Here is a 57671-nt window from a genome sequence, read left to right as displayed (position 1 = left end):
GTGGAGCGCCATCACTCTCGCCACGACACACGTCACCGCATTCCCCAGCGCCGCTACTACCAACATGAGCGCTACGCGCCTCATCAGTATCGACAATACGATTCGCGCCGCCAAGACCTGCGCCGCCGTCACGATGGCGTGAGCATCGGCTTCCCGGCGATACGCATCAATATCCACTGAGCTGACGCACGCTCGAAGTGCCCAGCCAGCGCCCCCGCAGGAAGCGCAACGAGAGCCTGATGCCCAGATACGACACCGCCCCCGCAGGCTACCTGCGGGGGCGGTGTCGTGGGGAGTCAATCGGCCCGGATCAGGCGTCGCGCGGCTCGGCAAGCGTCGTGATCAGTCCTTTGAGCACCTGCCAGAATTCCCCGACCGAGTCGACCTCGACGCGCTCGCTGGGCGAGTGCGCACCGCGAATCAAGGGGCCGAAGGAAATCATCTCGAGCTGGGGATACTTGGCCCCCAGGATGCCGCATTCCAGACCGGCATGGATGACCTTGATCTCCGGCGCGCGGCCGGTGACGCGCTCGTGCAGGCGGCAGAATCGCGCCAAAAGCTCCGCCTCAGGCTGCGGCTGCCAACCCGGGTAGGCATTCTCGGCCTGAGTGTGCGCCCCCAACAGGCCGAACAGCCCGCGGATGCGCTGCTCCATCATGGAGACCGCATCATCACGCAGCGAGCGCACCAGGGCGCAGAGATGGAAACTCCCCTCACGCAGCTGGACCACGCCGAGGTTGTTGGAGGTTTCCACCACGCCTTCCACGGCTGCGCTCATGCGCTCCACGCCATAGGGCGCGGCATCCAGTACGGCGACAAGCCGCTGGGTATCCTCGACGGACAGGGCACTCTCGGCATTGCCGCGCGTCACGCTGAGGGTGACGTCCGGGTCCGTGTCACGTAGCTCATCGCGAATCTGCGCCTCGAATTCCGCCAGACGCTGGCGGGCTGCCGCGACACGCTCATCGAACAGCACCACGCCGACGGTCGCCTCGCGTGGCAGTGCATTGCGCAGCGTACCGCCAGACCAGCTGACCAGACGCGGCGAGAATTCCGCCAGCGCCACCAGTGCCCGTGACATCAGGCGGTTGGCATTGCCGCGCCCACGATGGATGTCGAGCCCGGAATGTCCTCCGACCAGCCCGCCGATGGTGAGCTCAAGCTCCGCCTCGGCATCCTTAAGCGAGGACGTGGCGAATTCGTGCGCGACATTGATGTCCGCACCGCCAGCGCAACCGATATAGACCTGGCCACGGTCCTCCGAGTCCAGATTGAGCAGATAGCGGCCTTCCAGCCAGCCTTCGGCCAGATTCAATGCGCCGCCCATCGAGGTTTCTTCCTCGAGGGTGAACAACGCCTCCAGCGGACCATGCACCAGCGTCTCGTCTTCCAGCACCGCCAGCGCCGCGGCGACGCCGAGGCCATTGTCGGCGCCCAGCGTCGTGCCGCGCGCCTTGAGCCAGCCATCCTCGAGATAGGTCTCGAGCGCATCACGGGTGAAGTCATGGCGGGAGTCACTGGCCGCCTGGGCCACCATGTCGAGATGCCCCTGCAACACGATCCCCGGAGCGCTCTCATGGCCGGGGGTGGCCGCCTTGCGCAGACGCAGGTTGCCGAAATCGTCGCGGTCATGCGCGAGGCCGCGCGACTGCGCCCACTCAATCAGATGCTCAACCAGTGCCGCTTCATGCCCGGAAGGGCGCGGGATATTGCACAGGGTACGAAAATGACGCCAGACAATGGCGGGTTCCAACGTGTCGATATGCTCATTCATGGCGAAGTTTCCTGTTCTTGTCATCCCCGAGCATACGGAACCGTCCACGGCCATGGCTAGTGGTTGTCGGTGCCTGTCGATCAGTGACTGCGAATATGCAAGGATGAGATCTCTCGACACGGCCACGCTGTGCACTTCCAGCCCCTGACAACCGGAGCCCTCATGCCCCGCCGACTTCTGCTGTTATCCGTCCTTTCCGCCACTGCTGGCCTGCTGATGCTGAGCGGCTGCTCGCCGATTCCCGACATGCCGGGACCGATCGGCATCCCCGGCCTCTGATCAATGATCGCCGGCAGGCAGGGCACCGTGCGCCTCGACGAGACGCCCTGCCGCCGCACGACACCAGCGATCACGCGCCTTGCGCCCCACGATGCCCTGACGCTGGGCCCAGTCGATGAAGGCTGGTGCATCCTGGCCGGCCAGGGCCAGTGCGAGTCCGTGACGCGCGGCCTCATCCAGTCCGGATGAGCCGACGCACTGCTCATCCGGGGAGCCGTGGGCTTTCAGCGCGGCCTGCAGCCACGGCCGCACCAGAGCAAGACCTCCGCCACCGCGCCGATACCAGTCGAGTCGTTGCAGCCAGCCTTGAGCCGGTTGACAGCCTTGAGCCGGTTGACAGCCCTGAGCCGGTTGACCGCCCAGGGCGAGCCGCGATGCCAGCACGTCAGGCAGCCCGGCCAGCTCATGCGCCAGCAGGCTCGGCAGCAGATGCTGAAAGTCCTGATGCAGCGCCTCGAGCAAGGTATCTCCCGGCGAGGCCTCGCCTTCGTCATCGCATAACTCCCCCGTCGCCTTGCCCATCATCACCGCATGCTCGCCACTGGCCGCATCCCGCTTGAGCCCCATGCGCAGTGGCATGAAGCCCTGGGACAACCAGAAGTCCACCAGCCCCGCCTCGGCCCCGAAACTGGTGCCGAGACGCGTGACACCCGCCAGCCGTGCCTGCTGCTCCAGCGCATTGAGCAAGCGCGCCCCCTGCCCACGCCGCCACAGTGCGGGATGTATCGCGATGCGCAGAATCCGCCACCAGCGCGTCTCGGCGGCCGCCTGATGTCCGGCATGCGCCGCCAGAGACTGCGCCAGCAGATGCCCGCGCGGCCGCCGCTGACCTCGCCAGATATCCTCTGCCAGCGGTGCAGGAAACCCGCCCTCCTCGACGGCCGCCACGACGCCCAGCCATGCCGGCTTGCCACTGGCGGTCTCCTGATGGCGAATCGCCAGCAGCCTGAGCCCCGGGGTATCCAGCAGCTGCCGCAGGTCCGCCGGCGTGGTGCGGTAATGCGCCTGCACCAGCAGGCCGAACAGCGACTCCAGCATCGCTTCATCGCGTGCCAGAGCGTCCCGATCCAGCACGACGACCTCACTGCCGGCCAGCCATTGCTCGACATCGCTGCGACCCTCCATGACCGGCGCCAACATTGATGGCGGTGCCGAGAGCAACAACAGATCATCGGTCAGCGCCTCCAGCGGATCACCGGACGCCCAGCGGACAGGCGTGGTCATCTCAAGCGCCTGCCAGCCGGGGCATTGACGCTCGAGATGCTGGCGGAAACGCAGCTGGAACCCTCGCCCGGTACCTTCGTAGCCATGGACGGTGGTGGCGAAGGCGATGCGCGGAAAATGGGCCAGAGACGCCTTGAGCAACGGGGTGGGGATGGCGGCCGCTTCATCGACGAACAAGCGCGGCAGCGGCCCCTCCGGGCAGGCAAGGCGGGCGGCGGCGATGGCGTCCGGTGCCAGGAAACGCAGCTCGCTCGCAACCTCCGCTCCATCAGCTGTCCACCCGCCTTGCGCGGGGGGCGCTGCCGGCACGCAAAGCCGAAAGGCATTGCCCTCGCGGCGCCCCCGTGGCAGCAGCGCTGCCAGACGCGCGAAGACCGCGGCCACCGCCGCCGGCCGTGGCGCCGTCAGCCAGACACTTTCCCCCGCTGCCAGACAGCGTGCCGCGGCGATGCCCAGCGCGGCACTCTTGCCGCGGCCACGATCGGCACTGATCACCACCGGCTGGTTCGGGCGGAGCGCCGCCAGCGCGGCCACCACCTCGGCCTGATCTGACGTCAGGCAATCAGGGTCCATGACCTCACCGACGCGGGTCGCTGCCTCCCCGGCGGGTGGCAGCGTCGGTAACGGTTCGCCCTGCGGCCAGTGCAGTACGCTGGCATCCGCCTGGAGACGCCGTGCCAGCCGCGCCAGATAGCGCGCCGCAAGCTGCTCACGCGCGAATGGCCAGTGCGCCAGACGCGCATAGTCGCCATCCGGCGCTGGCGCTGGCTCGGCGTCGGCCCAGGCGGCAGGCGTCACCAGCACCAGCAGTCCTCCCGCCATCAGAGTGCCGGCCACGGCCCCGAAGGCATCGGGATCAAGACCACTCTGCGGATGTGCGGCATCGAAGACGACCAATGCCTGCTCGCCGCCCAGCTGAGTGGCAGCCTTGGCCATCGCCAGCGAGCGCACGTGTGTCCCGCCCGGCGTCGTGATCGCCTCTCCGGCGCCCAGCCACAGCGGAGCAGGCTCACGCGCTGGCCACAGATCACAGATCGCCAGCGCAGCAGCGCAGGGATCACCGCTCGTGCCCTCTCCGCCGCTGATCCACAGACAGGCGCGCTGATGCCGCGCGAGCAGGCGCTCATGCAGTGTCCGGCACCAGGCATCGATGGCGGGAGGGTCCAATGGGGCGGGGTAACGTGAAGAAGTCGTCATCATGGCGCGCAGCATGCCGCATGGTGACGTGGCAGACCAGACATGGTGCTGGAATCCTCATGACGGGAGGCCAGGGGCCAGTCACGCCGGGCCCCCCTCTCTCTCAACATCCTTTTATTTAAGTAATATCTCATATTTAAAAACACCCCGTTGCAAGATAGGCAACGCAGGCGGCGCAAGAATGAGAATGGTTATATTTATGCCTATCAGGATAATGAAGCTCCACTTCCCATTACTGCGAGCCATCCCCGATGCCACAGCGTCATTTCGTCACCACTACTCTGCCCCGCGCGCTCAAGCCTGCCCTGCTCGCCCTGAGCCTGGCGGCACCGTTCGTGGCGGGCCAGGCCTCGGCACTGGAATACCCGATCGGCACTCCGGTCAAGGAAGGCGGCATGGAAATCGCGGCCGTCTATCTGCAGCCAGTGGTGATGGCCCCGGCAGGCAAGCTGCCGGCCAATCAGGCCGACATCCATCTGGAAGCCGATATCCACGCACTGATGGAAAACGACAATGGCTTCGCGCCGGGCGACTGGATTCCCTATCTGGGCATTCACTACACCCTGACCAAGCAGGGCAGTGATACCCCGATCGAAGGCGATCTGGTGCCGATGATCGCCAACGACGGCACCCACTATGGCAAGAACGTCAAGCTGGATGGCCCGGGCAAGTACCACCTGACCTTCGACATCCAGCACCCGGACATGCCGCGTCACATCGACAAGGAAACCGGTGTCGCCGAGTGGCCGGACACCATCACCACCGATTACGACTTCGTGTATGCCGGTGTCGGCAAGAAAGGCGGCTACTGAGCACCAGCCTCTGCACGTGGCGGACATGCCGGCGCCATCTCGTATCCGCCGGCATGTCCGCCCGCTGTCTCCAATGGCCGCCTGTGCTGAAAAGCGCTCGCGGCCATTGGTCGCTCTGCCGGCAACCCTCCATCCCTGGCACCTGGCGCCCGCGAGTGCCACGTCCGAATGACTCTCCCTCGTGCCTCTGCCGAGTGCCTACCCCACTATCCCGGAGCCCATCATGCGCCTTCCTCGTCGTCGCTCTGCCCGGCAGTCCGTCGCTGCGCTGCTGCCGACCCTCGCTCTGCTGCTGGCGGTACTGCTGCCGCGCGTGACGCTGGCCAGCGACATGCCGTCCTATGACCTGACGCTCACCAACGGCAAGCTCAGTCCCGAGGTGCTCAAGGTCAAGGCCGGCGAGAAATTCGTCATCCAGCTGCACAACGCGGGCAACACGCCCGCCGAATTCGAGAGCAATTCGCTGCGCAAGGAGAAGGTGCTGGCCCCGGGCGTGAAATCCTTCGTGGTGATCCACCCCTTGCGTGCCGGCAGCTACGACTACTTCGATGACTTCCACCTGCCGGATGCCCGCGGCAAGGTCGTCGCAGAAGACTGAGGCACAGGCACATGTCCGCCGTCACTCGTCTCGTCCCCTGCCGCGCCTGCCACCTCTTCCCTGTCAGGGCACGAACGGCATTGCCGATTCCTCACCCTGCCCGCTGTCCCCGAGAGTCCCGCCATGTTTGATCAGGTTCTGTTTATCGTCTGGCGCGAAAGCGTCGAAGCCATTCTCGTCATCGGCATCATGCATGCCTGGCTGGTGCAGTCGGGCACGCGCGCCGGGCTGCGCTACCTGTGGGGTGGGGTCGTTGCCGGTCTGGTGCTGGCCGGGCTGATGGGCGCGGCCCTGATGGGCGCCAACACCTGGCTGACCGGCACCGCCCAGGAAGTCTTCCAGGCGGCGCTGGTACTGATCGCCTGCCTGCTGATCACCCAGATGGTGCTCTGGATGCGGACCAAGGGCCGGACTCTCAAGGCAGAACTCGAGAGCGGCCTGGCCGAGGCCGTCTCCTCCGGCAGCTACTGGGGGGTCGCGGTACTGGTCGCCATCGCCGTGGCACGTGAAGGTGCGGAAACCGTCGTCTTCCTCTACGGCATGGGCGCCGCCAGCCTGCAGTCCGGTGGCATCGGCAGCTTCTCTCTCGCGGCCTTCATCGGTTTCGCGCTGGCAGTGGCGACCTTCATGGCCCTGCAGCTGGGTTCGCGCCTGTTCTCCTGGAAGCTGTTCTTCCGCGTCACGGAAGCCCTGCTGCTGCTGCTGGCCGCGTCATTGTTGATGTCAGGGCTTGAGCAGCTCATCGGCCTGGGCTATCTGCCGGCCGGTCTCGACCCGCTGTGGGATTCCAGCTGGCTGCTCGATGATGGCAGCGGTCTCGGTGGCCTGCTGGCGACCTTCGCCGGCTATCGCGCCTGGCCCGCCACCACCATGGTGCTGGGCTATGCCCTCTACTGGGTCATCGTCATCACTCTGATGAAGCGCCAGCGCAAGGTGGAGCGCAAGGATCAGCGCAAGCAGCTCACCGCCCGCGCGCGCAGCTGATGCCCGTCCCGCGCACTGCCCAGTGAGAGAAGAGGAAGCGTTCATGGCCCATTGCAGTACACACTCCGCACGCCCCGACGCACGGGCGGACATCATCGCCAGTGACGCCGGAGCCGGCGCCTCCCGAGCCACGCGTATCGCGCGTTTCGGCCAGGCGATGCAACAGCGGCGCGGCCTGATCCAGCTGATCCAGTGGCTGGTGGTGGGCATCTACGCCTTCCTGCTGGTGGTGCCGGCATTGCTGCCGCTGCCCGACTATCAGGCGCACATCCTCACCAATCTGACGGTGTTCGCCGAATTCGTGTTCTGGGGGCTGTGGTGGCCCTTCGTGCTGATCAGCATGGTGCTGATGGGCCGGGTGTGGTGCGGGGTCTTCTGCCCCGAGGGCACCCTGACGGAGGCCGCCAGCCGCATCGGGCTCGGCCGGCCGATTCCGGGCTGGATGCGCTGGGGAGGCTGGCCCTTCGTGGCCTTCCTGGGCACCACGCTCTACGGTCAGCTGGCCAGCGTCTATCAGTACCCGCTGGGCGCGCTGGTGGTACTGGGCGGCTCGACGGTGGCGGCGATCGTGGTCGGGCTGATCTACGGCAAGGGCACACGTGTCTGGTGCCGTCAGCTATGCCCGGTGAATGGCGTCTTCAATCTGCTGGCGCGCCTCTCGCCGACCCACTTCCGTACCGACCAGGCGCGCTGGAACGCCCACAACCGCGCCGTGCGCCAGGGCAAGGCCGTGCGTACGCATGCGCCTGACTGCGCGCCATTGATTCCGCTCAAGCAGCTCGACAGTGCCGGTGACTGCCATGTCTGCGGACGCTGCAGTGGCTACAAGGACGCGATGCAGCTGGAATGGCGGTCGCCGGGCGTGGAGCTGGTCGAGCCGCCGCAGCCGGTGCGTTTCACCCACTACTCGGTGCTGGTGTTCGGCCTGCTCGGCATCGCCATCGGCGCCTTCAGCTGGAGCGCCAGCCCGTGGTTCGTCGCCCTCAAGCAGCAGCTGGCCGTCTGGCTGATCGAGCATGACCTGATGTGGCCGCTGACCACCACCCTGCCCACCTGGATCCTGACCAACTACCCCGAGCACAACGATGTCTTCAATCTGCTCGATGGCAGTCTGATCACGCTGTGGATCGTGGTGGGCGGCGGTCTGCTGGGCGCACTCACCAGCCTGCCGCTCTTGCTTGGCAACTGGCTGATGGGGGGAAAGGCGACGCTGTCACGCCTGTGGCATCTCTCGCTGAGCCTGATTCCGCTGGGCGGGCTCGGCGTGTTCCTCGGCCTCTCCGCCACCACCATGACGCTGCTGCGCGGTGACGGCATCAACCTCACCTGGGCCAATGATCTTCGTGCCGTGCTGCTGGCACTGGCCTGCCTGTGGGGCCTGCGACTGGCCTGGCGCATTACTGGCGAGCAGTACAACGGCGAGCAACACAATGGCGAGCAGCGCAACAGCGAGCAGCGCAACGGTGGACGGCTCGCCGGCAACGCCGCACGACTGGTCGGCACGACAAGCGTCGCACTGGCCTGCCTGCCCGCGCTGGGGGTCTGGTACCTGATGTTCTGGGGCTGGTGAGACGCTGTCACCCGAAGGCTGAAACGACAAGACCCGCCATCAAGGCGGGTCTTTTTGTTGACCGGGGCGGCGGTGACGCCACGGGACGCCACGCTAGTGAGCGCCGCCTTCGTCACTGCCCTCGCTCTCCGGGCGACGGAAGGCGATCACCACGACACTGCCCACCACATAGACCGCGCCCAGCCACAGGAAGATATTGTCGAAGGCCAGCACCTCGGCCTGAAGACTGATGCGCTGCGCGATCATCGCGACGCCCGCCTGCCAGGGGTCGGTCAGGCCAGAGAAGGTCACCTGATAGCTGGCCAGCTGGTCGATCACCACCTGGCGGCTCTGGTCGATGGAGCCGATCAGCTGGTTCCAGTGGTAGTCCTCCCGCCAGTCGCGCACGGTATCGATCAGCGCCAGACCCACCGCCCCGCCCAGGTTGCGCATCACGTTGAACAGGCCACTGCCGTTGCCCAGTTCGTGGGGTGCCAGTCGTCCCATCGCCAGGCGTGACACCGACAGCAGCACCAGAATCTGGCCCACGCCACGGATGACCTGCGGCCAGAAGAACTCGTTGTAGCCCGAGCCCGACGTCAGATGGGCATTCATGCCGGTGCCGACACCGGTCAGCACCAGACCGATGAACATCATCAGGCGCAGATCGATGAGATCGGAGAGCTTGCCCGACAGCGGTGCCATCAGGAACATCGCCACGCCCGCCACGAACATCACCTCGCCGATCTGCAGGCTCGAGAAGCCACGCACGCTGCCGAGGAACAGCGGCACCAGATAGACCAGCCCGTAGAGCACCACGCCCAGCCAGAAGCCGACCAGCGCGCCGAGCGCGAAGTTGCGATTCTTGAACACGCGCAGATCCACGATGGGGTTGTCAGCACTCAGCACGCGCCAGAAGAAGCCCACGCAGCTCAGCGCACAGACGATGGCCCACAGCAGGATGGGGGTGCTGGCGAACCAGTCATCTCCCGGCCCCTCCTCCAGCACGTATTCGAGGCTGCCGAGAAACACCGCCATCAACGACAGTCCCAGCGTGTCCAGACGCTTGAGCAGTCCGCGATCACCGCTGTCGATCTCCAGATTGCGCCACACCAGACTGGCCACGAGGATGCCCGGCAGCAGATTGGCCAGAAACAGCCAGTGCCAGCTGAAATACTCGGTCAGATAGCCACCGACGGTGGGACCGATGGACGGCGCCATGGTCGCCACCAGGCCGATCACCGCCTGAATGGTGCCCATCTTGCGTCGCGGGAAGATCGAGAAGCTCACGGCCTGGGTCAGCGGAATCATCGCCCCGCCCATGAAGCCCTGGACCGCACGCAGCACGATCAGCGCCTCAAGCGAGGTGGACAATGCACAGCCCAGACTCGCCAGCGTGAACCCCAGCGCCGAGACGGTCAGTACCACGCGGGTCGAGAAGATGCGCGCCAGCATGCCCGAGAGCGGAATCATCACGATCTCGGCGATCAGATAGCTGGTCTGGATCCAGGAGACCTGCTCGGGACTGGCCGCCAGGCCCGCCTGGATCTCATTGAGCGAGCTGGCGACGATCTGGATATCCAGGATCGCCATGAACATGCCGAACACCGCCGCGATGAAGCCGATCTGCTGACGGCGCGACGGCATGTCACTGGCAGCCCCTACCGGGGCTGCGGTTGCCTCGGCCATGCTCACTGCGCTCCGTGTTCGGCGGTGGCCGCGACATCGGAGGCGGCCTGCACGCTATCAGGTGCCATGACCGGCGCGGTGACACTGGCCGCATAGGTGCCGGTCTCCGGCAGCTCACGGGTGTCGATGGACGGCACGACCGACAGCCCCGCCCGCAGGCGTGGCAATGCCGCCTCCGGGCCGGTCAGGCGGATACGCACCGGCACGCGCTGGACGATCTTGTTGAAATTGCCGGTGGCATTGTCCGTCGGCAGCAGGCTGAACTCGGTGCCGGTCGCCGGCGCGAGGCTGTCCACCACCCCCTCGAACTCGATGTCCGGATAGGCATCCACCTCAAGGTGGACCGGCTGCCCGACTCGCATGCGCTCGGTCTGGGTTTCCTTGTAGTTGGCCACCACGTAGGCGCTTTCCACCGGCACCAGCTGCATCAGGGTCAGCGAGGCGCTGGCCATGGTGCCGACCTCGACACTGCGATTGCCGACCACGCCGTTCTGGGGCGCACGAATCGAGGTCTTCTCCAGCTGGTGGCGCGCGTAGGCGAGATCCGCCGCCGCTGACACCACTTCAGCGCGGGCCGAGTCCAGCTGTGCCTTGTAGACCTCGAGTTGCTGACGCGCGGAGACCAGCGACGCCTGCTGCTGCGCGACGCTGGCCTCGGCAGTGCGCAGGGTCACCTGGTCATCTTCAAGGGACTGCCGCGAGGCGTAGCTGCGGCTCTCCAGACTTCTTGAGCGCTTGAGATGCAGCGCGGCCTGATCGCGCTCGGCCTTGGCCGAGGCCAGGGCCGCCTTGGCCTCATCGATCTTCGCGCTCTGCAGATCCAGTTGACGCTCGGCCTGGACTTCCCCGGTGCGCGCCTTGTCGAGTGCGGCGCTCGCCTGATCCAGGTTGGCCCTGGCATCCCCATCGTCCAGCTGAACCAGCAACTGCCCTTTCTTCACCGGCTGGTTGTCATGCACCAGCATGCGCGTCACACGCGCGGTGACCTCGGAACGCACCGGCACGCTGTCGGTCCGCACATAGGCATTGTCGGTCTCCTGCATGAAGCGCCCGACCTGCCACCACTCGACTCCCATCACGCCACCCACGATCACGCCCGCCACCACGAGAAGCGCCACTGCGCCCTTGCCTGCCTTGTTCATACGGCGACTCTCTGTTGCTGCCTGTCAGTGCCAGGCAGGGAAACCGTCTGACGGTGGCCGGCCTCGATGACGCAACGCCTGCGCTCGGGACTGCCATCTTGCACCGCCACTAAGTGTAATGAATACTACACTTCATTGAGCCACCCCCGACAGCGTCAACCGACAGCGTGCCTCGTTCGCAATATCGCAACCCTGACGGCGTCAGTCGGCCCCTTTCACCAGAGGACACAGACATGACGGACTCCCCTTCCTCGCAGAGTGCTCCGGACACCGCCACATCCCGCACCTCGCCGCGCGGGGAAGCCCGCCGCAGACGCCAGCGGGAAGTCGCCAGAGAACACTTCCTGCAAAATGGCTACGCCGCGACCAGCATCAACGAGATCGCACGGGAGGCCGGCGGATCACTGACGACGCTTTATCGGAATTTCGGCAACAAGGAGGGGCTGTTCCTCGCCGTGATGCAGCAGGAAGCACAGTCGGTATGGTCGGTGATGGATCACGAGGTCAATGAGGCACGTCGCGTCGACGAGGCCCTGGAACACTTCGGGATGGCGATGCTGACACTGGCCCTCGAACCACAGCTGATCCGGCTGTTTCGTGGCCTCGCCTTCGAGAGCGGCCGCAACCCGCAGCTCGGCAAGCTCTTCCTCGACAATGGCCCCAAGCTGACGCGCCAGCGGCTGGCAGGCTACCTGGCACGACAGGTGGCGGAGGGCCACTTGCCAGGCTCCGGCCTCGGGCAGGAACCGCTGGCCGCCGCCAACCTGCTGACCGGCATGCTGCTCAACCCGCTGCATGTCGATGCCCTGCTGGGCAGCTTCCCCGAACCGGCCGACCCGGAAAGCCTGCGACCACACGTCAGGCGCTGCGTGCGCGTCTTCATCGCGGGTTTCGGGGCCTGAACGCCGGGCCCCTGACAGCAAGACGCCGAGTCGACTGACTCGGCGTCTTCATATGCAGGAGAAGTGGAGCGCGGGAAGCGATCAATGGCCGTCATCGCGGTAGGGAGGCTACGTCAGTCTTGCAGGCTGGCGTTCACGGCAGCGACGGCATCTTCGCCATCGCGGGTCGTCACGCCGGCAAGAAACTCCGCCAGACGCTCCGGGTGGGCGACGAGCCAGTCGTGCGCCACCTCATCGAGGTCACGCTCGTTCAGGCTGTAGTCGAGGATGAAGGCGCTCTGCTCATCGGAGCTGAAGACCAGCTGATCGAGAAAGCGCGTCAGGTTGGGATTGGCCTCGGCGTAGGCGGTCCGCACGACGGTCTTGACGTCACTGGCGCCGTTGTCAGGGCCGAAGACCGATTCCGGGTCTTCCAGGATATGGGTGTCGAATTCCGGCACCATCCAGTGCGGCGTCCAGCCGTAGAAGGCGATCCAGCGTTGCTCGCGCTCGGCGGCGCGCACTTCACTGAGCATCCCCGGCGTCGAGGATTCCATCGCATCCCAGCCACCCAGCCCATAGACATCGTCGTCGATGGCGCCGTTGAGCATGTCGCTGATGGTGGAGCCGCTTTCGATGGAGTAGATGGTCTCATCGAATTCATCGGCGTGGGCGGCCAGGTCCGCCGCGCTGTGGATACCCGCGTCATAGACATAGCCCGGCACCGCGAAGCCCATCCGGGCACCGGTGACGTTGTTGCCGAGATCCGTGATCGCGCCGGCCGCCATGGCCGCGTCGTAGCTGTCCTTCTGGGCCGGCAGCCAGCCGGCGAGGAAGGCATCACTGTCGCCGGTGGTCAGCGTGTTGTAACCGACGGTGGAGCTGACTTCCTGCCGCTCCACGTCATAGCCCATGGGGGCGAGAATCTGGGCGACGATCTCGCTCTTGACGCTGACACCGGGCCAGGGCGGCACGATGAGCGTCAAGACGTCGTCCGTGTCCTGGGCAGAAGCCGCCAGCGGCGCCGTACTGAGCAGCAGTGCACCGAGCGTGAGAAGTCCGCGGCGGGTGCCGCGCAACGGGGAAGAGGTCAGGCAGGTCAGGGGTCGCTTCATCTTGTCGTTCCTTGTCAGCACCGGTCGCGCCGGGCCTTGTTATAGGGAGTGTCAAGCGGGGTCTTGCATGCCTTGCGCGACTGCAGCCGATGGCGCTGCCACCAGTTTCGGTAGGCCGCCAAAGGGCTCACGCCCCATCACGCGCGCAAGCATCGGGAGGAAATGCGCAAGCGGCAGGGTGTCGTATTCGGGGTCGAAGCTGGTCTGGTCCCACTCGTCACAGAAGCGCACGGTGCGCTCATAGGCAGGGTGGTGGGCGTAGGCATCACGTGCATGACGGTCCTGGCCGAAGAATTCCCGGTAGTGATAGCCCTGGAACAGCTCGTGATGGCGAATCATCCAGACATTGAGCGGATCGATGAACGGTTCGAGGATACCCGCGGCGATCTCGGCATGATTGGCCGGTGCGAGATCATCGCCGATGTCGTGCAACAGCGCGCAGACCACCATCTCCTCATCGGCGCCGGCACGCAAGGCGCGGGTCGCCGTCTGCAGGCAGTGCTCGTAGCGATCCACCGGATAGCCATGGTGATCTCCCTGGAGGCGGCCCAGGTGGGCGATCACGCGCCGGCAGGCATCGGACTGATACTCCCGGAAGTGCGCATCGATCAGCGCCCATTCGGCATGCGTGCTTTCCGCGAAGCTGCGAAAGCGCGCCTGGGTCATCGGGACGGTATCTTGCTGACTCATGCGGTGGCCTCCTCCCGGTTGTCCGGCTGACCGCTGAGCTGATCGGCAAGCTGGTCGGCCAGCAGCAGGCGGCGGCTGGCCGTGGAGTCGCGATCCACATAGCCCTGACGCATGTGGCGGATGCCGCCTTCCAGCTGGAAGGCACTGCGACCATGGAACAGCCGGTAGTTGTCCATGATCAGCATCTGGCCCGGTGCCAGCTTGAGGTGCAGCGTGAAGTCGTCACCGGCAATCAGGCGGTAGAACGCCTGACGGGCCGCGTAGTAACGGCGCAGGGTCGCGCTCGGCAACGCCGGCACCCGCTCGGTACGATTGGAGAAGCGCACACGGGCCACCTGCCCCCGACTATCCAGCTCGATCAAGGGGCCTTCGCTCTCCAGCCGCGTGGTGGCATCGTGATAGCGGAATCCGGGCGTGACCTCGGTTAAGCAGGCAAAGGCCTCGGGGTCTTCACGACGCAGATGCTCCGCCGCGCTGAACCCGTCCACCAGCGTACTGTCACCCCCCTGGGCGGCATTGCGCAGGCAGTGCAGCCAGATATAGCCGGGAATCGGATCGCGATAGGGGTTGTCGGTATGCGGCTCCAGCCCGCGCTGGGTCATGGTGAGGTCATAGGCGTTGGCGACGGATTTCACGTCGGCGATGCCGCCCCAGTTGGTGCGCCGCAGCGGCCCGATACGGTGGATCAGCCCCTGCATGCCGTCCTCCGTGTCCGGCACGCCACTGACCCGCACGAAGCCGAAGCGCTGCAACTGCTCGAGCATGTCCAGCAAGGCCGCGTCATCGTCCAGTGCTGCCGCGAAGTCAGCCTCGGGCAGCTGGGCGAGATCCCCCTTCCAGAACGTCATGCCCTGGTAGGCCTGTGGCGCGCGACACTCCGCCAGCAGAGCCGACGACGAGACACTCACCGCGTGGCCGTCGCTGAAGGCCAGCGACAGCGTATCGCCGTCGAGCTGCGCCTCGCTCAGGCGCAGATCCAGCGGCAGATCCGCCGCCTCGATCAGGCGCTGACCGGTCAGGGAATCGAGAGTCGCGTCATCAGGACTCCGCTCGCGCAGCCAGAGCGCCTCAAGGGTCAGATCACCCTCGGGGTGGCTCAGCTGCAGTTGTCGTCCGGAGTCTGTCAGGCAGACGGAAAGGGGGGCGCTGGGCACTCGATGTTCTCCACGGCTGGGGAGCGGCACGCTTGTTTTCCCTGGCAGGTGCCTGCTCTCGGGGGCGGGTCCGACTGGAATCTCTTCTACCTTAAGCCCCTACCGTCGAAGTGGTTTGAGGAAATTGGACATAGATTTGATGAAATTGGCCATATGTCGGACCAGCGGACGCGGCGCATCCGCGGAAACGAATCGGCAAGGCTTGGGAAGGAATGGCAGGCAGGCCCGGCAGCTATCGTGCGCCGGGGGTACGACAAGAGAACGAGGGCCGGGAGCCCCCATTCGACATCAGTCGGTCAGGTGCAGGACCTGACCGTTGAGCGCGCGACCGGCACCACCGGCCAGGAAGCGCGCGCACTCCGCCACGGCGTCCGGTCGGCTGCCCTCAGGACACAGCAGATTGGCACGCACCCTGTCGGGGGCACGCAGCGCGAGGCGCTGGATCAACTCACCCAGCGCCGCCTGCGCCATGGCAGTGCCGTGATGCTCCTGCGAGGGCAGCGGCGAGGACAGCGGCGGCGCGACGGCCAGCAGGCGTCCACCGTGGCGCAACATGCGTGCACAGGCCGCCTTGAGCAAGGCGCCGGGCCCGGCGACCTGCGCGACCAGACACGCCTCCAGCGACTGCCCGGCCACGGCCTGCGGCGGCATGCAGACCAGCACGTCGAGACGGCCGAGACGCGCCACCAGCACCTCGAAACAGCCCTCGCCCACCACCTGACCGAAGCGATCCGACTGCTCGCCGCCCAGCGCGTCCAGCACGCGCTCGAGATCCGTCTGCGCGGTGCTCATCAGGGCGATGATGGCACCATCTTCCAGGAAGGTGCGCGCCATGGCTTCCAGCCATTCTCCCTGCCCCGCAATCAATACCCTGCGTCGTGGCAGCATCTCGTTCTCCCTGATGGATCGCTCTGCCGATCACGGCGGATCTGTGGCACATCACCTCCCTGTGATGCCCCTCGCCCTGCTGACTACCTCCCCCGGCGTGGCGGTGGCACGGTGCCGATGTCCCGCCCGCACTCTGCCCGCACCCTGCCCGCCCCCTGCCCGCACTCAGGGCATCAGCCCCGGCAACCACAGCACCAGCGCGGGGAACAGCATGCACAGGATCAACCCCGCCAGCTGCAGGCCGACGAAGGGCAGAATCGAGCGATAGATGGTGCCGATGGACACCTGCCCGGCGGTGATGCCCTTGAGATAGAACAATGCGTAGCCGAAGGGGGGGGTCAGGAAACTCGTCTGCAGATTGATGGCGACCAGAATCGCGAACCATACCAGCAGCCCCTGGCCGGACAGCCCGAGCCCGAAGTCCAGCGCCTCGACCACCGGCGCCACCAGCGGCAGCACCACGAAGCTGATCTCGATCCACTCGAGGAAGAAGCCGAGCACGAAGATCAGCCCCATCAGCAGCAACAGCAGGCCGTAGGGACCCAGGCCGGTGCCGGTGATGACATCCTCGATCAGATAGTCGCCGCCCAGGCGCTTGAAGACCACCGAGAAGCAGGTCGCGCCGATGACGACGAACAGGATCATCGCGCTGGTCCGCGAGGTATCGCGCAGCGTGTTGCGCAGGGTGTCGAAGGACAGCCCGCCCATCACCAGCGCCAGCAGCAGACTGCCGCCCGCGCCGATGGCCGCGGCCTCGGTGGGCGTGGCGATACCGGTCATGATCGAGCCCAGCACTGCGACGATCAGCACCATCGGGCCGAGCAGATCCCGCAGCAGCGCCAGCGGCAGCGGTGTCTTGTCGGTACCGAGCAGCGACTGGTCCGGCAGCGGTGCCCAGTCCGGGCGCAGCTTGGCGGTGATCAGCAGGTAGGCCACGTAGAGCGCGCCGAGCATCAGCCCCGGAATCAGCGCCGCCTTGAACAGTGCCCCCACCGAGATCTGCAGGATGGAGCCCATCAGCACCAGCATGATCGAGGGCGGAATCAGGATGCCCAGGGTGCCGGAGGCCGCGATCACGCCACAGGCCATCTCGGCCTTGTAGCCCTGCCCCAGCATCACCGGCAGCGCCAGCAGCCCCAGCATGACCACCGAGGCACCGATGATGCCGGTACTGGCGGCCATCACCACGCCCAGCAGCGCCACCGAGACGGCCAGACCGCCATGCACGCGGCCGAACAGGCGCTGCAACGTCATCAGCAGATTGCGCGCCACTCCGGAGCTTTCCAGCATCAGCCCCATGAACACGAACAGCGGAATCGCGATCAGCAGCCAGTTCTCGATCACCCCGCCGAAGATGCGCGAGCCGACGGTGCCGAGAAACGGCAGCGGGATGTCACCGATGAAGGCGAACAGGATACCCAGCCCGCCGAGCAGGAAGGCTACCGGGTAGCCGGAGAAGATACCGATCAGAAGTGCCACCACCATGGTGATGGGCAAGGCGTATTCAGCGAGCATCGTCATGGCTCCCGTCTGCTTGATCCTTGGGTGCCGTCGTGCCGGCCGTCTCGTGTGCAGCGGTGTCCTGCGTCTTGCCTGCCTGAGGTGCAAGGCCGGCAAGACTGGCAATCTCGTGGTCCTTCAGGCGCTCAGGAGTGCGCGCCGGGTCGAACAGACAGGCCAGATTCTCGAAGATCTGCCCGAGTGCGCCGAGGGCGAGAAACACCAGCCCCGTCGGCAGCATCGCCTTGATCAGATACCGGTCCACCAGCCCGCCATAGTTGGACTTCTCGCCGGACATGTAGGACATGATGACGAAGTGCTTGGACAGCCAGGCGATCAGCAGGCAGAAGGGAATCAGCATGATGAGGTGGCCGAGGATATCGACCACGGCGCGCCCACGCGGCGAGAGGCACTGGTAGAACAGATCGACCCGCACATGCGTGTCGCTGTGCAAGGCATAGGTGCCACCGAACAGCGTCAGCAGGCCGAACAGATGCCATTGAAGCTCGGTGACGGAATTGATGGTGATCGCGGTGCCGAACAGCAGCACGTCAGGCGACCCCCAGTTGGCGATTTCATTGATGCCCAGGGCGTTGAGCGTGACGGTGGTGAGCACGGCCAGGATGATCGCCAGACCCAACCAGCTGGTCAGGCGACCCACCCATAGCCCCAGGCCGACCAGCGGTCGGCCCAGGGCGTCACACACCGCCCCGCCCTGTGCCCGCCAGGGCGCAAGGCGGGGGTCGGTCATTGGGCGCTACCCTCCTCAGCGTCACCGGCCTGCTTCATGGCCATCGGCTGCGGCATGGCCTGCAGCTCGTACCATTCGTCGATCAGTGCGGCATGCTTCATCAGCGAATCGTAGGCCTTGGCGAAGTCAGGGTTGGTCTGCTTCTCTTCTTCCAGCACTTCCCCCCATGCCTTCTGCAGCGCGGTCATCACCGGTTCCGGGAAGCGCTTGACCTCGACACCCTTGGCTTCGAGCTCATGGATCGCACGTACCTGAGCCGGCGGCGCTTCGGCCATCGCCCACTGCAGGGTCGCGCGGCAGGCGGTCTGGAACTGCGCCTTGCGCTCGTCACTGTAGCTGTCCCACACCTGCTGGTTGATCAACAGCGAGAACCAGCTGGCGCTCTGGTGCCAACCCGGGAAGTAGTAGTACTTGGCGACTTCATTGAAGCCCATCGCCTGATCGACCTGCGGCACCGAGAACTCGGTGGCATCGACACGGCCACGCTCCAGCGCGAGATAGATCTCGCTGCCCGGTACCAGCTGGGTGGAGGCGCCCAGCTTGTTGAGCACCTTGGCGCCGAGGCCCGAGATGCGCATCGACAGGCCCTTGAAGTCATCCGGCGAGTTGATTTCCTTGTTGTACCAGCCGCCCGTCTCCTGCGGGGAGATGAAGCACGGCAGCACCTTCACGCCGTAGGGGTCATAGGCAGCCTGGATCAGCTCGGTGCCCTCACCGGCCCACATCCATGACATGAAGGCTTCCGGGCTCGGGCCGAACGGCAGCGCACCGTAGAGGTTGGTGATCGGCACCGTGCCGGCCCAGTAGCCCATCCAGTCCCAACCGGCCTGGATCGCGCCGGAAGAGACGGAGTTGAAGACTTCGAAGGCCGGCACCAGATCGCCCGGCTCATGCACGCGCAGACCGACTTCACCGCCGGTGGCGCTCTTGAGTTCCTCGGACAGACGCACGGCCCCGGCGCCCAGGAAGTTCTTGGTCGAGAAGGTACTGGCGACGTCGAGCTGCTTCGGCCCTTCCGCCTGAGCAGGTGCGGCGGCCATCAAGGTGGTGGTGGCGACGGCCGCCGCGATGGCGGCTCCGAGGCGCAGGCGACGAGTCGGCGTCGTGTGACGCGGCGTGGCGTGATGCAACATGGCACGGCTCCCTGATTTGTTGTTGTACTGGCTGGTCGTACGGCTCGATGCTTTCTGGCGATAAGGCACGCAACAAGCTGACGCTTACGTCAACTTACCCATTGACAACGCAAGCGCCTGACCACGCCACAACAATTCCAATGATTTCAGAGAGCTACGAGAGCCAATCACGCACGAGTAGCCGCACGATGTCCTCGATGCCGCCATCCACGCTCGGCAGCGTCCGGAAAGCCGGACACGCGGGTCGCCAAGGCTGCGACCAAGGTCGCGCGCTGACATGAATTCGGTCTACGACTCCAGTCGAATATGCCGATAGTGGAAGGCAGACCCCATGCGGGTAGGCACGGCGTGGGGTGGCGTGACACGCAAAGCGTCCGGAATTCCGGTCATTGACCGAGTTTCCGGACGCTTTGACCCCACGTCTGTGGCGGGAAGGTGAAACCACTCTCGATCAGGGCGTTTCGGCCAACAGGCCATGACGGTTGAGCTTCTCGTAGAGCGAGGACTTGGCGATGCCGAGCTGACGGGCGGCGCGGGTGCGATTGCCATTGGCGGCAGACAGGGCGGCCTCAATCAGGCGTCGCTCGGTCTGCGCCATCGCCTCCCGCAGCGAGCCGGTTGCCACTGGCGTGTCGGAAGCAGCAAGCACGTCTGAATCCGAGGGGGGTGTGGTTAATTCAGTCCGGCGGGCATCGCCATGCCGCGCATCGCCATGCCGGGCACCGATGGCATCCGGCAGATCGGTCGGCTGGATATGGCTGCCGCCCAGATAGAAGGCGGCTTCGAGGACGTTTTCCAGCTCGCGCACGTTGCCGGGCCAGTGATGGGCACACAGGCGCTCCAACGCGGTCTCGGAGAGTATCGGCGGACGACGGCCACTACGACGCGCCAGACGTGACAGCAGATGCGTGGCCAGGGTCGGCAGATCGTCACGGCGCTCGCGCAGCGGCGGCACCTGCAGTGGCACCACGTTGATGCGATAGAAGAGGTCTTCGCGGAATTCGCCGCTCTCGACCAGCGCCTCCAGCGGGCGGTGCGTGGCGGCGATGACTCGTACATCGACGGTGACCAGCCGTGTTGCGCCGACCGCCTCGACTTCACGGTCCTGCAGCACGCGCAGCAACTTGGCCTGCATCGCCAGCGGCATGTCACCGACCTCATCGAGAAACAGCGTGCCACCATCCGCGAGCTGGAACTTGCCGGGCTTGCCGCCTCGCCTCGCGCCGGTGAACGCGCCTTCCTCATAGCCGAACAGCTCCGCCTCCAGCAGCGCTTCGGGAATCGCCGCGCAGTTGAGCTTGATGAAGGGCCCCTTGGCGCGCGCCGAGCTGCGATGCAGCGCATGGGCATACAGCTCCTTGCCGGTACCGGACTCGCCACGGATCAATACCGAGGCGCCGCCGGGGGCGATCTTGCGTACCTTGCTGGCCAGCTCCCGCATGGCGGGCGAATCCCCGATGATGTCACTCAACTGCCAGCGCGCGCCGCTGGGGGTTTCCAGCGCCTGACGGTAGTAGTCCACCTCCGCCTCCAGCGCCTGGACCTGAGCATTCACCTGCCGCCATTCCCAGGTGTCGTGATAGAGCACCGAGCCGATGGCGCCGATCAGCTCGCCATCGCGGAAGATGGGGTAACGGTGGGCAATCATGTGGTGGCCACGAATCAACTGCAGCTGGGCCAGCTCCGCGCGTCCGCTTTCCAGCACCTCATGCATGCGGGTGTTCTCGATCACCTCGCTGACATCGCGCCCCAGCACCTCGCTGGCCTCCACCCCGAGAAACTCGGCATAGGGGGCGTTCAGAAACTGGATACCGCCCTGGGCATCCACCACCACCACCCACTCCTCCACCGCATCCATCGCGGCTCGCAGCAACTCGCGACGCGCGCGCTCGACATGAATCGAGGTGGCAGGTGAATCGTTGCGCAGCGGGGCAGCCGCCTTCGCTCCACCCGCCGCGCCTGACACTGGCATCTGCTGAGCCATCTCCGCTCTCCCTTGGCGTGTCCGGTCATCGTGGGTAGCCATCATGCCGCCACCGACACCCGCCGGATCTGGTTGTTATGGGCTGCACCATCACGCAGCCAGCGTCCGGAAAACCGGACGCCACCCACAGCATCGGCCTACTGCCGCCAGGGATCAACGTAGCCAGTGGTCGTAGACAGCTACACATATTGATTAAAACCACCGAAAACCTATATTCAAAAGACGCCACTAATAAAGAGAAGGTCATGAATAGAATTTTTGGCAGAGGTCCAAATTCACAACATAATGCTTGCGTTGGTAATAATGGACAGCCAGATGCAATTGATTACGCTAAAGGGTATTCAACTGCTGCAAAGATGCTAATAGATACTTATCTAGAAAATAGTACATCTATCTTCCAAGACCAACTTGTCTACCCTATTTGCTTTAATATGCGACACTCAATAGAGATAATACTAAAAAATGAAATCTATAGATCGATCGAAATAAATAGAATCAAAGGAATTGAAGTTCATTTCAACAATAATAAATCCCACGACATTAATATAATATGGGAGTTCTTGTTTACGCATTTAATGATGTTAGACAGGCAATACAAGCCAATTCTAAATACGCTTAAACCGTTAATAAATGAGATTGGTAGCGTAGACCCCACTGGCCAGACATTTCGGTACCCCGAAAATGTCGACGGACACAGACATCTAGTGAAAGTTAGCCTTATCAACATTGAGCGACTAAAAATTAATTTTGAAATCATTGAAAAACTTTTAACAAGATTAGTAAGACTTAGCGATACGGTTTTCAGTGACTATAAAACCAATACATATACTAGAAATTTATCAAGAAATGATATAAGGGATATATCAACAAGGCTACCCCCTAAATACAGCTGGCCAAGCACACAACTTACTGAAGCAAAAGATGAGATAATAAGAAACTACAAGATAAGCAATACTGAATATAAAAAATGCCTGAAAATAATTCAATCACACCATGAGTTTAGCGCAAATATTGGCTTGGAGCTTGAGCTTGACAGCCTATCTGAGAACGACATTAACCAACTATGTAAAACTTGGAGAGAAACGCATGGAAACACATCACCCCAATCCCGAAATAGAATAATTACCACACAAGAACTGCGCAAAGAGATTGACGCAGGCTCTAATAGAGGTGAGGTCTTTGAAGCTTTCAAAGAAACTTTAACTATAGATAAAGCTGTGGAAATAGAGTCGCTATTTTATTTTGGGTACGAATTAGATTACAGCGAAAAATACTTAGAGAAAGTAGAACGTCTTTTTAGTGAATACACTATAAGAGCCAGTGAAGAACACGACTTACTTGAAATAGCTATCTCTGAAATCTTGGACAAAGTAAATGCTCTAGAAAATATTAAAAAATCTCTCTGCTTCTTAAACCAGACCAAATTGGCCAATACTATAAACACAACCAAATAAAAACCCCGCCGAAGCGGGGTTTTTGTTATTGCTTAAAGAGTCCGTCGCATTAATGCGCTTCTTCCCAGTTATCGCCTTGCTCGACTTCGACGAGCAGCGGGACGTCAAGGGAGGCGGCGTTCTGCATGCGCTGGGCGACGTCTTTCATGAAGTCTTCGACCTGCGCTTCGGCGACTTCGAAGACGAGTTCATCGTGTACCTGCATGACCATCATGGCGTCATACGCCTTGTCACCGTCATTGCCCGCCAGCCAGGCGTCCACATCGATCATGGCGCGCTTGATGATGTCGGCGGCGCTGCCTTGCATCGGGGCGTTGATGGCGGTGCGTTCGGCGGCGCTGCGACGCGCGTGATTGCGCGAGCCGATTTCCGGCAGGTAGAGACGACGGCCGAAGATGGTCTCGACATAGCCCTGCTCGGCGGCGAGATGGCGAGTGTCTTCCATGTAGGTGGCGACGCCCGGATAGCGCTCGAAGTAGCGCTCGATGTAGGTCTTGGCCTGGCCGGGGTCGATATCCAGCTGACGCGAGAGGCCCCAGGCGGACATGCCGTAGATCAGCCCGAAGTTGATGGCCTTGGCGCTGCGACGCTGGTCACTGCTGACACGTGATTCCTCGGTGCCGAAGACTTCCGCGGCGGTGGCGGCGTGCACGTCACGGTTGTCGGCGAAGGCCGAGAGCAGCCCCTTGTCACCGGAGAGGTGCGCCATGATGCGCAGCTCGATCTGCGAGTAATCCGCCGCGACGATGCGATAGCCGGGGCGTGCGATGAAGGCCTGACGAATGCGACGGCCCTCCTCGCTGCGCACCGGGATGTTCTGCAGATTCGGATCGGAAGACGACAGACGCCCGGTGGCGGTGACGGCCTGATGGTAGCTGGTGTGCAGGCGGCGCGTGGTCGGGTTGACCAGCTGCGGCAGCTTGTCGGTGTAGGTGCTCTTGAGCTTGGTCATGCCGCGATGGCGCATGATCAGCTTGGGCAGCGGGTAGTCCAGCGCCAGCTCCTCAAGCACCGCTTCGGCGGTGGACGGCGCGCCCTTGGGGGTCTTCTTCTTGACCGGCAGCTTCTGCTCCTCGAAGAGGATCTCGCCCAGCTGCTTGGGGGAAGAGAGGTTGAACTCGCGGCCCGCCAGCTCGAAGGCCTGCTTCTCGATGTCGTGGATCTGCTCGGTCAGCTCACGGGTCTGGGCGTGAAGGCGCTCGGGGTCAATCGCGACGCCGTTGCGCTCGATGCGCGCCAGCACCGGAATCAGCGGGTATTCGTAATCACGCAGCACCTCGCCCAGACGGCCCAGCTTCTCGATGCGCGGCATCAGCAGCGCGGCGAGGCGCAGGGTGATGTCGACATCCTCACAGGCGTAGGGCATCGCCTCTTCCAGCGCGATCTGGTCAAACGTCAGCTGCTTGGCGCCCTTGCCGGCGATGTCGGTGAAGCTGATGGTGCTCTCGCCCAGGTACTTGAGCGCCAGCGAGTCCATGTCGTGACGGGTCGCGGTGGAGTTGAGCACGTAAGACATCAGCATGGTGTCGGCCAGCGGACCGGCCACCGCGATGTCATAGCGCGCCAGCACCTCGATGTCGTACTTGAGGTTCTGGCCGATCTTGGTGATGGCGCCATCGGCCAGAATCGGCGTCAGCGCCTCCAGCACGGCCTGGCGCTCCAGCTGCGCGGGGGCATCCAGATAGCTGTGGGCGACGGGGATGTAGACGGCCTCGCCGACCTCCAGCGCCATGCCGATGCCGACGATCTCGGCTTCCATGTAGTTGAGGCTGGTGGTCTCGAGGTCGAAGCACAGCGAGGTGGCATTGCGCACGCGCTCCAGCCACGCGTCCAGCTCGGCCTGCTCGGTGATGGCGCGGTAGTTGCGCTCCTCACGCGGCGGCAGCGCCTCGGGCATCTCGTCCTCGTCACCCGCCGCATCCAGCTCAGGCGTCGGTGCAGCGGCGGTCTTGCCCTTGCCGGAGGCCTTGTCCGCGACGGGCGCGATGCTGTCGCCGAACAGATCACCGCCGGCGACACCGCTGTCCTTCTCGTCGGCGTGCGGGGTGGCGGCCATGTCACCGCCTTCCAGCAGCTCCTTCAGCCAGGCGCGGAACTCCATCTCCTTGTAGAGCTCCACCAGCGCGGCGGTATCCGGCGCGGCGATCGCGAGGTCATCCAGGCCATGCTCCAGCTCGCAGTCCAGCTTGATGGTGGCGAGACGATAGGAGAGATAGGCATCCTCGCGGTGCGCTTCCATCTTCTTGGCCAGCGTCTTGGCGCCGCGGAAGCTGAGCGTCTTGATGCGATCGAGATCACCGTAGATGGTGTCGAGACCGCCGCCCATGCCCTGCAGCAGGCCCAGCGCGGTCTTCTCGCCCACACCCGGCACGCCGGGAATATTGTCGACCTTGTCGCCCATCAGCGCGAGGAAGTCGATGATCAGATTGGGCGGAATGCCGAACTTCTCGGTGACGCCGTCCACGTCCAGCGTCTCGTTCTTCATGGTGTTAACCAGCGTGATGTGCTCGTTCACCAGCTGAGCCATGTCCTTGTCGCCGGTGGAGATGACGGCGTCACGCCCGGCCTCGGTGGCCAGTCGCGCAAGAGTCCCGATGACGTCATCGGCCTCGACACCTTCCACGCACAATAGCGGCAGACCCAGCGCGCGTACGCAGGCATGCAGCGGCTCGACCTGCAGGCGCAGGTCATCGGGCATCGGAGGACGCTGGGCCTTGTACTCGGGGTACATGTCATCACGGAAGGTCTTGCCCTTGGCGTCGAACACCACCGCCATGGGGCTGTCCGGATACTGGCGGATCAGGCTCTTGAGCATGTTGATCACGCCCTTCACCGCGCCGGTGGGCAGGCCCTTGGAGGTGGTCAGCGGCGGCAGGGCATGAAAGGCACGATAGAGGTAGGAAGATCCATCGACGAGAACGATCGGCGTGGCGGCCATGAGCAGTCGCATCCGTAGGCTGAAGGGTGGGCTTGGGGCAAGCAGAGTCGGGGCCGAAACTCTCTCGGCATCAATGGCTGTCATGATACGCAAGGGCTGCGGCGAGGCACAGTCACGCCGCGGGCATGGACCGGCTTTCGGGCAGCTCCCAGGGGCAGTGAAATCGTGCACGCGGCTGACAAGAGTCGTAGACTGCGCCCATCAGGCAAGGTTTCTGGCCATCGCCGATTCGCTTGCCCTCCGCACGCTTGCGCACAGAATCTTTGCGCTCAGGACTTTTGTGTACGGGGCCTTGTCGCCAGTCTCCCTGCGATGAAGGCTCACGTGTTAAAGGAGGAATGCCATGCGCACGACTGCTTCGATTGCTCCGCACCCGACGCTGCGCCTGCCCACGCTGCTGGCGAGTGCTCTGCTGCTGGTCATCACCGCGCTGGGCGCCCCGCTGGCCGTGGCCGAGAGTGATGCCCCCAAGCCACAGGTCACCAGCCGTCAGCAGGATGACCGCCAGCTGCACGAATACCGCGTCAATGGCCATCTGTACGCCATCGAGATCATCCCCAAGGGGGGCACGCCCTTCTTCCTGCTCGACAGTGATGGCAACGGCAACTTCACCCGTTCCAGCGTGTCGCAGGCCAGTCAGCTCAAGGTGCCCGGCTGGGCGCGGAAAAAGTGATAAGCTCGGCATTGCGGGTCACGCGGCATCTGACCCGGCAGTGACGGGCATCATGCCCGGACCGGACGCATCCCTTGCGCTCGGTCCGGGCATGGAGGTCTTCCTCCTGCCTACCGACAACAACTCCTGTCAGCGCATTGCCGCCGCGTCGGTCCAGCGGCGCGCCACTGATGGGGCGGACACATTTCGGCGAGAAGAGTCACCCATGGCAGTCTTTACCCCCCTGAGCGAGGCTCAGGTCGCAGAATTTCTGGCAGAGTACGATGCAGGCACGCTGACATCGCTTGAAGATGTCGCCCACGGCACCGAGAACTCGACCTTCTTCGTCACCACCGACCGCCGCGAGATGGTGCTGACCCTGTTCGAGCAGGGCGAGCATGAGGAACTGCCCTTCTTCGTCGAGCTGCTCGACTTCCTCGCCGGCCACCAGCTGCCGGTGCCCGGCCCGCTGCATGACCGCGAAGGTCAGGCGCTCAAGACGCTGGCAGGCAAGCCGGCGTTGCTGTTTCCGCGCATGCCGGGCAAGTGGCCCGTCTCGCCCAATGTCGCCCAGTGCCGCGAGATCGGTGCGGCGCTGGGGCGCATGCACGCCGTCTCGCAGCACTTCACCGGCCAGCGCCCCAACACCCGTGACCTGCATTGGATCAAGCCGATGCACCACAAGGTGCTGGCCTATCTGAGCCCGGAAGACCAGGCATTGATGGCTGACGAGATCGATGTCTGCGAAGACGTCTTCAGTGGCGTCGACCTGCCACAGGGCGCGCTGCACGGGGATCTGTTCCGCGACAACACGCTGTTTGACGGCGATCGCCTCGGCGGCATCATCGACTTCTACAATGGCTGCACCGGCGACCTGATCTTCGATCTGTCGATTCTGGTCAATGACTGGTGCTCCAATGACGATGGCCGTCTGGATCAGGCGCGTTATGACGCCCTGCTCAGCGCCTATCTGGCCGAGCGCCCGATGAACGCTGACGAACGTCGCCTGTGGCCGAGCATGCTGCGCATGACCGCGCTGCGCTACTGGCTGTCACGCCTGCTGGTGGTCTACGTGGACCCGCCCGCTCACAGCCTGACGCCGAAGGACCCGGCACAGTATCGCCAGTTGCTGGGCCGGCGCATCGAGGAAGGCGCCCTGCCGCTGCCCGATGCCACCCAGCCGGCCTGAATGTCCACGCAAGTGGCAAAGCGATTGCCTGCGCCTCCCCAGCAGGCATAATGCGCCCCCTGAGCGCCCGCATCCGTGCGGGCGCCATTGTCTTCTCCGACGCTGCCCACACCGCTGAGCACCGCCGGGCTTGCCTTCACGCCGTCCATCTCCGGAGACCGCGATGACCTCCTTTGCAGCCGAAGCACGCCGCACCTACAACATTGACCAGTGGGGCAGCGGCTATTTCGACGTGGGCCAGGATGGCCTGACGCTGGTGCGCCCCCATGGCGAACCGGGTACGCCTGCGCTGCCGCTGATCTCGCTGATCGACAAGGCCCGCGCCCAGGGCCTGCGACTGCCGCTGCTGATCCGCTTCGCCGATATCCTGCATGACCGGGTCGAGCAGCTGTGCGCCGCCTTCGATGCCGCCATCAGCTCACGCGGCTATGGCGCCAGCTACACCGCCGTCTATCCGATCAAGGTCAACCAGCAGCGCCGCGTGGTCGAGGAACTGCTGGCGACCAGCGAACGCTCGCGCGGGCGTGTCGGCCTGGAAGCCGGCAGCAAGCCGGAACTGCTCGCCGTGCTGGCGCTGTCGGACAATGGCCCGTCGGTCATCGTCTGCAACGGCTACAAGGACCGCGAGTACGTGCGTCTGGCGCTGATGGGCGAGAAGCTCGGCCACCGCGTGCACCTGGTGGTCGAGAAGGCCAGCGAGCTGGAACTGGTACTGGAAGAAGCTGAACGTCTCGGTGTGCGGCCGCGCATCGGTCTGCGCGCGCGCCTGGCCACCATCGGCAAGGGCAACTGGCAGAACACCGGCGGCGAGAAGTCGAAATTCGGCCTGACGGCGAGCCAGATCGTCGCGCTGGTCGAGCGCCTGCGCGAAGTGGATGCGCTGGACTGCCTCAAGCTGGTCCACTTCCACCTCGGCTCGCAGATCGCGGACATCAGCGACATCCAGCGCGGCCTGGCCGAGTGCGCGCGCTTCTATCAGGGGCTGCATGAAGCCGGTGCCGGCGTGGAAATCGTCGATGTCGGCGGTGGCCTGGGCGTGGACTACGAAGGCACGCGCTCGGAAAGCGCCTGCTCGCTCAACTACTCGATGCGCGAATACGCCGACTATGTGGTCGGGGCGTTCCACGCGGTGTGCGAGGCGCATGATCTGCCGCATCCGCACATCATCTCCGAATCCGGTCGTGCCCTGACCGCTCACCACGCCGTGCTGGTGACGGACGTGATCGGCGAGGAGCGTGTCGACCTGCCGCTGCCCACGCCGCGTGAGGATGATCTGCAGATCGCCGCGCTGTGGACACAGGCCGCGCGTCTGGAGGGTTCGCTCGAGCCACGTGAGCTGGTGGAGATCTACCACGCCGTGGTGCATGCCCAGCATCAGGTGCAGGAGCGCTTCGTGATGGGGCTGGCGAGCATCGCCATCCGTGCCGAGGCGGAGGCCATCTACACCAACGTGTGTCGCAGTCTCGCCGGGCGCCTCGATGCGCGCCAGCGTTCGCACCGCGCGGTGCTCGATGAGCTCAACGAGAAGCTGGCCGACAAGCTGTTCGTCAATTTCTCGCTGTTCCAGTCACTGCCGGACATCTGGGGCATCGAGCAGATCTTCCCGATCCTGCCGCTGACCGGTCTCGACCGCGCGCCGACTCGCCGTGGCGTGATCCAGGACATCACCTGCGACAGTGATGGCCGCATCGACACCTATGTGGATGACCAGGGCCTGGACGCCACCCTGCCGCTGCCGGAATGGCATGCCGAGGAAGAGAAGCTGCTCGGCTTCTTCATGGTCGGCGCCTATCAGGAGATCCTCGGCGACCTGCACAACCTGTTCGGCGATACCGATTCCGTGGATGCCAGCCTCGACGACGAGGGCCAATGGCAGCTTTCCCATGCCATCCAGGGCGATAGCGTGGCGCAAGTGCTGCGCTACGTGAACTTCGACCCGGATCAGCTGGCGGCCCGCCTCGCGCGTCAGCTCAAGTCATCCAATCTGAACGCGCTGGAACAGGCAGACCTGCTCGAGGACCTGAAGGCAGGCCTGGAAGGATATACCTACCTGGAGAGCTGAGCCCTTCCGTCATTGAGCCGATCTCTGCTTCAGAGATTCGAGCCTTGAGCGCAAAAGACCAGAAAGCAGCAGCCCAGACAGCAAAAGCCCCTGCCGGAATCCCGACAGGGGCTTTTCTTTTTTAACTCGCTCAGGGCTGTTGTGAACTCGCTCAGGGCTGTCTCAGCCCCAGTCAGCCCCAGTCGTCATGCCACGCCGCGCGTGCGTGTCTCGACACGCAACAGCTCGCCACTGCCATCCGGGGCATCCAGCGCCAATACCAGCGCCTGATCCGGATTCAGCTCGCCAACGCCCTCCGGCGTGCCGGTCAGCACCACGTCGCCGGGCAGCAGCGTGAAGCTGTGGCTGATCTCGCTGAGCAGCCGCGCGACAGGGAACAGCATCAGACGGGTATCCGCCTGCTGACGCTGCTCGCCGTCGATGGCGAAACGATACTGCAGTGCCTGGAAATCGACATCATGCAGTGCGCCTTCGCCATCACGCCAGCGCGGGCCTTCCAGCGCGACGAAGGAGGACAGCGGACAGCTGCCGTCAAAGGCCTTGGCCAGTTCCCACGGCTGCCCCTTGGCCTTGAGCTTGCTCTGACGCTCACGCAGGGTGAGATCCAGCGCCAGCCCCATGCCGGCCAATGCCTCCAGCGCCTCGTCTTCACTCGCCTCGCACAGTGGCTTGCCGATCAGCAGCGCAAGCTCGGCCTCGTAATGGTACTGGCCACGACGCTTCGAGAGCGGCAGCGGCTTGTCCATGGGCACCACGCTGGTGGCGGGCTTGATGAACAGCAACGGCTCGCTGGGCACTTCATTGCCGAGCTCCGCGGCGTGGGCAGCATAATTGCGCCCCACGCACACCACCTTGCCGAGATCATGGGCAAAGACACGACCATCGCTGAAACGTGGGGTAAAACGCTGAGCAAGCGGCATGCAGAACTCCTGTCGGGGCGTGATGGATGATCAATGAGAGATGTCTCAATCTTACGCCGCCCCGCCGGTTTGCCACTACCACACCAACGTCCGAGATTTCGCCGCCTGAACGCAACCCCGGGTTGTGCAGTTCAGTCCACTGGCCTGCTCAGCCTTTCGGTCTTTCCTTTCGCTTGCTCACGCTGGCGATCTGTCACGCGCGGCTCATTTTTCCAGTTCATCCCAGCCACCATCGGCACGGTGGGCCAGAAATTCAGGGCGCGGACGAGAGGCCGCGAACGGCGCCTGCATGGCATTGTCGACACGGTTGTAGACGAAGAAGGCGTTGCTGCGCGGGTCCGGCGACATGTTGGCGTTGGAGCCATGCAAGGTGTTGCAGTCAAACATCAGCAGACCACCCGCGGCACCGGTGGGCGCCTCGATGCCACGCTGGGCGACCAGCTCTCGCAGCGCTTCGCGCGAGGGCACACCGACTTCCTGTGCCTGCAGCGAAGACTTGTGATTGTCTTCCGGCGTCTCGCCCAGGCAGTGCACGAAGACTTCGTGCGAGCCGGGGATCAGCATCAGCGGGCCGTTGAAGTGGTGATTGTCATTCAGGATGATCGAGGCGCTGACCGCACGCATTTCCGGCATGCCATCCTCGGCGTGCCAGGTCTCGAAGTCCGAATGCCAGTTGAAGCCCTTGCCCTCGAAGCCCGGCTTGTAGTTGATGCGCGACTGGTGGACATAGACATCGCCACCCAGAATCTGGCGCGCGCGATCCATCAGGCGCGGGTCTTCGGCAAGCTGGCGGAAGCGCTCCGACAGGAAGTGCACGGCGAAGATGGAGCGGATCTCGCGGCTCTTGGGCTCGGTGATGGTGAAATCACGGCCCTGGAGATCTTCCTGCTCCAGCAGCGCAGCCAGTTCGGCCTTGAGCGTCTCGACTTCTTGCGGGGCCAGGAATTCCGGCTCGAACAGGAAGCCATCGCGCTCGAACCGCTTGAGTTGCTCAGCCCCCAGCGGCCCCTCGTCGGCGCGCGAGTGCACGACGGGCTCGCGGCGCTTCTGCCACAGGTGCTGCGGTGGCTGGCTCAGACGCGTCGGGTAGGCGTCGCGCGAGTGGGAGGATCCTCGGTCGCTGCCTGACTTGTCCAGATAGGCTTCCGGCGCCTGATCGCGATCGGCATCGACCTGACGGACACCCAGACGCTGATTGGAGGACTCTGCGCCATCGCTGGCGTTGCTGCCGTCCATCTCGTGGTGGTGGCGCTGCTTGGACGAAAGCGCAGCGGTGGCGTTGTACGAGGTCATGTGGCGTGAAGCTGTCATCTTGCTCTCCTTAAGGCATCAATGGCTTGCATTGAGGAAAGAGGAATCCGGCGTTCTATTCCTGCGGCTTGGCCGCACTGTCCCACCTATGGGCCATGACACAGACTTCAACCCCATGAATCATGAATTAATCACAGACGCCTGATCCCCGAGTTCGTTAAAAGACCATTCAATCGCGCACTACCCCCGCCATCACCGTTCTCGCGAAAACATGAGACCTCCTGTGTCTCACGGATGACAAGATTCCTCAGTCACCCCGATAGATCATTTCATCATTCACGCGGTGGCCACGCGCCTCATGCATGAAAGACATCATGACTCATATATCGCCTCATTCCTTGTCATGGCCTCCTGACAATTCACCCCAATACGCTTCGCCTTTTGCAAATCGCATCGCGAATGATCACCAGACAATAAGCGTAAGTTGTTGTGAACTATTGTGAATTTAGTTGGCACACTTAATGCCCCTGTAAAGTCACGGCATCACAACTGATAGACACATATCAGAGTACAAGAACGGCGCAGGACAATGCGTCACACCAGGGGAACTTCCAGCATGTTCAAGCCACGGATTTGTCTGGCCGCTTGCATGGCCACAGTGCTGGGGGGCTGCGCCGCAGTCGAGCCGAAATTCGATAATGTCGAGCCAGTCGTCGGGCCGCCAGTCACCTCAAACAATACGCCTTACAGTGAATGTCTTGCCTCATTGAGCCGTATTTCAGGCGCGACAAACCTGCCAGTCATCGCCGTCGGGCAGATCACTGACAAGACAGGGCAACGCAGCTATTCGACAGTAACCGAAAGCGCCGCCGTCACTCAGGGTGTCTCGGAAATGTTGATCAGCGCGCTCTACAAGACTCGCAAGGTTCACCTGACAGAGCGTCTTGATGTTCGCGTCCCGCTGGCGGAGCAGCAGCTTTACGAGAACAAGGCCATGGCCTATGCACCACGCAAGCTGGCCGTCCTCCCCTCGCACTTCGTGGTTCTCGGTGCCCTCACTGAGCTCAATTACAACATTTCCAGTGGTGGCACTCGCCTGTTCGTCAGCGGAATCGGGGCCGGATTGCGGACCGCCGTCATCAATGTGGGCCTGGACCTGCGCATGGTCGACATCCGCACCTTCCGCACCGTCTATGTCACCAGCCTGCAGAAGCAGGTAGTGGGTTACGAAGTCGAAGCCGGCATCTATCGCTTCTTCGGCAATCAGCTGGTCGAGTTTGATTCCGGCGCAGTGCGCAATGAACCACTGCAGCTGGGCGTGAGATCAGTCGTGGAGATGGGCGCCTACCAACTCCTGACTGAAGGCCTGGGACTTCCTGTACCTGCGGGGCAGGAATGTGAACTTCACCCGGGACAGCATGTTGCAGCGAAAGACGGCAACACGCAGCAAGTGGCCGCAGCCAATACGGCATCAGGCAGTACCGCAGCAGTCGCAACACCGTTGCAAGCAGCACCCGCATCAGAAGTACCGGCAGCATCCAGCGCAGCACAATAAGTCAACATTCATGAGGAACATGACAATGACTACCTATAATAAGCTCGCAGTCGCCATCGGTCTCGTAAGTGGTGTGATGATGGCAAGCCAAGCGCAAGCCTTCAATAACGTGGATTGGAATTGGGATGGGTATGTCAATACTGATGTCAATATTGATGTCTATATTGACCCGAAAATCAAAGATCCAGGCGGCCTGGTGATGGTCGAAAGTCTGCAAAAGCAGATCGGTGACGTCAGCTCCGAAGCCATCGTCAGTGATGTCAGCTACGGTGCAGGTGAAGCAGGTGACCCTTCCATCGAACTAGTTGATAGCCTCAGTGCAGGCAGCAGCGCGTCATCCGCTGCGAATGCACACAGCTGGAATCATCATTCAGCAGCCAATGCGAGTGCAGATGCAGTTGCAAACGCTAACGCTGATGTCGATGTCTATATCAGCTATGCCGGCTCCACGCCTAATCCTGACATTACTCGCCTAGAGTCGCTTGAGAATGCCGCTACTTCGGTGGGCAACAATGTCTCGGTGGATAGTGATGCCATGGTCAACCTACACAATGAGCAGTTCTTGGCGGGTTCTGGTGGCTATTTCTTCTACCCGGGCACTGCTGAAGTCGAATCATTGGCTAAGGTCGACAACATTCTCAACCTGAGCGTGGACAATGCCGCGACCTCCGTAGGCAACAATATGTCGGTCACTCTGGATAGCACTGATATCGATAGCGCCCTGATTGCCGACAATACCCAGATGAGCTTCGCCAACATCAGCTCGACTGCCAAAGTCAGCAACATCACGCTGGATCTGCCGCCGACAGGCAGCTTCGAAGGCCCGGTCATCAATAATGCCGCGACCTCCGTGGGTAACAACATGTCCATCAGCGTCGGCCCCGTGACTCCGTAACCCCTCTGCAGGCAACCAACACACGCGGGGCAACCCGCGTGTGTTTCAGCACCTGCTGACATCAGACGTCTCACGCATCAGACACTGCATCTTTCACAGACCGAAAGGAGCAAGACATGAATGCTTTCACACGTATCAGCCTGGGAGTCGTGGGCGCGGGATTCCTGCTGGCCGGTAGCGCCAGCGCCAACTCGTTGATGGGCCCCTTCCCCTACGACTTCCCGGCGCGCAGTGCAGAAACCGCCCTGATCCTCTACGAGAGCAAGAAGGCCGGCAGCCTGGGGGAAGGGTCCGAGACCAATATCGGCGCATACACGCTCAATACCGGCAGCAGTACCTCGATCGGCAACTGGCAGCAGATTGAACAGACCCTGAGTGACGGCTCTACCGGCACCATCGACAGCACGGCGGACCAGTCCGCCGATGGCAGTTCGCAGACGTCGTCAACGGATTTCACCATCACCCACAACAATGCGGATGATGAAGAGGAAGAAGTCCCATGATGCCCCGCCCGGGCAAGGCGCGACGGCCCAGGCAGGGCACTTGAGAACATCAGACTCACGTGTCAAACGTGAGGAGAGAGTTGGTCATCATGCCAACGGGTGGGATGAGATATCTGACCCTCGCGCGCAGCGGAAAAAACCCACTAAAAGCCGCCATGATCATCTCTCACGTTTGAGTAAGCTTGGAAAAGGACGCGCAACAACCCGCATGACGAAGACTCAACGCTTGGGAAGCGTGTGTCCTTCCGAGAGGCTGTCACCAGAAGCAGCCCGACAATTATGCTCCTGCAGCGATGCTCTACGAGCTGCTGACAGGGGTCCAGCAGCAAGGGAACATCACTCATGACCGCACTGAAGGCTCACCATCAGGCTACGCCGATCACCACTGCGTTGAATCTGACTGTCGACTCCCCCGCACGGGTGAAGTCTCTACCGACAGGCCGGCCTAACGGTTTTGAGGGGTTCATCGGAGGCTCATCGTCCATGCAGACCCTCTATCGCACCCTCATACAGGTCGCCCATTCGGACGCCCCCATCTTCATCACCGGCGAAAGCGGCAGCGGCAAGGAGCTATGCGCCACTGCCATCCACCGCCACAGCCCGGTACGCGAAGGCCCTTTCATCGCCGTCAACTGTGCTGCCATCCCGGCGGAGCTATTGGAATCACAGCTGTTCGGGCATGTGCGTGGCGCCTTTACCGGTGCCGTCAGTGCCCAGCAGGGCCTGGCCGTGGCAGCGGATGGCGGGACGCTGTTCCTGGATGAGATCGCCGAACTGCCCTTGCCACTGCAGAGCAAGCTGTTGCGCTTTCTGCAGACCGGCCAGGTGATGCCCGTGGGCGCGACACGCACGGTCGAGGTCAACTGCCGTATCGTCTGTGCCACGCATCAGGACCCGCGTCAGCTGGTGGAGACCCATCGCTTCCGCGAAGACCTCTTCTACCGCCTGCACGTCATCCCGCTCAAGGTGCCGCCCCTGCGCGAGCGCGGAAGTGACATTCTCGAGATCGCCAACGGCTTGCTGAGTCGCATGGCCAGCCACGAAGGCAAGCATTTCACCAGCCTGAGCGCCTGCGCGGAACAGGCGCTGCTGGCCCACGATTGGCCGGGCAACGTGCGCGAGCTGGAAAACACCCTGCGCCGCGCCATCATCCTCCACGAGGGCGAGAGTCTCACGGCCGCCATGCTGGACCTGCCAGCACACGGCGGCTCACACGAGAGACTCGAGCACGCACCACCCGGCGCCGAGAACCAGGGCCTCTGGCAGCGCCCGCTGTGGATGGTGGAGCGGGATGCCATCGAGACGGTGATAGCGGCATGCGATGGAAGCATTCCGCGTGCCGCTGCCATTCTGGAAATCGCCCCATCGACCATCTATCGCAAACGCCTCAGCTGGCAGGCCCATCACCCCGGCTCATCCGCCGCGCATTGAGCGCCGAAAGACGCAAGGCGAGCAGACGCCAGACGCCAGACGCAAAAAAGCCACCCCGGAGGGTGGCTTTTCTGTTGGCTGCCGAATTCATCCTGCGACTTCATCTGCTAGCCAGAATTGGCTGGGGTACCAGGACTCGAACCTGGGAATGCCGATACCAAAAACCGGTGCCTTACCACTTGGCTATACCCCAATTTGGTGGCCAGAGACGGAATCGAACCGCCGACACGGGGATTTTCAATCCCCTGCTCTACCAACTGAGCTATCTGGCCGACCGGAAGACACAAAAAAAGCCGCCTGGGCGACTTCGATATCCTGCGTTCTTCGTTCATCTACAGAAGCCTGAAGATGGTGCCGGCTAAAGGAGTCGAACCCTCGACCTACTGATTACAAGTCAGTTGCTCTACCAACTGAGCTAAGCCGGCACAAAGAACTCATGATATGAGTCTTCTTACTACGTTACTGCATGTCAGCTGGCTGGGGTACCAGGACTCGAACCTGGGAATGCCGATACCAAAAACCGGTGCCTTACCACTTGGCTATACCCCAACACTTGGTGGCCAGAGACGGAATCGAACCGCCGACACGGGGATTTTCAATCCCCTGCTCTACCAACTGAGCTATCTGGCCCTTGCCAACGAGGACGTATTAAATAGAAAACCTTTCCCGACGTCAACCCTTGCTTATCAAGAATTTGGCGTCGTTATTCGTCTTCCATCGCCCTCGCCGTCTCGTCAGACTTCGTAGCCCTGTCCGCCCTGCGCTTCGCCCTTGGCGGCGGCGTCAGTCGGGACGAAACCTTCGGCCTGATCGGTCTCTTCGTTGCGGAAGAAACGCTCCATCTGCTCCATCAGATAGCGACGGCTGTCGGCATCCATCATGTTGAGGTGCTTCTCGTTGATCAGGCGTGTCTGCAGCGCCTGCCATTCTTCCCATGCCTGCTTCGAGACGTTGGCCCAGATATCCTGGCCCTTCTCGCCCGGCAGCGGCGGAAAGTCGAGACCCGGCAGGTCCTGGTCATACTTGCGGCAATGTACGGTGCGCATGGGTAACTCCGTAAGAGAACTGGATGTCAGTGCGGTTGAGCGCCGAGCCTTCGCCAGACGCCTTTACTGTTGCCTCATTCTCGCACGCCTGGGCCGCTTTGCCCCAGACGTGCGGCCGATGCCGACGTCTACAAGGCCTCACAGGCCGAACAGATCATCCGTGCAGCGCGCCAGCAGCGCCTTGACCGGCGCCGGCAGACCCACGGCGTCCGGCGCGGCAGGGTCGACGAAGCGGCGGTCGGCAGCTGACTCGTTGACGCTCCCGGCCGCTTGAACTGCCGCAAGCCCTGCCTCCCCCAGCTGGACCGGCTGCGGCGTGATGGTCAGCCGGAAGTGGCTGAAGACATGCTCGAAACTGTCCAGCGGCGCCTCCAGATGCGCGCCTCGCGCTTCACGGGCAATCCACTCCCGCGCGGCCTCACGGTCCTCGACCAGCGGCGGCGCCCACAGGCCGCCCCAGATGCCCGTCGGTGGGCGTCGTTCGAGCAGAATCCGGCCCGCCTCGTCACTGACCAGCAGCATCAGCGTCTGACGTGTCGAAATAGCCTTCTTGGGCTTGCTCTCGGGGAAGCGCTTTTCCTCGCCGCGTGCATGCGCCACACAGACTTCCTCGAAGGGGCAGCGCGTACAATCCGGCTTGCTGCCGCGCGTGCACAGGGTGGCCCCGAGATCCATCATCGCCTGGGTCCAGTCCGCCAGCCGCACCTGCGGGGTATAGCGCTCCGCCAATGCCCACAGCTTGCGCTCCACCGCCGGACGTCCCGGCCAGCCTTCCACGGCATGCAGGCGAGCCAGCACGCGCTTGACGTTGCCATCGAGAATCGGCGCCCGTTGTCCGGTGCTGATGCTGATGATCGCCCCGGCGGTCGAGCGCCCGATACCTGGCAAGGCCGACAGTGCCTCGACACTCTCGACCGGGAAGGTGCCGCCATGCTCAGCGACCACCTGTTGAGCGGCCTTGTGCAGATTGCGCGCCCGGGCGTAGTAGCCAAGCCCCGTCCACAGGTGCAGCACCTCATCGATCTCCGCCGCCGCCAGCGCGGCGACATCCGGGAAGCATTCCATGAAGCGTGCGTAATAGGGCAGCACCGTCGTGACCTGGGTCTGCTGGAGCATGATCTCCGAGACCCATACACGATACGGGGTGGTGTTCTCCTGCCAGGGCAGGTGCTTGCGGCCATGCTCATCGAACCAGTCGAACACGCGGGCCTGGAATTCCTCCGGGCTCAGCGCAATGCTTGCCACGCCTGGCGGGGCGTGGGTATCAGATGCCGCCACGTCAGGCGTGGCCGCAGTGTCAGGTACCGCCATCAAGACTTCCTCTACTCGTGACTCGTACCATGGCGCGCCATGGTCTGGGCTCCAACGGCAGCACGCCAGCCCCGAGGGACTGGCGTGCCGGTCTTGCTGTGCTAGGAGCGCGTGATCAGTTGAACAGCCCCTGAATCGCGCCCTTCAGCTTGTCGCTGGCGCCTTCGCCCAGCTTGTCATCGATCTTCTTGCGCGTGTCTTCATCGAGCTTCTCATCCAGCTTCTCGCTGACCTTCTCGCCCGCCTTGCGCTTGGCTTCATCCTTGGCCAGTTCCGCGGCGGCCGTCTGGAAGCCCTTCTGGTCGAAGCCGCACCATTCGCCCGGTTCACCGCTCAGGTTGCCCTGACACTGCACCGGGAAGCGCAGCTTGACCAGACGCGGATTGACCTCACAGGCAGCGTCATCCGTTCCTTCGATGAAGCGCGCCGCCACGTTGTAGTCAAAGGCTTCGGTCGGCAGGTTGAGCTGCCCCTTGCCATCCAGCGCGATACCCGGGATCGCCAGTGCCAGATCCTGATTGCTGATCACGCCATTGGTGACCTTGAAGCTGCCCTGTGCGCGTTCCAGCGGGGTATTCGCCGCCCAGTCACGCGAGGACGTCTTGCCACTCAGCGTCGCCACCGTGGTGCACATCTTCTCGGACACGTTGACGTCGAGTATCTCGCCATTGCGAATCTCGAAGTCACCCGAACCATTCAGGTTGCGCTTCATGCTGTCGAGTTGATTGGTGCTGGTGGTGTAGTCGCCATTGAGCGTCAGACGGCCACGCAGGATGTCATCCTGCTCAGGCGCCAGTGCCTTGAGGAATGGCGCGATATCCAGATTGGTCAACTTCTCGCCGAAGCTCATGGTCAGCGGTGTCTTGCGACTGTCGATGCGGGCACTGGCTGCCAGGCTACCGCCGTACAGACTGGCCGTCAGGCTATCGAGCTGCTGCAGTCCCGGCTGACCGGACAGCTTGGCGGACACCTTGCGCATCTCGAGTCCGGATGCCGTGAGGTTCGCGATGTCCAGCTGGCCCTTGAGCCCGAGAGTTCTGAGCAGCTCCACCGGCAACACCTCTGCATCGCCGTCAGCCGCGTAGGCCGGCGCCACCAGTCCTGCCGTCACCCCCGTACCGAGACTCGCAGTCTTCTCGCTGGTCTGCGACGGGAGGTAGTCATCCAGATTCAGCGCATCGACATCCAGATCAAAGGTGATCTGCGAGGCATCGAAGGAGGAGCCGAGACGTCCGTTGATGGTGGTGTCATCCAGTGCCATCACCAGGTTGGTCAGCTGTACCTGTGACAGATCGCCCTTGAGCGGGCTGGAGAATGCCAGCGAGGTCAGTGCATCGCCGCGTGCCGTCTGCGGTGCCTGCATGCCGACCCGCGTCATCCACGCCTTGGGCGACAGCGGGGCCAGCTTGAACTGCCCGCTGTAGCTCAGCGCCTCGCCCGTGATGTCACTGGCCTTGAGCGCCCCGCTCAGACGCAGGTCACTGCCCGAGGTCAGCAGCAGATCGGAGAGCGTCGCGGTGCCTTCGGCAAGATCCGCTTCCGCCCCGAAGGTCGCCTTCACCGGCAGCGCCTTCTCTCCCAGCGACGGTTCGTTGAGCGAGGCATCCAGCTCCCCACCCTCGATGCGATAGCGCTGCTGCTCGGTATCCAGTGTCAGGGTATCGATCTCCAGCGCCAGCTGCTGGGACTGCTCGCTCAGCGACGGCATGCTGGTGGCGGTGTCCAGGCTGATGCCGGTCAGGACATGGCGACCGTTCTGAAGGTCCAGCGCCACCTTGCCGTCCAGATTGATGGTGCTGCGCAGCTCAGGCTCACGCCCCTCCGCCACGAAGGACAGCTCCACCGGGAACGCCTTGGTCGGGCTGACGTTGCTGGAGCTCAATGCCAGCTCATTGAGCGTCATGTCGAGACCGCTGGCAGCATCCTGGTAGGTGATCTGCCCATTGGTGACCTGAATCGAGGCGATATCGAGATTGACGGCCATGCCTTCAGCGCCATCGCTGACACCGGCATCTCCCTGCGTCTCATCGGCCATGGCGACACCGGCACTCTTGGCGGGAGGCAGGGCCTTGTCCGCCGCACCGCTCTCGGCGGCATCGGCAGCATGCTGCAACAGACTCTCCCAGTTGCCTCGCCCGTCAGCGTCTCGCTTGAGGTCCAGTTTCAGGCCATCGAGGAACACGCCCTCGACCTCCACCTCACCGCTCAGCAAGGGCGCGAAGGACACCCCGACCTCGGCACGCTTGAAGGAGGCGAAGGGTGTCTGGTCGTGAGCCTGCTCCGGCAGCCAGGTCTGGGCGTCCTCGACACTGACGCCCAGACGCGGGTAGAACGACCAGTCCAGCGGACCGTTCAGGGCCAGCTCCAGCCCCGCCTGGTCCTTGACCGCCTTGACCAGACGCGGCTTGAGATCATTCGGGTCGAGGAAGGTGGTGACATAGATCACCCCCGCCACCACGACCAGCGCCAGTACTCCGACGATGGCCAGCAAGGCTCTGAACAGTGCTTTCATCTGCGTCCTCCCTTTGACACGATGAGATGTCCGGGCTGCCTTCGCTCCTGAAGGCATTGCCCGGCACGTGTGAATGATCCCGATTGTCGCACCTGAGGGCGCGAACGTGCGCCCGATGCCAGACGCCAGCGTCAACGTTCACCTGCGGTGGACAGGCCCCGGCGTCATCAGTTCCTGTCACGCCGGTCCAGCCGTCAGCTTTCGCTATCTGTCTGGGCCAGCACGAAGCCTTGCTGCTCGGCATCCTTCACGTAACCGAGCCGCGACAGCAGAAGCTCGTCAGCCAGCGTCAATCCTTGATCCGGCACGACCAGCAGGCGCTCACGCGCCGCCGCTTCCAGCGACATCAATGCCATCAGGCGCGTTCCCACCCCGCGTCGCCGGGTGCTCTTGCGCACGCAGCAATGACGGATGCGCCATGCCCTTCCATCGTCCTCGCACAGCAGGGCGCCGATATGGCGATCATTGAAGAAGGCGGTGCAGAAGCGATGACCGGTCTCCAGGCTGGCCTGAATGAACTCATCCGGCGCGAGTGGCAGGCGTTCACCGGGGGCTTCGTGATAGATGCGTGACAGGTCGATGCGCACTTGCTCATCGGCCTGCCAGCGTGCGTGATCGATCATCTGAAGAGTGACCGGCATGGTGAGATCCTCGCCCGCGATATGAATGCCCGCCATTGTAGCGGATGCCGTTGTCCTTTCTCTATAATGACTGGCTGGGCAGGCAAGGACGACGCGTCTGCCATCGATCAGTGACCCGCAACCTCGACAACGTCACTGGATCACGCTTTCACTTGCGACATCACATGACAACAACCACATGATGCGCACTTCCCGGCCGGACTGGACATACGCCTCTCACACCCAGGCCCCAGACTGCGCCAGACCTCATCAGCCCCGAAGCCGCGGTGAGGTCACCGACCGCTGGAGAGACATCATGGCAGAGCGTATCGCCGAGGTTCATCGCAACACCTCGGAAACCAAGATTCGGGTTCGCATCAATCTGGACGGCGAAGGCAAGCTGAGCGCCAACACCGGCGTGCCCTTCCTCGAACACATGATGGACCAGATCGCCCGTCACGGCGTGATCGACATCGACGTCGACTGCGACGGTGATCTGCACATCGACGACCACCACACCGTCGAGGACATCGGCATCACTCTCGGCCAGGCCTTCGCGCAGGCGCTGGGCAACAAGGCCGGCATCCGCCGCTACGGCCATGCCTACGTGCCGCTGGACGAAGCCCTGTCGCGCGTGGTGATCGACTTCTCCGGTCGCCCGGGCCTGTTCATGCAGTGCGAGTTCACGCGCGGCAACATCGGGCGTTTCGATACGCAGCTGTTCTGGGAATTCTTCCAGGGCTTCGTCAACCATGCCGGCGCCACGCTGCACATCGACAACCTCAAGGGCTTCAATGCCCACCACCAGGCGGAGACCATCTTCAAGGCCTTCGGCCGTGCCGTGCGCATGGCGGTGGAAGAGGACGAGCGCATGGGAGGCCGCATCGCCTCCACCAAGGGCTCGCTGTAAGCGTCGTGACGCGCGGCCAGAGGATGTGTCGCCAGCCATTGCCGCTTGCCGGGCACCGGGTGGCACTTCCTCTGCATGAACATCCAATGCCGGAGTCCCCTCCGGCCTGCGGGAGAAAGACATGACGATTGCCGTCATCGACTATGGCATGGGCAACCTGCACTCCGTCGCCAAGGCACTTGAGCATGTGGCTGACGAGAATGTCGTGATCACCAGTGACCCGCGCGCCATCCGTGGTGCGACCCGCGTGGTGCTGCCCGGTCAGGGCGCCATCCGCGATTGCATGGGCGAGCTTGAGCGCGCCGAACTGCGCGGGCTGGTCGGCGAACTGCTGAGCAACCACAGCAAGCCGCTGCTGGGCGTGTGTGTCGGTCAGCAGATGCTGATGGAGCGCAGTGAAGAGAACGGTGGCATCGATTGCCTCGCCTACTTCAAGGGCGATGTGAAGCGCTTTGATGACAAGCAGCTGGACGAACACGGCCAGCGTCTCAAGGTGCCGCACATGGGCTGGAACCACGTCGCCCACACCCAGGGCCATGCGCTGTGGGAAGGCATCGAGGACAACTCGCGCTTCTACTTCGTGCACAGCTTCTATGTCTCGGCTGCCGAGCGCTCACAGGTCTTCGGCGCGACTCACTACGCCGGTGCCGAGGCGCACGTCGCCATCGGTGAGGGCAGCCTGTTCGCGGTGCAGTTCCACCCGGAGAAGAGTGCGGCCGCCGGCCTCAAGCTGCTCGAGAATTTCGTCCGCTGGCAGCCCTGAGGGCTCACCTGCGTGACCGTCGGTGCCTGCCTTGCGAGTCGGGTACCGATTCATCCGCCTTCGATATACCGACGACAATTCAGGCGTGCCAAGACACGCCGAGAGGACACCCGACATGCTGGTAATCCCCGCGATCGATCTCAAGGACGGTCAGTGCGTACGCCTGAAGCAAGGCCGCATGGAAGACTCCACCAACTACGGCGATGACCCGCTGGCCATGGCCGCGCGCTGGGTCGAGGCCGGTGGTCGCCGCCTGCATCTGGTCGATCTCAACGGTGCCTTCGAAGGCAAGCCGGTCAATGGTGACGCGGTGACACGCATCGCCCGCGCCTACCCGGAGCTGCCGATCCAGATCGGCGGTGGCATCCGTGATGCCGCGACCATCGAGCACTATCTGGAGGCCGGCGTCGGTCAGGTCATCATCGGCACCAAGGCCGTGAAGGAACCGGCCTTCGTCGCCGAGATGTGCCGCGCCTTCCCGGGCCGCATCATCGTCGGTCTCGATGCGCGTGACGGCTTCGTGGCCACCGATGGCTGGGCCGAGGTCTCCACCATCAAGGCGACCGAGCTTGCCAAGCGTTTCGCCAATGACGGCGTGTCCTCCATCGTCTACACCGACATCGCCCGCGACGGCATGATGCAGGGCGTCAACATCGAAGCCACCGTGGCGCTGGCCCGCGAAGGCGGCATTCCGGTGATCGCCTCCGGCGGCGTGACCAACCTGGACGACATCCGTGGCCTGGCCGAAGTGGCCGATCAGGGCATCCTCGGCGCCATCACCGGTCGCGCCATCTATGAAGGCAGCCTGGATATCGCCGAAGCACAGGCGCTGTCCGACGCCATCACCGGCCGCACGGCCTGAGGGGAGCGATCATGGCACTCGCCAAACGCATCATCCCGTGTCTGGACGTCGACGCCGGTCGCGTCGTGAAGGGAGTCAACTTCGTCGGCATCCGCGATGCCGGTGATCCGGTCGAGGTCGCCAAGCGTTACAACGAGCAAGGCGCCGACGAGATCACCTTCCTCGACATCACCGCCAGCGTCGACAACCGTGGCACCACGGTCGACATGGTGTCGCGCATCGCCGGTGAGGTCTTCATCCCGCTGACGGTCGGTGGTGGCATCCGCACCTGCGAGGACATCCGCACCATGCTGAATGCCGGCGCGGACAAGGTCTCGATCAATACCGCCGCCGTGTTCAACCCGGACTTCGTGCGTGAAGCGGCGGACCGCTTCGGCAGCCAGTGCATCGTGGTCGCCATCGACGCCAAGCGCGTCAGCGAAGAGGGCGAGACTCCGCGCTGGGAAATCTTCACCCACGGTGGGCGCAAGCCAACCGGGCTCGACGCTGTCGAGTGGGCGAAGAAGATGGTCGAGCTGGGCGCCGGTGAATTGCTGCTGACCAGCATGGACCGCGATGGCACCAAGGCCGGCTTCGATCTCGGCGTGACACGCGCCATCTCCGACGCCGTCAGCGTGCCGGTCATCGCCTCCGGTGGGGTCGGCACTCTCGACCATCTGGTGGATGGCGTGCTCGAGGGCGGGGCGGATGCGGTGCTGGCCGCCAGCATCTTCCACTTCGCCGAGTACACCATCCCGCAAGCCAAGGCCTACATGGCCGAGCGCGGCATCGAGATGCGCCTCTGAGCGATCTCCTTCGCGTCAGGCAGATACACGAACGCCGCCACTCCTCAGGGAATGGCGGCGTTCGTGTCTTCAGAGGCATTACCCGCAGGTCAGGCGACGACAGCGCTCAGGCGTAGCCCAGCTTCGCCAGTGGTGTGAGCGCCTGCTCGAGTCGCTGGTCGGCAAGTCGCAGAATATCACCCACCAGATGCTTCTCGGCGGCGGGCAGCATCACCCGCTCGCCGACCCACAGCGCCAGCTCGGCAAGGTCATGCTGATTGCCCAGACGGGATGCTGCCTTGTCGAGCAATTCCGGCTCACGACGACGCCCACGACTCGGTGACTCGAGTTCACGCCCTGCCGTCTCCCCCAGCGCCGCATGCGCCAGTGCCAGCTGGAACCTGCGGTACTTGATCCACTTGCGCAGCCGGTGGGACGTCTCGATCTCCCGCTTGCTGATCACCCGCGCCGCCAGCTTGTGGAGGCGGTGACGACTGAATTCCAGTCCGGCCGTGAGCTCCTCCCCCGTCAGCGGAGCGGCCTGCCAGGCGGCCATCTCGTCGCTCAGCAGCCGTTTCAGAGGTGCGTGATCCAGCTCCGCCACCGACTCGCTCAATGCGGTACTGATCAGCCCCGGACGCAGCGCATCCAGCAGACGCTGGCTACGCTCATCCACCCAGGCATAGGCGCGCGCATGGGTCTTGCGCAGCATGCGCGCCTCACGCGGGCCGGCCAATGCCCTGGCGATGGCGCGCGGACGCGCCTGATGCTCACTCACCGCCGCCTTGCCCAGTGACTCACGTCGCAGTTGCCACCAGCCCCGCAGCTGCTTGCAGTCGACGCGCAGCGCATGGACCTCCTGCGCGGTGAGCGTCGCCTGCGCCAGATGCTGCTGCATTGACTCGAGATGCGCGAGGATCAGGCCATTCAAGGGATCAACGCCTGTGCGGGAAAGCATCTGACTCGTCTTGCCCATCTGTCTCTCCAAGGGAATGGCCTGGCTGCCAGTGTCAGCCGGGCAGGCTCGCTCACCCGGTCTTCCGGGGGCTCATTCCTGCAAGGATAGCCCCAGATTGCTGACATCCTCGTTACGCCCCAGCCGCTTGAGCGCTCGCCAGTCATCACGCTCAAGACGCGGAGCCTCGACACTCTCCAGCACGGCGTCCTGGAAGTCGCGCTCATCGACCATCAGCGGATGTTCGCGAATCATGGCTTCCAGCGCTTCCTGCTCGATGCCCTCACCGGCCTGCAGGTCGATCAGCGCGCGAACGCCATCGGCGGACAGGCGACTGACCTTGAGCGCGGCTTCCGGCTCCTCACTGATCAGCACATCGATGCAGGCGGTCAGCGCCATGACGGCTTCCAGTGCACGGCGCGCACCGAAGCTGTCGTCATGCTCGTCGGGCTCGAAGGCCGTGACCTTCTCGGCCTGCAGCGAGAAATCGATCTTGGCATCGCGAACGCGCAGCTGCTCCCAGACGAGGTCCAGCAGCTTGCGCAACTCGCGCGTGGTCTCCAGCGCGCTGGCGGTGCCATTGGCCTCGGCGTAGAAGCCGGCATTGGGCAGGAGTCGCTCGGTCAGCGTTGCCATGAAGGCGGTACGGCGAACGGGGGCCAGCGCTTCCAGACGCGCGCGGAAACCAGGAACAGGCTGAGTCATGACGGCTCTCTTCTCACTTCACTTTTCAAAGAGGCGGGGCACATGTCGGGAGGGGAAATCCGCCAGCCGACAGCCCGCCACAGATGGCATGGGACATGCGTTAGGGTAGCGCACTCAGGCGGTCTGACGAACGAGACTTTGCCGCGGCGAGATTCACGGCCACAGACATTCTCTGGGCACGCGGCCGACAGCATCGAACAGCACGCCTTCGCTGCGCAGTTTCTCGCGCTGACGCACCGCGCCACCGTGGTCGGTGACCTTGAGCGAGGCATTGATCACCCGATGCCAGGGCAATTGATGGCCATCCGGCAGATGGCGCATGGCCGAGCCGACCATGCGTGCGGTGGCACCATCGGTCATGCTGGCGATTCGCCCGTAGGTCGTGATTCGCCCTGCCGGAATCTGCGCCACCACGGTGTATATCTGCTCGAGCAGTTCAGCACGCATCACGCTCTCCCCTGTTTGTGATCAAGCTCATCCAGCACGATACCTCCACCTGCGCGCTGCGCAATGGCGGGCATCAGGGGCACACGAGCGCAGACCTCGGGTCTTTACGCTGCCAGATGGCTGACGCATGATGACGCCATGCACCTTTACTTCATACATCAAGGCCTTATCCCCGACGCAGCGCCTCACTCAGCGACTGATGCCCTGCCACGATCACAAGGCTGGCAGGACTCCGTACGCCTGAGCGACTGGCTTGTCGGCATGGGCCACAGCTACAACACCAGCTTCCCGCTGGATGGCGAGACGCTCCCCGGCATCGACGATTTCCAGGCGCTGGTGATCCTGGATGGCCCTCAGCCATTGTCAGGTGCCGAGAGCGCCCAATCACAGCCACTGCGCCTGCAGCGCAAGCTGATTCGCCGCGCGCTCAACAGCAACCGCCCCGTACTGGGCATCGGGCTGGGCGCGCGCCTCATCGCCGAGCAACTCGGCGCCATCGTGTCTCCGGCCGTGGTGCCGCAGCGTCGCTGGGCCACGCTCACGCGCAGTGACGAGTGTCCCGTGGGACTGCCCGCCGAATTCGAGACGCTGCTGTGGCATGAGGAGATCTGTGGCCTGCCGGAGGATTGCGAGCTGCTGGCCAGCGGTGAGCATACCCCGATCGCCGGATTCAGCTGGGATGCTGGCCGGGTGCTGGCGCTCAACTTCCATCCCCATCTGGATGCCGGCGCAACGCGTGACCGTCTCCGGCATCACCCCGCCCCGAATGAGGGTCGCGGAGTGCAGTCAGAAGACACGCTGCTGGAAGACCCGAAGCGCTTTGATCGGCAGGCCGCCCTGCTGGACCGCCTGCTGGTGGACTGGCTCGACGCCTGAGGTGCTCCCGGGCGGCGCTGAGGCCCTACGACGACTCAGCGCTGCCAGCGATGCGTGGCGCTCCAGTCACGCACGAAGGCGAGCGTGTTGTCCCAGTCGCCGACATGCAGGAAGGTACGCTCGTGCTTCTCGAGCTGATAACGGTACATGGGGTCGTAGTATTCGCTGAGCAGCGGGGCCAGCCAGCCCTCATGGGCAGTGGGATTGCCGCGCTTGTGTTCACGGAAGGCGATGTCCTGCATGCGAATCAGGCGCGCCAGACGTGCACTGCCCAACCGCTTGCGCAGACGCAGCAACGCCTGACGCAGCTGACGCTGCAGCAGTGCCCAGCCAAGGAAGTCACCATAGTGCCCGCTGTAGGTGGCCCACAGCCCTTCGATGTAGTCCTTCTGAATCTGCACCAGTCGCCAGTCCAGTGGCATCTCGACTCTCACCAGCGGGGCAGCCTCCATCGCGCGCCATGCCTGCAGCGGAATGTTGACGCTGCCGATGAAGCGCGACTCATCTTCCATGACGGTGGGCGCGTCCGCGGCCAGTGACAGCATCTCGGCGCTGATGCGATGCTCGAAGTCGATCTGGCTCGGTGCCGGGAAGGGGTGACGGCCGAAGGCCGAGCCCTTGTGGCGCGCGCAGCCTTCCAGGTCGATGCCATTGTCGAGCGCATGGATCAGCTCGGTCTTGGCGCAGCCGGTCAGGCCGCCGATCAGCAGCATCGGGGCCTGCTCGACGCGCTCATCGATATGCTGGCAAAGCTGCTGACGCATGGCCTTCCAGCCCCCGGCGATCCGCGGGCGCTCGATGCCTGCCTCCTTCAACCATTGCTGGCTGAGCTGAGAGCGCATGCCGCCCCGGAAGCAGTAGAGAATCGCCTCGGGATGGCGCTCGACGTGCTCGACCCAGGCACGAATCCTGGCGCGCTTGATCCCGCCACTGACCAGCTGATGACCCAGATGCACCGCCGACTCCGGGCCGACCTGCTTGTACTGCAGACCGACCCGGTGACGTTCCTCGTCATCCATCAGCGGAAGGTTGACGGCCCCCGGCAGGGAGCCGGCCGCAAATTCGATCGGTGCACGCACATCGATCAGCGGACGGCCATCGCGAATCAGATCGCAGCTGGCCGCCACGGTGGGCAAACTCATGGGCATCTCTCGACAGGAAAACGGAAATGAGGCAATGGCCGGCGACTCGCACCCGGCACATCGATGGCAGGCATTCTATCGCATGCACGACATGGCCCCCAGCCTTGCCGTCTCGCGTGCCGCCAACTCTCGCCCTGTCAGCTGTCGCACCACCCGCTCAGGCCAGCGGCGGCGTCAGGCGAATGCCCTGGCTCGGGCCGATGCTGTCAGGGCCGAACAGCGGGCAGGACGCACATGCGGCCGGCTCACCGTCGTGTGGCCGATGCGCCTCGGACACTGCCTCGCGCAGCGCGGCAATGGCCGCCTCGGCAGTATGAAAGTAGTGCTCATCCCCCATGCGCTCAAGGAAGCCTCCGCGCTCCATCACTTCCAGCGCGTAGCGTCGGAAGCCGCACATGCTCAGGCTGCCGCCGGCATCCTGTAGGCGGCGCTGCTCGATCTCGAGCATCTCGGCCCCCGCGATGTCGATGAAGTTGCAGCCGGTGCCGAGCAGGATGACGTGCTTGCCGGTATAGCGCGCCAGCTTGCGCTGGACGTGGTCCACCGCGCCGAAGAACAGCGAGCCATCCACTCGCAGGATGACGACCTCACGGCATTGGGTCAGCTGATAGCGCTCGGCATTGCGCACGCCCAGCTCCGGGTGTTCGGGGTCCGGTGCCATTTCCACCAGACGTGGACGCGAGGTGCGATTCAGATACAGCACCAGCGACACCAGCACGCCGGCGAAGATGGCGAACTCAAGCGGCAGCAGCAGCGTGGCGAGGAAGGTGATCACCAGCACCACCGCTTCCTCGCGGCTGACGGTGAGAATCTGACGGATATGACTGAATTCGATCAGGTTGGCGGCGATCACCATGATCAGGCCCGCCATGGCGGGCAATGGCAGCCAGGCCGTGACATTCGGCACCAGCAACAGCACCGCCAGCACGATCAGGGCCGCGATCATCACCGACAGCGGCGTGCGGGCGCCGGCATCGTAGTTGGCCCCTGAACGGGTGAAGGAGCCGGAGCCGGCGAAGCACGAGAAGAAGCTGCCGACCAGATTCGACAGCCCCTGGCCGATGAACTCCTGATTGCCATCGATGCGCTGGTGCGAGCGCACCCCGATGGCGCGGGCGATGGAGACCGCCTCGATCAGGCCGAGAACCGCCAGCGCAAAGGCCGCACCGCCCAGCGAGCGCAGGGTGTCAAACCCCAGTGGCGGCAGAGAAAGCGGCGGCAGGCTGCCGGAGAGAGCCCCCACCATCGGGATGCCTGCCTCGCTGCCACCCAGCAATGCCGCAACCCCGCAACCGACGGCCATCGCGACCAGCATCCACGGCAGTCTGCGATTCACCCGTCGCACCAGCAAGGCACTGGCGAGCGTACTGAGGCCGGTGATCAGGGTCGCCCACGAGGTGTCTTCCAGGTGCCCAAGCAATGCCCACCAGGTGCCGAGGAAGCTCGAGGCATCTCCCAGCGCGATACCGAACAGATGCTTGAGCTGACTGGTGGCGATCAATACGCCGGCACCGGCGGTGAAGCCGATCACCACGGTATGCGAGATCAGATTGACCAGCGCCCCCATGCGCAGCAGCCCGAGTGCGAGCTGGATGATGCCGACCATGCAGGTCAGCGCCAGCACCAGCGGCAGGTATTCCGGACTGCCGGGGGTGGCCAGGGTCGAGACGGTACCGAAGACCACCATCGAGATGGCGGCGGCCGGCCCGCTGACCATATGACGCGAGCAGCCGAAGAGTCCGGCGATGATCGCGACCACGATGGCGGCATAGAGTCCATGCGCCGGGGGCAACCCCGCGATCAGCGCGTAGGCCACCCCCTGAGGCAGTACCAGCACCGCACCGCTCAGCCCGGCGATCAGGTCCGCGCGCGCATCTCTCGGCGACAGCTGGCGCATCCAGCCCAGAAACGGCAGCAGGCGTGACAGGCGGTATGCCGTGGCACTCGACGTGGCAGAGGCATCATCGGCAGGCTGGCGTGGCGGTGGATTGTCAGCGGGCAAGAAGTGCCTCCATGAAGGTGCGTGGGCTGCGGGAGAGGCCATCGCCTCCGTGAAGAAACGATGCCGGGGCCGGGCGTGGCGACGTCCGGCCCCGGCAAGTCTATCCCTGAATACGCTGATGAAACAGCGTGTCAGCGAACCGTACTCGCCGGCCCGGGGCTCCCTTTGTCGGTAGCGATACCGGCGACAATCGTGGCGCGCTGCCAATCCGGACTGGCCATGGCCGGCATGAGCAGTGACAATGCACCCTCCTGACACCGCTGCGGACCCTGACGCCATGACCACCGACGCTACGCCTGCTGACACCACCTCTTCCACCCCGTCGGCCGGCTATACGCCTGCACTTGAGGTCAGTGAGGCCGAGGCCATCGAGACCACCCGCCAGTGGGTCGAGACGCACATCATCGCGGACAATCTATGCCCATTCGCGGCACGTGAAGTGGCGCGCAACAGCGTCCAGTACGCAGTCATCCCCGGCGCGGGACTCGAGCGTTGCCTGCAGGCACTCGGCGATGAACTCCTCAACCTCGATGCCAATCGCGATGCCGAAACCACCCTGGTGATCTTCAAGGATGGCTTCCGCGACTTCGATGCCTATCTGGAGCTGCTGGATTACGCTGAGGCACTGCTCGAGATGCAGGGCTATGAGGGCATCTATCAGCTGGCCAGCTTCCATCCGGACTATGTCTTCGAGGATACCGAGGAAGACGACGCCGCGAACTACACCAACCGCTCGCCCTTCCCGATGCTGCACCTGCTGCGGGAAAGCTCGGTCGAAGCGGCGATCAATGCCTATTCGGGGGATGTGGAAGAGGTGCCGGCGCGCAACGAGGCGCTGATGCGCGAGCGTGGCGTCGAACAGCTGGTCGCACGCCTAAAGGCCTGCGCTCACGCCGCCCGTCAGGCTGACAGCCAGGACTGACATCACGCCCAGTGGCAATCCCATATGCACAAGGCCAGCCGCGAGGCTGGCCTTGTGCGTTTCAGGCGGAATGTCACCGGAAGGCTTGCGCGTGGCAGCTGCCGGCAGCCATCACAGGGCCTCCAGCGCCTGGGACAACTTGTCGACCGCGACGATCGTCATGCCCTTGGGCGGATTCTTGGGGGCATTGCCCTTGGGCACGATGGCGCGCGTGAAGCCATGCTTGGCGGCCTCGACGATGCGCTCCTGCCCACTGGGCACCGGACGGATCTCGCCGGACAGGCCGACTTCACCGAACACCACCAGTTCGCGCGGCAGCGGGCGGTTCTGCAGACTGGATACCACCGCACACAGCACCGCGAGGTCGGCGCTGGTCTCGAGTACCTTGACCCCGCCCACCACATTCAGGAAGACATCCTGATCGCCGGTGAACAGGCCGCCGTGCTTGTTGAGCACGGCCAGCAACATCGAGAGTCGATTGCCATCCAGACCGACCGCGACGCGCCGGGGATTGCCCAGCGGCGAATCGTCCAGCAACGCCTGGACCTCGATCAGGATCGGCCGAGTCCCTTCCCAGACCACCATCACCAGGCTGCCGGAGGATTGCTCCTCGCTGCGTGACAGGAAGATCGCACTGGGGTTCTTCACCTCCTTCAGGCCAAGCTCGACCATGGCGAACACGCCCAGCTCATTGACCGCGCCGAAGCGGTTCTTCTGTCCGCGCAGGGTGCGAAAGCGCGAATCACCATCCCCTTCCAGCAACAGGGAGGCATCGATCATGTGCTCCAATACCTTGGGGCCGGCCAGCGAGCCATCCTTGGTCACGTGCCCGACCAGCAGCAATACGGTGTTGGTCCGCTTGGCGAAACGCGTCAACGCCGCGGCGGACTCACGCACCTGCGAGACGCCCCCCGGCGCGGAGGACAGATCCTCCAGGTGCATGGTCTGGATGGAATCGATGATCAGCACTTCCGGCTTCTCGCGCTCGGCGGTGGCCAGAATCGTCTCGACACTGGTCTCGGCCAGCATCTTGAGTCCCTGGGTCGGGAGCTGCAGTCGATGGGCACGCATCGCCACCTGCGACAGCGACTCTTCACCGGTGACGTAGAGCGAACGCTTGTGCTGCGCCAGCTTGCAGGCGGTCTGCAGCAGCAGCGTCGACTTGCCGGCGCCGGGGTGCCCGCCGAGCAATACGGCGGAGCCAGGCACCAGACCGCCGCCAAGCACGCGATCAAACTCACCGAAGGTCGAGGAGAAGCGCGGCACTTCGGCCAGCGAGACGTTGGACAGATCCGTCACGTTGTCACTCAGCGTGCCGGCATAGCCGCCTCTGGCGCTGGTGGCGCCACGTGACGCCCCGCCAGTGCTGATGCCCCCGGCAGCCGGCGCAGCCCCCGGCAATACCGTGGCACCGACCCGAATCTCCTGCAGGGTATTCCACTCGCGACAGCCGCTGCACTGCCCCTGCCACTTCGAGAATTCGCTACCGCACTCGGTACATACGAAGGCGCTCTTTGCTTTCGCCATCAGACCATCCTGTCAGGGAGTAATGATTTCGGACCACGTCGCCCGGCATGGCACCCATGCCCCGCATCGCCCGATGGCACCAGGCAGGGGCGCTCGATGCGAACGTCCGACACGGATGCCAGACACAAGCAAGGCGGCTTGCGCCGCCTTGCTGTCACCTCACGCGTGCATGACACGCGGTGGCATCACTCGCGCTTGAGACGCAGTGTCTCGCCGTTCTGGAAGCGGCGCTTCTGCGGGTCGACCAGTTCCAGTGTCTGGGGGTCCAGGCGCAGGAAGTAGTAGGTCTGGCCCTCGCCATTCGGCGTCAACTCATAGACGGTGGCATTCGGGTCGGTCACCGTACCTGACAGCACATCCCACTGCCCCTCGTAGTGCTCCGGCGCGGGCTGCTGCGGATGATCGCGATAGGTGGCATCGAGACTGAAGGTACGCGCTTCCGGGGCAGCATCTTCCGCTCCCTTGAGACGCACATCGAGGTCAATGCCCGTGCAACGACGACACGGCAGGGTGCCCTTGTAGACGGCAACCTGCTCGCTGGCTGTCTCGGTGGCGTCATTGGCAGCGGCACCATCCGTCGTCTGGGCCGTTGATGCGCACCCGGCGAGACCGACCATCAGCGCGGCTCCCACCATCAGAGTCCTGATCTGCATTGAATCCTCCTTAAGGCGATGATTCGATAGCAGCGTCAGCGCTATCGACGGCGAGCGGCCCGACTGCCTCGACAGACGGACCGCTCACGAGCTTCCACGCTCAAGAATAGCGGGTATCAGCCCCGTGAGGCCACCCCCCGATGGCGTTTATCGAACGCCATTCGCTAAATCATGTCGGCCTCAGCCACGGCGATCATGCCCGTTGTCGCGGAAGGGATAATCGGTGTAGCCCTCGGCACCGCCGCCGTAGAAGGTATCAGGATCCTGCTCGTTGAGCGGCGCATCCAGACGCAGGCGTTCGACCAGGTCCGGATTGGCGATATAGGGGCGCCCGATGGCGACGGCATCCGCAATGCCCTCGTCGATGATGCGTGCCGCACGCTCCCCATCGTAATGACCGCAGAAGATCAGCGCGCCCTTGACGCGCTCCCGCAGTGCGCGGCGGAAGTCATCGGTAAACTTGACGTCGCCGCCGGCCCAGTCCGGCTCGTTGACGTGCACGTAGGCAATGCCACGTCTGGAGAGCTGGTCTGCCATGTAGAAGGCCATCTCTTCCGGCTCGTCATCGGTGAGACCGAAGATCTCGATGAAGGGCGTCAGACGAATGCCGGTGCGCTCCGGCCCGAAGACCTCGGCGACGGCATCGACGACTTCCAGTGTCAGACGCGCACGATTCTCGACCGAACCACCGTACTGGTCGGTGCGCTGGTTGGTGCCGGTGGCCATGAACTGGTTGAGCAGATAGGCGTTGGCGGCATGCACCTCGATAATGTCGAAGCCGGCACGCTTGGCGCGCACGGCAGCCTGACGATAGTCCTCGACCAGCTGGGGGATTTCCTCCGTCTCCAGCGCACGCGGCGTGCTGGTGGGGTGGCGACCACTACTGCCATCCTCGAACTCGACGAAGCACTGGGCGCCTTCACCACGCAGGGCGCTGGGCGCGACCGGTGGCTGGCCATCCGGCTGCACCATCTCGTGCGAGACACGCCCGACATGCCACAGCTGAAGCGCCATGCGTCCGCCCTTGGCGTGCACTGCCTCGACGACGCCCTTCCAGCCGGCTTCCTGCTCATCCGTCCAGATACCCGGCGTGTAGACGTAACCACGCGCGGTCGGCGAGATGTTGGTCGCCTCGCTGATGATCAGGCCGGCGCCGGCACGCTGTCCGTAGTAGACCTCCTGAAGCTCACCGGGAATGCTGTCCGGGGTGCGCGCTCGGGTCAGTGGCGCCATCAGGATACGATTGGGCAGGGTCAGGTCACCGAGCGTGACCGGATCAAGCAGGGTGTCGGCGTACGGGGCCTTGGTGTTGGCAGTCATCGGTGCTCCTTGAGTCTCTGTTCTTTCGCCAGCCGCCGCTTCGGGCGAACCGGGCGGGCATGCCAGTGACATGCGGTGCGCCAGCCGATGCTTCAAGCGCACGCGGTGCATGAGAATAATGCTGGGATGGCAACAATGCGCCAGGTCGCGCCACGCGGCATCCTCGCGACTCATGCGAGAGCCTGCCGATGCTTGTACCGCGACGATCCAGCGGGCAACATGAAACCTATCCATGACACGGGTCATGCACTGTCACCAGCGGCGAGAAATCATGAGCAAGTACTGGAGCCCACAGGTCCACGACCTGACCCCCTACGTCCCCGGCGAACAACCGCGTGAGCAGCTGATCAAGCTGAACACCAATGAAAACCCCTACCCGCCGGCCCCGGCCGTGGAACAGACGCTGCGCGAGTTCAATGCCTCTGACCTGCGTCGCTACCCGGACCCGAGTTCCAGCTCGCTGCGCGCCGCCCTGGCCGAGACCTTCCATGTGGCCGCAGAGGAAGTCTTCGTCGGCAATGGCTCCGACGAGGTGCTGGCGCTGGCCTTCCAGGCCTTCTTCCGTCAGAACAAGCCGCTGCTGCTGCCCTCCATCAGCTACAGCTTCTATCCTGTCTACTGCCGCATGTATGGCATCGAATCACGCAGCATCGCGCTGACCGACAACTGGGAAGTCGATCTCGAAGCCTTCGGCAGTGACAATGGCGGCATCATCTTCGCCAACCCCAATGCCCCGACAGGGCATGGCCATGGCCGCAAGGCGATTGCCGCGCTGCTGGAGCGCAACCCGCAGAGCGTGGTGCTGGTGGATGAGGCTTACGTGGACTTCGGGGGGGAAAGCGCCATCCCGCTGATTCATCAGTATCCGAATCTGGTCGTGTCAGGCACTTTCTCGAAGTCGCGTAGCCTGGCGGGCATTCGCCTTGGCTATGCCGTGGCCTCGCGGGAGCTGATCGAGGGCCTGGAGCGCGTGAAGGACTCCTTCAATTCCTACCCCATCGATTGTCTGGCCGAGCAGGTCGGCGTCGCCGCGCTCAGTGATCCCGCCTATTTCGATGAGTGCCGCACCCGCGTCATCACTACCCGTGAGCAGACGCGCGATCGCATGGCCGCATTGGGCTTCGAGATCCTGCCGTCACAGACCAACTTCGTGCTGGCGACTCACCCGACCCATGATGCCGGCAAGCTGTTCATCGGCCTTCGCGAGCAGGGCATCCTGGTCCGCCACTTCAATACCGATGCGCTACGCGACCATCTGCGCATCAGCATCGGCACCGATGCCGAGATGGACAGCCTGATCGAAGCACTGGAAACCCTGTGTCGTTGAGATAGCGCACAGCATGACCCGTGATGGGTTCAATGAAAGAAGGCGCCCACTGGGCGCCTTCTTTCATCAGGATGTCACTCGGGCATTCGCCACCGAAGACTCTCAGCAGGAGCAACCATATGACAACGGAACGTCCCACCATGGCATCAAGTGCCACTTCGACAGCGCGCCTGCCTTTGACGCGAGTGCATCACGTGGCACTCATCACCGCTGATTACCCACGCGCCAGGCGCTTCTATCTCGAGGTCATGGATGCGCAGGTGATCCACGAGGCCTATCGTGAAGCCCGCGACAGCTACAAGCTCGACCTGCGCTTGCCGGGCGGTATCCAGCTGGAGCTGTTCTCCTTCCCGTCACCGCCTGAGCGCCCAAGCTATCCGGAAGCCTGTGGGCTGCGTCACCTGGCGCTGGCAACCGAGGACATCGACACCTGTGTCGAGCTGCTGATCGCCCGTGGCGCCACGCCAGAGCCGATACGTGTCGATGAATACACCGGCGCCCGCTTCACCTTCCTGGCAGACCCTGACGGTACGCCCATCGAGCTCTACGAAGTCTCGCCCTGATGTGATGGCGCGCTGAAACTTCACTGGCTCTGAAGACAAAAGGCCCCGAAGACAAAAGGCCCCTGTCGATATCTCGACAGGGGCCTTCTTGTGGCATATGCACGTTGCTCACGCAGAGCTTTCCTCTCGCTCTTTTCTTTCGCCCACTGCTATTTCGCACGCAGGACTTTCTGCGCAACTTCTCCGAGCACCACTTCTCCGAGCACGACTTTTTCCGCGCACAAAGAGAACCGCCCCTGCAGCTGGGCTG

General features: G+C 63.6%; 49 protein-coding genes and 5 tRNA genes (1 of these 54 running past the window's edge). 22 read left to right on the top strand and 32 right to left on the bottom strand.

Features of this window, described 5'->3' with window-relative positions; all coding sequences use genetic code 11:
* Positions 1-180: the 3' end of a hypothetical protein gene (locus tag QD172_RS11865; protein WP_279855842.1), read on the top strand. 207 nt of this gene lie to the left of the window's left edge; only the last 180 of its 387 coding nucleotides appear in the window; its start codon lies beyond the left edge, outside the window; its stop codon occupies positions 178-180.
* A gap of 130 nt (positions 181-310) precedes the next feature.
* Here QD172_RS11865 and QD172_RS11860 read toward each other — a convergent pair whose 3' ends face one another.
* Both QD172_RS11860 and QD172_RS11855 read right to left on the bottom strand, forming a co-directional pair.
* Positions 311-1774, bottom strand: a complete 1464-nt coding sequence (locus tag QD172_RS11860) for an aminoacyl-histidine dipeptidase (RefSeq protein ID WP_084209443.1) — start codon at positions 1772-1774, stop codon at positions 311-313.
* Between the two features lie 279 nt (positions 1775-2053).
* Positions 2054-4477 (bottom strand): GNAT family N-acetyltransferase, encoded by a 2424-nt coding sequence (locus QD172_RS11855; protein WP_279855841.1) that lies wholly within the window; start codon positions 4475-4477, stop codon positions 2054-2056.
* Between the two features lie 248 nt (positions 4478-4725).
* Here QD172_RS11855 and QD172_RS11850 point away from each other — a divergent pair, with 248 nt between their 5' ends.
* The 4 genes from QD172_RS11850 (at position 4726) to QD172_RS11835 (ending at position 8438) form a co-directional block, all read left to right on the top strand.
* On the top strand, positions 4726-5286 hold the full coding sequence (locus tag QD172_RS11850) for an iron transporter (RefSeq protein ID WP_077378625.1): 561 nt from the start codon (positions 4726-4728) through the stop codon (positions 5284-5286).
* 223 nt (positions 5287-5509) lie between these two features.
* Positions 5510-5884, top strand: coding sequence for a cupredoxin domain-containing protein (locus QD172_RS11845; protein ID WP_077378622.1), 375 nt, complete (start codon positions 5510-5512; stop codon positions 5882-5884).
* Between the two features lie 123 nt (positions 5885-6007).
* Positions 6008-6868, top strand: coding sequence for an FTR1 family protein (locus tag QD172_RS11840; RefSeq protein ID WP_279855840.1), 861 nt, complete (start codon positions 6008-6010; stop codon positions 6866-6868).
* Between the two features lie 43 nt (positions 6869-6911).
* Positions 6912-8438 carry a 4Fe-4S binding protein gene (locus tag QD172_RS11835; RefSeq protein WP_279855839.1) on the top strand — a complete coding sequence of 509 codons (1527 nt, stop codon included), beginning with the start codon at positions 6912-6914 and terminating at the stop codon, positions 8436-8438.
* 93 nt (positions 8439-8531) lie between these two features.
* Here QD172_RS11835 and QD172_RS11830 read toward each other — a convergent pair whose 3' ends face one another.
* Positions 8532-10106 carry a DHA2 family efflux MFS transporter permease subunit gene (locus tag QD172_RS11830; protein WP_279855838.1) on the bottom strand — a complete coding sequence of 525 codons (1575 nt, stop codon included), beginning with the start codon at positions 10104-10106 and terminating at the stop codon, positions 8532-8534.
* 2 nt (positions 10107-10108) lie between these two features.
* Entirely contained in the window at positions 10109-11248 is a 1140-nt protein-coding gene (locus tag QD172_RS11825) for an HlyD family secretion protein (RefSeq protein WP_279855836.1), read from the bottom strand.
* A 233-nt stretch (positions 11249-11481) separates the two neighbouring features.
* Between QD172_RS11825 and QD172_RS11820 the strand changes: the two genes are divergently transcribed.
* Complete coding sequence (locus QD172_RS11820; protein ID WP_279855834.1) at positions 11482-12150, top strand: TetR/AcrR family transcriptional regulator; 669 nt, start codon at positions 11482-11484, stop codon at positions 12148-12150.
* 113 nt (positions 12151-12263) lie between these two features.
* Here the strand turns inward: QD172_RS11820 and QD172_RS11815 are convergent, their stop codons facing one another.
* The 8 genes from QD172_RS11815 to QD172_RS11780 all read right to left on the bottom strand — a co-directional run bounded on the left by QD172_RS11815 (position 12264) and on the right by QD172_RS11780 (position 21344).
* A complete protein-coding gene (locus tag QD172_RS11815; RefSeq protein ID WP_279855832.1) occupies positions 12264-13244 on the bottom strand; it encodes an ABC transporter substrate-binding protein in 981 nt (326 codons plus the stop codon).
* 51 nt (positions 13245-13295) lie between these two features.
* On the bottom strand, positions 13296-13910 hold the full coding sequence (locus QD172_RS11810; protein ID WP_077379338.1) for an HD domain-containing protein: 615 nt from the start codon (positions 13908-13910) through the stop codon (positions 13296-13298).
* Positions 13911-13930: 20 nt separating this feature from the next.
* Positions 13931-15061: a TauD/TfdA family dioxygenase gene (locus tag QD172_RS11805; protein ID WP_279855926.1), complete on the bottom strand. Its 1131-nt coding sequence runs from the start codon at positions 15059-15061 to the stop codon at positions 13931-13933.
* Positions 15062-15376: 315 nt separating this feature from the next.
* Positions 15377-15976 carry a hypothetical protein gene (locus QD172_RS11800; protein ID WP_077378599.1) on the bottom strand — a complete coding sequence of 200 codons (600 nt, stop codon included), beginning with the start codon at positions 15974-15976 and terminating at the stop codon, positions 15377-15379.
* Positions 15977-16141: 165 nt separating this feature from the next.
* A complete protein-coding gene (locus QD172_RS11795) occupies positions 16142-17491 on the bottom strand; it encodes a TRAP transporter large permease subunit (protein WP_077378596.1) in 1350 nt (449 codons plus the stop codon).
* Positions 17481-18227 (bottom strand): TRAP transporter small permease subunit, encoded by a 747-nt coding sequence (locus QD172_RS11790; RefSeq protein WP_279855829.1) that lies wholly within the window; start codon positions 18225-18227, stop codon positions 17481-17483. The genes QD172_RS11795 and QD172_RS11790 overlap by 11 nt, the downstream gene beginning before the upstream one ends.
* The gene (locus QD172_RS11785; protein WP_279855827.1) at positions 18224-19360 is read right to left on the bottom strand and encodes a TRAP transporter substrate-binding protein; all 1137 of its coding nucleotides are present in this window, start codon (positions 19358-19360) and stop codon (positions 18224-18226) included. Before QD172_RS11785 ends, QD172_RS11790 begins: the two co-directional genes overlap by 4 nt.
* Before the next feature lie 451 nt (positions 19361-19811).
* A complete protein-coding gene (locus tag QD172_RS11780) occupies positions 19812-21344 on the bottom strand; it encodes a sigma 54-interacting transcriptional regulator (RefSeq protein ID WP_279855825.1) in 1533 nt (510 codons plus the stop codon).
* 245 nt (positions 21345-21589) lie between these two features.
* Here QD172_RS11780 and QD172_RS11775 point away from each other — a divergent pair, with 245 nt between their 5' ends.
* Positions 21590-22798: a hypothetical protein gene (locus tag QD172_RS11775; protein WP_279855823.1), complete on the top strand. Its 1209-nt coding sequence runs from the start codon at positions 21590-21592 to the stop codon at positions 22796-22798.
* A gap of 49 nt (positions 22799-22847) precedes the next feature.
* On the opposite strand, the gene polA is transcribed toward QD172_RS11775, so the two are convergent.
* Positions 22848-25736, bottom strand: a complete 2889-nt coding sequence (polA, locus tag QD172_RS11770) for a DNA polymerase I (protein ID WP_279855822.1) — start codon at positions 25734-25736, stop codon at positions 22848-22850.
* A gap of 343 nt (positions 25737-26079) precedes the next feature.
* Here polA and QD172_RS11765 point away from each other — a divergent pair, with 343 nt between their 5' ends.
* The 3 genes from QD172_RS11765 to speA all read left to right on the top strand — a co-directional run bounded on the left by QD172_RS11765 (position 26080) and on the right by speA (position 29639).
* Positions 26080-26409, top strand: a complete 330-nt coding sequence (locus QD172_RS11765) for a DUF2782 domain-containing protein (protein WP_279855820.1) — start codon at positions 26080-26082, stop codon at positions 26407-26409.
* A gap of 205 nt (positions 26410-26614) precedes the next feature.
* Complete coding sequence (locus QD172_RS11760) at positions 26615-27577, top strand: homoserine kinase (RefSeq protein WP_084209458.1); 963 nt, start codon at positions 26615-26617, stop codon at positions 27575-27577.
* 163 nt (positions 27578-27740) lie between these two features.
* Complete coding sequence (gene speA, locus QD172_RS11755; protein ID WP_279855818.1) at positions 27741-29639, top strand: biosynthetic arginine decarboxylase; 1899 nt, start codon at positions 27741-27743, stop codon at positions 29637-29639.
* Between the two features lie 185 nt (positions 29640-29824).
* On the opposite strand, the gene QD172_RS11750 is transcribed toward speA, so the two are convergent.
* Together QD172_RS11750 and thpD are read right to left on the bottom strand one after the other, a co-directional pair.
* The gene (locus tag QD172_RS11750) at positions 29825-30559 is read right to left on the bottom strand and encodes a fumarylacetoacetate hydrolase family protein (RefSeq protein ID WP_279855817.1); all 735 of its coding nucleotides are present in this window, start codon (positions 30557-30559) and stop codon (positions 29825-29827) included.
* 204 nt (positions 30560-30763) lie between these two features.
* The gene (thpD, locus tag QD172_RS11745) at positions 30764-31870 is read right to left on the bottom strand and encodes an ectoine hydroxylase (RefSeq protein WP_308457347.1); all 1107 of its coding nucleotides are present in this window, start codon (positions 31868-31870) and stop codon (positions 30764-30766) included.
* A gap of 556 nt (positions 31871-32426) precedes the next feature.
* On the opposite strand from thpD, the gene QD172_RS11740 reads away from it, so the two are divergent.
* The 4 genes from QD172_RS11740 to QD172_RS11725 all read left to right on the top strand — a co-directional run bounded on the left by QD172_RS11740 (position 32427) and on the right by QD172_RS11725 (position 36194).
* Entirely contained in the window at positions 32427-33365 is a 939-nt protein-coding gene (locus tag QD172_RS11740) for a CsgG/HfaB family protein (RefSeq protein WP_279855816.1), read from the top strand.
* 25 nt (positions 33366-33390) lie between these two features.
* Complete coding sequence (locus QD172_RS11735) at positions 33391-34260, top strand: hypothetical protein (RefSeq protein WP_043333251.1); 870 nt, start codon at positions 33391-33393, stop codon at positions 34258-34260.
* 116 nt (positions 34261-34376) lie between these two features.
* Positions 34377-34763 (top strand): hypothetical protein, encoded by a 387-nt coding sequence (locus QD172_RS11730; RefSeq protein WP_279855815.1) that lies wholly within the window; start codon positions 34377-34379, stop codon positions 34761-34763.
* A 342-nt stretch (positions 34764-35105) separates the two neighbouring features.
* The gene (locus tag QD172_RS11725) at positions 35106-36194 is read left to right on the top strand and encodes a sigma-54 dependent transcriptional regulator (RefSeq protein WP_077378557.1); all 1089 of its coding nucleotides are present in this window, start codon (positions 35106-35108) and stop codon (positions 36192-36194) included.
* Between the two features lie 118 nt (positions 36195-36312).
* Here QD172_RS11725 and QD172_RS11720 read toward each other — a convergent pair.
* The 9 genes from QD172_RS11720 to QD172_RS11680 all read right to left on the bottom strand — a co-directional run bounded on the left by QD172_RS11720 (position 36313) and on the right by QD172_RS11680 (position 41704).
* Positions 36313-36387: transfer RNA gene (locus QD172_RS11720), tRNA-Gln, on the bottom strand.
* 3 nt (positions 36388-36390) lie between these two features.
* A tRNA-Phe gene (locus QD172_RS11715) sits at positions 36391-36466 on the bottom strand.
* A gap of 77 nt (positions 36467-36543) precedes the next feature.
* Positions 36544-36619 (bottom strand) — tRNA-Thr (locus QD172_RS11710).
* A gap of 49 nt (positions 36620-36668) precedes the next feature.
* Positions 36669-36743, bottom strand: a tRNA-Gln gene (locus QD172_RS11705).
* Positions 36744-36748: 5 nt separating this feature from the next.
* Positions 36749-36824 (bottom strand) — tRNA-Phe (locus QD172_RS11700).
* Between the two features lie 104 nt (positions 36825-36928).
* Entirely contained in the window at positions 36929-37240 is a 312-nt protein-coding gene (locus QD172_RS11695; protein WP_077378554.1) for an oxidative damage protection protein, read from the bottom strand.
* Between the two features lie 138 nt (positions 37241-37378).
* A complete protein-coding gene (gene mutY / locus QD172_RS11690) occupies positions 37379-38551 on the bottom strand; it encodes an A/G-specific adenine glycosylase (protein WP_279855812.1) in 1173 nt (390 codons plus the stop codon).
* A gap of 115 nt (positions 38552-38666) precedes the next feature.
* On the bottom strand, positions 38667-41063 hold the full coding sequence (locus tag QD172_RS11685; RefSeq protein WP_279855811.1) for an AsmA family protein: 2397 nt from the start codon (positions 41061-41063) through the stop codon (positions 38667-38669).
* A 194-nt stretch (positions 41064-41257) separates the two neighbouring features.
* On the bottom strand, positions 41258-41704 hold the full coding sequence (locus tag QD172_RS11680) for an acetyl-CoA sensor PanZ family protein (RefSeq protein WP_077379332.1): 447 nt from the start codon (positions 41702-41704) through the stop codon (positions 41258-41260).
* A 295-nt stretch (positions 41705-41999) separates the two neighbouring features.
* Between QD172_RS11680 and hisB the strand changes: the two genes are divergently transcribed.
* The 4 genes from hisB (at position 42000) to hisF (ending at position 45003) form a co-directional block, all read left to right on the top strand.
* Positions 42000-42593 carry an imidazoleglycerol-phosphate dehydratase HisB gene (gene hisB, locus QD172_RS11675; RefSeq protein WP_077378545.1) on the top strand — a complete coding sequence of 198 codons (594 nt, stop codon included), beginning with the start codon at positions 42000-42002 and terminating at the stop codon, positions 42591-42593.
* Positions 42594-42714: 121 nt separating this feature from the next.
* On the top strand, positions 42715-43356 hold the full coding sequence (gene hisH / locus QD172_RS11670; protein WP_077378543.1) for an imidazole glycerol phosphate synthase subunit HisH: 642 nt from the start codon (positions 42715-42717) through the stop codon (positions 43354-43356).
* 115 nt (positions 43357-43471) lie between these two features.
* Positions 43472-44218, top strand: coding sequence for a 1-(5-phosphoribosyl)-5-[(5-phosphoribosylamino)methylideneamino]imidazole-4-carboxamide isomerase (gene hisA, locus QD172_RS11665; protein WP_077378540.1), 747 nt, complete (start codon positions 43472-43474; stop codon positions 44216-44218).
* Positions 44219-44229: 11 nt separating this feature from the next.
* Positions 44230-45003 (top strand): imidazole glycerol phosphate synthase subunit HisF, encoded by a 774-nt coding sequence (hisF, locus tag QD172_RS11660; protein WP_077378537.1) that lies wholly within the window; start codon positions 44230-44232, stop codon positions 45001-45003.
* Between the two features lie 106 nt (positions 45004-45109).
* Here hisF and QD172_RS11655 read toward each other — a convergent pair whose 3' ends face one another.
* From QD172_RS11655 to QD172_RS11645, 3 genes are all read right to left on the bottom strand, one after another.
* The gene (locus QD172_RS11655) at positions 45110-45940 is read right to left on the bottom strand and encodes a CHAD domain-containing protein (protein ID WP_279855810.1); all 831 of its coding nucleotides are present in this window, start codon (positions 45938-45940) and stop codon (positions 45110-45112) included.
* A gap of 90 nt (positions 45941-46030) precedes the next feature.
* Complete coding sequence (locus tag QD172_RS11650) at positions 46031-46642, bottom strand: DUF416 family protein (RefSeq protein WP_077378530.1); 612 nt, start codon at positions 46640-46642, stop codon at positions 46031-46033.
* Between the two features lie 153 nt (positions 46643-46795).
* Entirely contained in the window at positions 46796-47092 is a 297-nt protein-coding gene (locus QD172_RS11645) for an MGMT family protein (protein ID WP_077378527.1), read from the bottom strand.
* A gap of 258 nt (positions 47093-47350) precedes the next feature.
* On the opposite strand from QD172_RS11645, the gene QD172_RS11640 reads away from it, so the two are divergent.
* Entirely contained in the window at positions 47351-47965 is a 615-nt protein-coding gene (locus tag QD172_RS11640) for a type 1 glutamine amidotransferase (protein ID WP_170877471.1), read from the top strand.
* Between the two features lie 35 nt (positions 47966-48000).
* Here QD172_RS11640 and mnmH read toward each other — a convergent pair whose 3' ends face one another.
* Together mnmH and QD172_RS11630 are read right to left on the bottom strand one after the other, a co-directional pair.
* Entirely contained in the window at positions 48001-49107 is a 1107-nt protein-coding gene (gene mnmH, locus QD172_RS11635; RefSeq protein ID WP_279855809.1) for a tRNA 2-selenouridine(34) synthase MnmH, read from the bottom strand.
* Between the two features lie 157 nt (positions 49108-49264).
* On the bottom strand, positions 49265-51109 hold the full coding sequence (locus tag QD172_RS11630; RefSeq protein ID WP_170212667.1) for a SulP family inorganic anion transporter: 1845 nt from the start codon (positions 51107-51109) through the stop codon (positions 49265-49267).
* A 277-nt stretch (positions 51110-51386) separates the two neighbouring features.
* Here QD172_RS11630 and QD172_RS11625 point away from each other — a divergent pair, with 277 nt between their 5' ends.
* Positions 51387-52031, top strand: coding sequence for a DUF1415 domain-containing protein (locus QD172_RS11625; RefSeq protein ID WP_084209466.1), 645 nt, complete (start codon positions 51387-51389; stop codon positions 52029-52031).
* Between the two features lie 111 nt (positions 52032-52142).
* Here the strand turns inward: QD172_RS11625 and radA are convergent, their stop codons facing one another.
* The 3 genes from radA to QD172_RS11610 form a co-directional block, all read right to left on the bottom strand.
* A complete protein-coding gene (radA, locus tag QD172_RS11620) occupies positions 52143-53558 on the bottom strand; it encodes a DNA repair protein RadA (protein WP_077378515.1) in 1416 nt (471 codons plus the stop codon).
* A gap of 185 nt (positions 53559-53743) precedes the next feature.
* Complete coding sequence (locus QD172_RS11615; protein WP_077378513.1) at positions 53744-54211, bottom strand: copper resistance protein NlpE N-terminal domain-containing protein; 468 nt, start codon at positions 54209-54211, stop codon at positions 53744-53746.
* Positions 54212-54391: 180 nt separating this feature from the next.
* Positions 54392-55531, bottom strand: a complete 1140-nt coding sequence (locus tag QD172_RS11610) for an alkene reductase (protein WP_279855808.1) — start codon at positions 55529-55531, stop codon at positions 54392-54394.
* Positions 55532-55802: 271 nt separating this feature from the next.
* Between QD172_RS11610 and hisC the strand changes: the two genes are divergently transcribed.
* Positions 55803-56858: a histidinol-phosphate transaminase gene (gene hisC, locus QD172_RS11605; protein WP_279855807.1), complete on the top strand. Its 1056-nt coding sequence runs from the start codon at positions 55803-55805 to the stop codon at positions 56856-56858.
* Positions 56859-56977: 119 nt separating this feature from the next.
* Entirely contained in the window at positions 56978-57421 is a 444-nt protein-coding gene (locus QD172_RS11600; RefSeq protein ID WP_240499622.1) for a VOC family protein, read from the top strand.
* Positions 57422-57671: the final 250 nt, after the last annotated feature.

The sequence above is a fragment of the Cobetia sp. 10Alg 146 genome, assembly GCF_029846385.1.
Classification (GTDB): domain Bacteria; phylum Pseudomonadota; class Gammaproteobacteria; order Pseudomonadales; family Halomonadaceae; genus Cobetia; species Cobetia marina.
Note: the sequence above shows the minus strand (reverse complement) of the source record. Positions and strands in the feature narration are given on the sequence as shown.

Bases quoted from the DNA above. Each gene is read 5' to 3' on its own strand.
- QD172_RS11625 (WP_084209466.1), top strand. From the start codon at position 51,387: ATGACCACCGACGCTACGCCTGCTGACACCACCTCTTCCACCCCGTCG.
- QD172_RS11840 (WP_279855840.1), top strand. From the start codon at position 6,008: ATGTTTGATCAGGTTCTGTTTATCGTCTGGCGCGAAAGCGTCGAAGCC.
- QD172_RS11855 (WP_279855841.1), bottom strand. From the start codon at position 4,477: ATGATGACGACTTCTTCACGTTACCCCGCCCCATTGGACCCTCCCGCC.
- QD172_RS11760 (WP_084209458.1), top strand. From the start codon at position 26,615: ATGGCAGTCTTTACCCCCCTGAGCGAGGCTCAGGTCGCAGAATTTCTG.
- hisF (WP_077378537.1), top strand. From the start codon at position 44,230: ATGGCACTCGCCAAACGCATCATCCCGTGTCTGGACGTCGACGCCGGT.
- QD172_RS11650 (WP_077378530.1), bottom strand. From the start codon at position 46,642: ATGACTCAGCCTGTTCCTGGTTTCCGCGCGCGTCTGGAAGCGCTGGCC.
- QD172_RS11610 (WP_279855808.1), bottom strand. From the start codon at position 55,531: ATGACTGCCAACACCAAGGCCCCGTACGCCGACACCCTGCTTGATCCG.
- QD172_RS11680 (WP_077379332.1), bottom strand. From the start codon at position 41,704: ATGCCGGTCACTCTTCAGATGATCGATCACGCACGCTGGCAGGCCGAT.
- QD172_RS11845 (WP_077378622.1), top strand. From the start codon at position 5,510: ATGCGCCTTCCTCGTCGTCGCTCTGCCCGGCAGTCCGTCGCTGCGCTG.
- QD172_RS11740 (WP_279855816.1), top strand. From the start codon at position 32,427: ATGTTCAAGCCACGGATTTGTCTGGCCGCTTGCATGGCCACAGTGCTG.
- mnmH (WP_279855809.1), bottom strand. From the start codon at position 49,107: ATGAGTTTGCCCACCGTGGCGGCCAGCTGCGATCTGATTCGCGATGGC.
- QD172_RS11750 (WP_279855817.1), bottom strand. From the start codon at position 30,559: ATGCCGCTTGCTCAGCGTTTTACCCCACGTTTCAGCGATGGTCGTGTC.
- QD172_RS11860 (WP_084209443.1), bottom strand. From the start codon at position 1,774: ATGAATGAGCATATCGACACGTTGGAACCCGCCATTGTCTGGCGTCAT.
- QD172_RS11810 (WP_077379338.1), bottom strand. From the start codon at position 13,910: ATGACCCAGGCGCGCTTTCGCAGCTTCGCGGAAAGCACGCATGCCGAA.
- QD172_RS11800 (WP_077378599.1), bottom strand. From the start codon at position 15,976: ATGCTGCCACGACGCAGGGTATTGATTGCGGGGCAGGGAGAATGGCTG.
- hisH (WP_077378543.1), top strand. From the start codon at position 42,715: ATGACGATTGCCGTCATCGACTATGGCATGGGCAACCTGCACTCCGTC.
- speA (WP_279855818.1), top strand. From the start codon at position 27,741: ATGACCTCCTTTGCAGCCGAAGCACGCCGCACCTACAACATTGACCAG.
- QD172_RS11725 (WP_077378557.1), top strand. From the start codon at position 35,106: ATGACCGCACTGAAGGCTCACCATCAGGCTACGCCGATCACCACTGCG.
- hisA (WP_077378540.1), top strand. From the start codon at position 43,472: ATGCTGGTAATCCCCGCGATCGATCTCAAGGACGGTCAGTGCGTACGC.
- QD172_RS11775 (WP_279855823.1), top strand. From the start codon at position 21,590: ATGAATAGAATTTTTGGCAGAGGTCCAAATTCACAACATAATGCTTGC.
- QD172_RS11790 (WP_279855829.1), bottom strand. From the start codon at position 18,227: ATGACCGACCCCCGCCTTGCGCCCTGGCGGGCACAGGGCGGGGCGGTG.
- QD172_RS11850 (WP_077378625.1), top strand. From the start codon at position 4,726: ATGCCACAGCGTCATTTCGTCACCACTACTCTGCCCCGCGCGCTCAAG.
- QD172_RS11735 (WP_043333251.1), top strand. From the start codon at position 33,391: ATGACTACCTATAATAAGCTCGCAGTCGCCATCGGTCTCGTAAGTGGT.
- hisC (WP_279855807.1), top strand. From the start codon at position 55,803: ATGAGCAAGTACTGGAGCCCACAGGTCCACGACCTGACCCCCTACGTC.
- thpD (WP_308457347.1), bottom strand. From the start codon at position 31,870: ATGACAGCTTCACGCCACATGACCTCGTACAACGCCACCGCTGCGCTT.
- QD172_RS11600 (WP_240499622.1), top strand. From the start codon at position 56,978: ATGACAACGGAACGTCCCACCATGGCATCAAGTGCCACTTCGACAGCG.
- QD172_RS11695 (WP_077378554.1), bottom strand. From the start codon at position 37,240: ATGCGCACCGTACATTGCCGCAAGTATGACCAGGACCTGCCGGGTCTC.
- QD172_RS11825 (WP_279855836.1), bottom strand. From the start codon at position 11,248: ATGAACAAGGCAGGCAAGGGCGCAGTGGCGCTTCTCGTGGTGGCGGGC.
- QD172_RS11730 (WP_279855815.1), top strand. From the start codon at position 34,377: ATGAATGCTTTCACACGTATCAGCCTGGGAGTCGTGGGCGCGGGATTC.
- QD172_RS11835 (WP_279855839.1), top strand. From the start codon at position 6,912: ATGGCCCATTGCAGTACACACTCCGCACGCCCCGACGCACGGGCGGAC.
- QD172_RS11785 (WP_279855827.1), bottom strand. From the start codon at position 19,360: ATGTTGCATCACGCCACGCCGCGTCACACGACGCCGACTCGTCGCCTG.
- QD172_RS11820 (WP_279855834.1), top strand. From the start codon at position 11,482: ATGACGGACTCCCCTTCCTCGCAGAGTGCTCCGGACACCGCCACATCC.
- QD172_RS11780 (WP_279855825.1), bottom strand. From the start codon at position 21,344: ATGGCTCAGCAGATGCCAGTGTCAGGCGCGGCGGGTGGAGCGAAGGCG.
- QD172_RS11685 (WP_279855811.1), bottom strand. From the start codon at position 41,063: ATGAAAGCACTGTTCAGAGCCTTGCTGGCCATCGTCGGAGTACTGGCG.
- QD172_RS11815 (WP_279855832.1), bottom strand. From the start codon at position 13,244: ATGAAGCGACCCCTGACCTGCCTGACCTCTTCCCCGTTGCGCGGCACC.
- QD172_RS11830 (WP_279855838.1), bottom strand. From the start codon at position 10,106: ATGGCCGAGGCAACCGCAGCCCCGGTAGGGGCTGCCAGTGACATGCCG.
- radA (WP_077378515.1), bottom strand. From the start codon at position 53,558: ATGGCGAAAGCAAAGAGCGCCTTCGTATGTACCGAGTGCGGTAGCGAA.
- polA (WP_279855822.1), bottom strand. From the start codon at position 25,736: ATGGCCGCCACGCCGATCGTTCTCGTCGATGGATCTTCCTACCTCTAT.
- mutY (WP_279855812.1), bottom strand. From the start codon at position 38,551: ATGGCGGTACCTGACACTGCGGCCACGCCTGACGTGGCGGCATCTGAT.
- QD172_RS11640 (WP_170877471.1), top strand. From the start codon at position 47,351: ATGGGCCACAGCTACAACACCAGCTTCCCGCTGGATGGCGAGACGCTC.
- QD172_RS11765 (WP_279855820.1), top strand. From the start codon at position 26,080: ATGCGCACGACTGCTTCGATTGCTCCGCACCCGACGCTGCGCCTGCCC.
- QD172_RS11615 (WP_077378513.1), bottom strand. From the start codon at position 54,211: ATGCAGATCAGGACTCTGATGGTGGGAGCCGCGCTGATGGTCGGTCTC.
- hisB (WP_077378545.1), top strand. From the start codon at position 42,000: ATGGCAGAGCGTATCGCCGAGGTTCATCGCAACACCTCGGAAACCAAG.
- QD172_RS11655 (WP_279855810.1), bottom strand. From the start codon at position 45,940: ATGCTTTCCCGCACAGGCGTTGATCCCTTGAATGGCCTGATCCTCGCG.
- QD172_RS11795 (WP_077378596.1), bottom strand. From the start codon at position 17,491: ATGCTCGCTGAATACGCCTTGCCCATCACCATGGTGGTGGCACTTCTG.